Below are 57,199 nucleotides of genomic sequence, written 5' to 3' on the forward strand. Positions count from 1 at the left end.
ACAGCGCGGCGAATTGCCGGAGGATCCCGCCGAGCTGCCGGCCGCGATCGACATCGTCGCACGTCAGCGCCGTGTGGTGAATACCCAGCAGCGCCCATGGGTGCTCTGGCTGGCAACGGCAGCCGCACTGCTGTGGCTGGTGAGCGCTGTGGCACAGTTCCTCGATCACAACTATGGATATACCTGTTTCCAGCTGTTCGTGACAGGCATGTTCCTGGTCGGCCCCCTCACCATGCGTCGGCAACGGCGGCGTCTGGAGAATGTCGAGCAGGCCCTCCACACCCGTCAGCACCCGCAGGGCACGTCCGACACCCCGCAGACGCGTCCCCGTCGGGCATATTGAGCTTCTTCAGCGTTGCCGCTCCAGCGTGAGCAGGCTTTGACTGGCTTTGTTCACGAGTGTTGACAGCGATCGTTCAGCACTTCGGGAGGCACTGACACCGCACTGTGTTCGATGGTCAAGAGGGATGACAGCGCCCGGTCCGTGGCGCCTCAGTCCTCCCGGTGGATGGCGACGGCGTCATCACCGAAGGACGCGGCGAGCGCCCGTGTGATCAGGTCGGGCAGCTTGGTGTGTCCGTCGTCTTCGGTCCAACGCGTCAGCGCCGTGTGCATCGCGGCCATGCAGGCGCTGGTCGCCGCCTGGGCGCGGAACGCGGCGTCGGGACCGGTCGCGTCATCCCCGAGGGCGTCGACGATGGCCTGTTGCAGCGCGTACTGGCTGTCCAGGTGCCGGGCCCGCAGCGCAGGCGTCGAGACCATGAGCCGGAGGCAGTCCAGCAGGAACCGCTCGTTCGCCCCCGGTTCGTCCCCGTTGCCACCCGTCAAGGCGGTGGCCGCGTCGATGAGCGCGCCGCCGACGCGGCGCACCAGGGGTTGCGTCGCGGAGGATGCGGCGACCTGCTCGGCGATGAGTTGGGCGGGCTGGTCGATGAGGACGAGGTCCTCTTTGGTGGGAAAGTGCCGGTACACGGTCATTGCCGAGACGCCGGCGGCCTCGGCGACGTCGGCCACCGTCACCGCGTCGTAGCCGTGGTCGGTGAACAGCCGCACCGCGTGCGCTTGGACCAGGCGCCGCGTCTCGGATCGCCGTCGTTCCCGCAGGGTTGGTTGCCGCTCACTCATGTGTTAGACACTACCATCATGTTGGTTACTAACGCTTAGATGAGGTAAAGGCATGGACGACCTGATGGGGAGAACGGCTTTGGTGACGGGCGCGTCGCGTGGCATCGGGCAGGCAATTGCCATTCGACTCTCGGCCGAAAGGGCCACGGTCATCGTGCACTTCGGCACGGATGAGAGCGGGGCGGCTGCGACGGTCGACGCGATGGAACGCGCCGGTGGGACCGCCTTCTCCGTCCGAGCCGAACTGGGCGTGGACGGCGATGTCGAGACGCTGTTCGCTGGTGTGGAGGCCGGCTTGGCCGGTCGGCCGCTCGACATCCTCGTCAACAACGCGGCGGCCGCACCGGCCGGTCCGCTCGGCGTGACGACCCGGGCGGAGTTCGACCACTTGTTCGCGGTGAACGTGCGAGCGCCGTACTTCATCATCGAGCGGGCACTGCCTCTGTTGAGCGAGGGCGCCCGGATCGTCTCGGTATCGTCGGTGGCGACCCGGATGGCCAACTCGGCCCAGACATCCTTCGCCATGACGAAGGGTGCGATCGAGACGATGACCAAGACCATCGCCGTCCAACTCGGCCCCCGAAGGATCACGGTGAACGCGGTCGCTCCTGGGGCCACCAGGACGGCGACCAACGGAGTTGCCTTCGACGCGCCGGGCCTCACCGAACAGATATCCGGTATGACGGCACTCAACCGGCTGGGCGGGCCCGACGACGTAGCCGATGTGGTCGCCTTCCTCGCCTCCGATGCCGCCCGCTGGGTCACTGGTCAGATCATCGACGCAAGCGGTGGCCTGTTCCTCGGTCCACGCATCTGACCGACGAAGGCTTGGCGAGGGCAGCGCATCGCGCAACTCCCCACACCGTTCCGGCTCCGCGGCATCCGGCCACGGAACCCACGCAGGAACTCGTTCGGCGGGCCGACTCGGCCAGAACCTGCGCTGCCCGAAGCCGTGGACCGTTCGATTTCTGCGGCGCTTCGAGCGCCGCCCGATCCCGTGTACAGGTGCTGTCGGTTCTCGTGAACAAAAGCCAACAGCGTTTGTCGACCGGTTCCGGAGTCAGTTGTCGGTCAGCCGACTCGTGAATGCCGAAGAGAAATGACGGCAGTGCCGTGGTGATCCACCACGCCGGCTCGACTCTCCGGCCGTCGCCGCCGCTCAGGGTCGCCGTAAACCCTGACGTGCTGATGCCTGCGTCGGAGGTCCGCAGACAGGTCGGGCGGCGCCGCGTTCGGTCGGCACGGACTTGGCCGGCGGGCGGAATCCGGCATGGTCAGTACCACGGAACTACCGAGGAGTTTCCGGCGCAGGACACCGGCTCTCGCGACACGGCAGTCGGCGCGGTGTCCTCTGACACAGGTCACGGTCTCGGGGCCGGGCTGTCAGACGCCGCTGCCACACTTCCGATCATGATCGATGACGGTTTCGAGTGGATACAGCAAGACCTCGCCTCCTGGGGCTTCTACCTGGTGATGGTCAAAGGCGTGAGCGTTGAGGAGCTGGCGGTGATGCGGGGCGCGGGTCCCGGCCTCGGCATCATTTCTCCTGAGACCTTCAACACGGCGTTGTCCAGCAACGTTCCGGACTGGGCCAGGTTGGGCGAACACGCAGGGTGGGCGTTCGCCTTGTGCGGTGGCGGCGACGGCTTCTACACGCAGCGTCCCGACCACGTGAAGCATCTGTGGGAGGACCGCACATGGCTGACCATCATGGACACCACTATGGACCCGTCAGCCATCGGCGTGATCGTGGACGGAAAGCTGGACTGGAGCTACTTCGACGGCGAGGTTCACGAGGCGGTCAGGGCGGATCATCCCCTCACCCAGCGGATGGTCGCCGAGATCGGGCTCGGCAGCGTCGACCCGGATCCCGACTTCCCCGACGAACCGGACGAGTGGGGGCTGCATGTCCCGGACATCCGGGACGTGTATCGGCTGATGGGCGAGCACTACGGGCTGGGCCTTCCCCGCAGAACGATCGCCGACAAGGAGCTGGCCGGGGTGTTCACCTCCCCGCGCGTGTACGCCAACGGGCAGCCGAACACCAGGTACGACAACATCCGACTGCCCTGACCACAGGCCGCCTCCTACGACAGGATGCCTGCGCCCGTGTCGTGGAACGTCGGCCACAGGTCAAGGTGGCCGGGGATGCCGCTACCGATGGCAGCGGACGGGCGCGACAGTCTCAGCGCCGACCCGCTCCATCGAACGCCACTCGCAAGAGCACCTCGCTGCCGCACTGACAGGAGACCTGGTGCCTCCCTGACTCATCAACACGACTCGCTCGCGGAACGGAACGCCTCCCGAGCCCGTCGACAAGCGACGTCGCGACTGCTCGACAAGGCCAAACGAGGGCCTACCCAGATAGGCAGAGCCCCGTTCTCCCTCTTCTCTTTCGGGTTGTTGCACAACAACACCCCCTCGTACCGGGCTGCTGATCCGTAGACTCCGCCGGGCGGGCAGCGGACTCCGCCCGCTCCCGGCCGGTCAGGAGGACCCCATGCCGCTCCCATCCACGGGCTGGCACAAGAGCAGCTACAGCACGGAATTCCAGGAAGCCTGCGTGGAGGCCTGCGCTGCCGCGGTCGACGCTGGCGTACGTGTCCGGGACACCAAGGACCGCGATCGTCGCTCCTTCTCCGTCTCCGCCTGTGCTTGGAGCAGCTTCTTGAACGCCCTGCGCCCCGACGGCTTCTGACCCGACAGCCCTCGTGGTGGCGTTCGCGGCGGACCTCGCGTCCGCCGTGCGCACTCAGCTCTCCTCCATCGCCCAGGCGCTGGGCACCAGGCCGGGCAGCCGGTGGTTGATCTGGTGCTCGCCCTTGGTGCACCCGGTGAAGGGTCCGCTGGAGCTGCGCAGCTCGCGCAAGCAGGGGTCGAGGGAGGCCGACGGGGACCTCGAAGTAAGGGGCGCCGTCATCGGTCACGTCGGGCCGCCTTCCTCTCTTCGTGCGCGAGGACGGCCCGTCCGGTGATGGCCTTCTCCTCAACCTTCATCCGCGGGCCGATGTGGGCGAGTGCCTTCTCTGCGTACCAGGGGCGCAGGGAGATCTGGGCGACTGGCATGCCGGTGGACATCAGCAGGGCGGTGCCCCTTTTCATCGCGCGGATCTCTGCGGCGTGGCCGAACTCCACATGGCGTCCATGCCGACCTCGCCCCACGCTTTCACGCCCTGGTGGTAGCACTGCAGGATGACGTACGGAGTGATGCCGCGGGAGCCGAGGTGGGAGTACAGGTCGGGCAGGTCGGCGATGCGGCAGATGTTGGCGGCCTCGTCCAGGACCGCGCGCATCGGCTCGGGCAGGCGGCCACCGTGGCGTTCGCCGGCTTCGGTGGCGGCGGTGAACACGGAGTCGGCGAGGGCGGCGACGACCGCGCTCGCCGGACCGCCCTTCTTGGACAGCAGGTGGAGGGTGTCCCGACTGGTGGCGGAGGCCTCGGGGACGAAGCGGGGCCGGTCCCTGTCCGGCGTCACCCACGTCAGGACCCGCTCGTCACGCAGGGCGGACACCGCGGTCCGCGCGTTCTGGAAGATTCCGGACTGGGTCTCTTCGACGATGTTGATGCTGGATTCGACCTGCTCGGCGAGGACGGGTTCGTGCGGTGTAAGGCGCACCACAGTTCGCGGCGTGCCTTCCGGGCAGTGCGGCCGGGCCATTGACCACGACGATGCGAACAGGGCTGACCAGCTCGACGACCTCGTCCCCATCGGGCAGCAGCTGCTCCCCCTCAGCCACGGTCGGACGGTGCGGTCTGCTCACGCCGGCGCGTCCGTGACGGCGGCAGTACGGCGGCCTGCGGGGTCGGTCGGGCCCACGGCCCGAGCATGGGCCAAGGCGGACGTCGACTGCTCCCCCGCACCGGCGGGGACAGTCCCTCGGCCGAGCCGTCCGCCGGCCTCGCGCTTGATCGACGTCCTTCCCACAGAGCAGACTGCTTCTCATGGGATCAGTGGGCATGGCCATCAAGCTGCGGACCGGACAGTGCCGATGAGTGCCGCCCTGCCCTTCTTCCGCTATCACCCAGACCCCCTTGCAAGCGGGTCCATCTGCGCGGCCGCCGAGACATGTGCCAGCTGCCGGCGCGACAGGGGATGGATCTACACGGCGACCTTCTACTCCGCTCAGGACGTCAGCGGTCGGTTCTGCCCGTGGTGCATCGCAGACGGGAGCGCAGCTGAACGCTTCGCGGGTGAATTCACCGACTCCTACGGGCTCGACGGTGTCAGCGAGGACGTATTGCACGAGGTCACCCGCCGCACCCCTGGTTTCCATGCCTGGCAGGACCCGCATTGGCTCGTCCACTGTCAGGACGCGGCCGCCTTCGTGGGCGAAGTCGGATACGCCGAACTGGTGGCGCATCCTGAAGCACTTGACCAGCTGCGGACCGACATGCGTCTCGACGGCCTGCACGACGAAAACCGGCTTGAGCGCTTCCTGACCAGCCTGGGCGAGGGGACAACCGCCATGCTCTTCCGCTGCACCGGCTGCAAAAGCCACCTCGCCTACGTTGACGCGTCCTGAATATCGTCCGTGCTGACACGTCTGCGGTAGCAGATGAGAGTGCGGGCGATACCGTCGAGGCGAGAAATTGGTTGGCCTTCCCTCACAGCCATCCAGCACGAACCGCGACAATCGGCACGTCGGAAGGCTGTCCGACGTGCCGATCGGGACGGCTTGTCAGGCAGTGGCCTTGATCGTGGAGACGTGATCGGTCATCCCACGGTCGTCGTACACCGTGATCGTCACGCTCCTGCCCTCCGGGATGTCCAGATTCACCTTCTTGACATCCCAGATGTCGGACGATCCCGGGGGCATGTACAGCCCGTACCGTCCACCATCACCTTCGTAGGACACCTTGTAGTAGAGGCCGTCGTTGTCGTTGGCGACGTCGTACATCCACAGCACTTCGTCGTACGGGTGGAATTCGACCTTCGCCAACGCGTAGCCACTCTGGTTACCGAAGACGACCTTTCTTCCCACCCCGCCGTCATCCTTCTGAAAATAGGTACCGTCGATGTCGTCATCGAACCGGCACGGGCAGTAGACCGTCCGCGCCGAGTCGTTCTGAATGACTCTCGGGTCAGGGTTGTAGGCGCTTGCCGGCGCGGTGGCCATGGTGGTGACGGCGACCGCGGCGGATGCCACTGCGACAAGGGACGCGATTGTTCGATTGCGCATATTCATCCTTCGATTGCTTTGACAGAATTCCGTGTTCTTCTCGGGGCCTGAACTCTGATCTCAGAAGTGCATCGGCGGCTACCGCAATTGGCTCGCAGATACAGCTGCGGCTGCCCGGCGTCGCTTCAGGCGAGGACGAGCGCCGAGCTCAGGTCACGTTGGCCATCCGCCTGAACGCCGCCCTGGTCTCCGGCCCGGCGATCCCATCAATCGGGCCGGTGTAGCGATACCAGGTCTTGAGGTAGCGCTGCAGCGCCTTCACCGTCCCCGTGCCGACGATTCCGTCGATCGAGCCGGTGTAGCCCCAGTTCTCCTTGAGGAGCCGCTGCATCGCCTTCCAGCTGCTGGTGCCGAGCTGCCCGTCGATCGCGCCGGTGTAGCCCCAGGCCCTCAGAAACTTGCCCTGAAGGCTTTTTGCCCCAGAGGTCGTCAGACCGAGGTTGACCACAGCTAGCGGGGCGAATGTCTCCGCACTCGCCACCACCTTCTTCTCCGGGGTCGCCGCGACGCTGGCGCCTGCGGTGGCCAGGCTTCCGGCGGCGATCCCGGCGACGGTGGTGACAGTGACGAGAGTCCTCGTCATGGCTCGCATGTGTATTCCCTCCCATGACCGGAACCACCCGTTGCGGGCGGCTCGGTGAGCAGTCTTCGGGCGGTGGTGCACGGACCACAACGGTCGCCGCCCAAGTGACCTGCGTGCGGGATGTCTCACGGGCTGACCTGCGGGGACTTCCGTCCCGGCGGGACACGGTGGGACGGCTGGGACCACTGCGAAAGCCTCTGGCGCGGTCACCCGCGAGTGCTCCTGCCGAGACGTCGCCCGAACTTCTACCGGTTCTGCCGGTTCTGCCGGTTCTGCCGGTTCTGCCGGTTCTGCCGGTTCTGCCGGATACGCAGGTCCCTGGCCCGGACTCGCCGCCGGGCGGCGAAGACGTCGGGGACGACGCCGGCACCGGCTCCGGGGCGAGACTCCCATTCCCTGATGCGCGCCGCGACGTCCGCCAGCCTCGTGTCTCCCGGGGCGACGTCGATCTGGAAGTGGGACTCCTTGGCAGGCTCCTGGTCGCCGCCCCACGTCACCACTCCGTCCAGTTCCGCCAGGATGTCCCGGATCGTGGCGAGGTCCTGGGGGAAGGCATTGCCTTTGGACCCTGCCGGGTAGAGGGGCTGGAAGATGGTGATGGCCGTCCCGGAGAGGTAATTGCTCTCGTACGGTGGGCCGATCACCCGGTCGGTGGTGTGCCCGGTGATGTCCCGGGGACCGATCTCGTGGACTTCGTAGTGGTAGCGGCGCGCCAGGTGGAGCAGGACGGTGGCGACGTCCCCGCCGCGGCAGGAGACGCGGGTGCCGCCCGCCCCTTCGATGAGGTGTTCCGGCGCGTGCTCGATGACCGGCCAGCCGTTGGCGCTGTCCGCCTTGTCCCACCGCCCGGCTGCCGGTGCGGCCGTGGCCACCCCGGCGGTTCCGGTGGCGGACCACAGGGCTGCCCCGCCGATCGCGAGGAAGCCGCCGACGACCTGGCGGCGCTTGAGCAGTGCGTACGGTGCGGGTTTCCCGTGTTTCCCGTGCTGGTTCACAGGTGGTCTGTCTCCTCGTAGTGGGTGATGTGCAAACGGTCAGCCGGCCAGTCCGTGGAGGACATCGACGAACCCTTGGACGAAGTTGTCGAGCTCGTCGTCCGGCAGCGAGTCGGGCAGGTTCGTGCCGTATCCCGCGGTGTCGTCGATGAGGAATTTCCGTCCGGCCGCGATCACGGGACTGTTCGTCGTGAGCACGTCCCGGGCCAGCGCGTGGGTGTTCGCCTTGGTCCCGAAGCGCTGACTGCGGTAGTCGCCGAACCGCCCGTTGTTCCCGCCGCTCTCGTAGTGACGGAGGACCGCGGTGGCTATGTTGAGACCGGCGCTGACGCGTTTGGCGATCAGATAGCCGTCCGCGTCCTCCAGGAGGTCCGAGTAGCCGAAGGTCGAGCGGAGACCTGTCTTCGCCAACCGCTCCACGCAGTACTGGTAACCGGAGGCGTAGCTGTCGCGGTCGCGCTGCCACTCCGCGTAGAAGGTGATGAGGTCCCCGCCCCAGCCGGCGACGTCGCCATGGTTGACCCGCTGCGCGTCGGCGGGCTGCGGGTGCTGGAAGTGGCCGTTGCAGGTGGCCATGAGGTGTTCGATGCCCATCTCCTGGCCCGTCGCGCTGTCCACGAAGCTCGTCACCCAGCGGGCGCCGCGCGCGTACTTGGCATACGCGATGAAGTCCCGGTCCGGTGGGCCGATGAGAGCCGTCCACTGGATGTTGTCGTACGACATGTGCCGGAGGTATTCCATGACGAGCCTGTTCGGATTTCCCTTGCCGTAGGCGCGGGCATACTCGTAGATCTCCGCGACGTAGTCGATGAAATCCTCGGACGGGGAGACGGTTTCGTTGACGCTTCCCTGACCGGAGTCCGTGCCGGGCCGATGGGCGTTGTTGTCGAGATCGAAGGAGTCTGATCCGTTGGGGAAGCGGAACTCCTTGATCTGGTTGAACGACCAGTTGGCCGGCAGGGGGAAACCGAGGTTTCCGGAGAAGCCCCAGGACATACCGGAAACGAACGACCAGCGGGCGTAGGTGGCCTCGGTGACCCGTGCGCACACGTTGCGGGACCCGTAGACGCCGTGTACGTAGCGCTTTCCTTGCCCGGCCAGTCCTCCGGTCACTCCTTGGAAGTAGGGAATGATGTTGGAAGTGATCTCCGGGTCGGTGGCGTCGTAGTCGACGGCGAAGTAGATGACCGTGCCCCGGTTGAACCCGTAGCCGATGGCACGCTCATGCGCTTCCAGCGCGTGGCGGTACCCCGTGCTGTAGCTGAAGTCGCCGAGTTCCCGGGCGTTGTCCTGATAGATCGGGAAGACGCGGAGTCCGTTGCTGAAGATGCTGTCGAGCTCTCCGGGCTGGATCTCCTTGTCGAGGGTGCTGCCCGGCGGGTCGTATATGTAGCGCCCCACGCACTTGTAGCCCTCCGCGGCGAGGGCTCGGGCGCGGGAGTCGGTGATCGTGAAGCGGGTGTCGCAGGCGTCGACCCTGCGTTCCGGGTCTCCCGTGGAAACCAGCAGTTGGGCCCAGGTGGCGTAGTCGCCCCTCCCGTGGTCCTCCAGCATGGAGAACTTCTGGAAAGCCTTGACGAATTCGGTGAGAGTGGAGTCGTAGGTTTCCTTGAACGAACTTGTGTAGTGCGAGCCCTCGGCAGGAACGGGTTCGTTGAAGACGCATGCCGCGGAGAAGAGCCTCACCAGGATTCCCGTGTCACCTTGCGACAACGTGTTGGCCTTCAGCCCTGCCTGCGTGCCGGGGCCGAAGTTCCCGTTGGCCTGGTCCTCGGGGATGCCCACGGTGTACTGAATGGCCTTCATGAGGGCCTTCTGCACATCACGTGAGTAGTGACCGTCGCATGGTCCGATGAAGAAGGTGGACTTGCTCAGGTAGCTGCGGTTGAGCCACTGCTGGATCGCTCGGACCTTCTCGGATCCGCCCGCGAGGACGACGTAGGCGTCCATCGTCAGCAGTGCTTTGAACACCTTCGGGGTGACCATGCCGCCGTGGTCCGGCATGCCCATGTCCGTGGTGATTGAGATGACGGAGTTCAGCGTGCTGGTGTCGTACCGGCCGTCGCCGTTGCCGCCCCAGTAGCCCTTGCAGAACAAGGCGTACTGGACGAGGTTGACCATGTTCGCGTTCGTTTGCCCCATGCCGATGTCGCCGTAGGTGGTCAGCCGCGACAGGGTGGTGGGGCCGAAAGCCGCGACGAGCGGGCTGATGCCCAGTTCGTGCTGGAGCCCCATGGTGAGGGAGTACATGGTGTTCCAGCCCGTCTGCCCGTCCTCGGCGCAGGGCTTGTAGCCGGGGACGTCACCGTAGGTGCTGTTCACCCATTTCTGCGCTTCCAGGACCTTGGCGTCTGCCACTACTGTCTCCGTATGTCTGTGGGTGGTATTGATCAGAAGCCCATGGGCTTGTCGTCCATGGGCGCAGCGAACGTGTGAGGCGCCGAAGCAGCTGCGGACGATGTGTGGCCGGCCCGGAGTCGTGCGCCAGGGCGGTGAGGAAACGCGCTCGTGCTGGAGGCAGCAGGTGACGGCGTACAGGGTGCCCTCAGCGCGGTGAAGCCCTCCTTGGCCACGGTGGGCATGCCGTCGACGTTGCGGGCGTCGATGAAGTCATGTACCCGCAGGACGAGCTCGTCTGCCATGGATGTCCGTTCGCCTGGTCGGACCGGTTGATGGACGCACGTGCCCGCCGTTGCGGCCTCGCGGTGATCGAGTGGCCCGGCCCGGCAGGTGTCCGCGGTCTTCCTGTCGGGGCGGGTGATCACATGCTCGCTTCGGGACGGCAACGCCGGTAGAGCGGTGGGAACGGGTGGGACATGATGGGAAGCGGGACGCGTCAACAGGCCCTGCATCAGGGGGACACGACGAGGGAGGACGAGTGGTGGCGGGACAGGCTGGGAGACCCCGGGCCGGTGGAGCGCCCGGGGAAGCCGAACTTCTGACCGAGCAGCTGAGGCTGCTGCGCCGGCGCAGCGGAATGACCCTGGCCACGCTCGCCGGCCGGACGAGCTACAGCAAGTCGTCGTGGGGGCGATACCTCAGCGGAAAGGCACTTCCGCCCCGACAGGCAGTGCGCGAATTCGCCCAGGCGGTCTCTGTCAGACCCGACCGCCTGCTCCTTCTGCTGGAGATCGCCGAGCGCGGGCAGCCGGATGGAAAGGCTCCGGATGACGCCGATTCCGTCGAGCGCCCCGACGCCTCCGAAACACCGCCGACGGTAGTTCCGGATCCAGATCCAGATTTGGGGCCCGGTCCCGAACCGGTTCCGAGCACGGGCGCCTCCGTGGTCCCGGACGCGGACTCGCCCGGGGCGCAGCCGCCGAAGCAGCCCGCCACTTCCGCGCCGCTCCGCCGGCCGCGGCGCTGGGGACTCGCCTTCGGGGCCGCCGCCACCGGTGTGGGTGTGGTTACGGGACTGCTCGCGGGAATGCTCATCGGCGCCCCGGAGAGCCAGGGAGAGCCCATGACCAGAGGCAGCCTCACGAAGTGCAGCGGGTTCGAGTGCCGGAACAAGGACTCCCAGCGCATGGAATGCCACATCGGAGTGTGGACCGCTGCGGCAGCGAAGGTCGACGGCGTCCACCTGGAACTGCGCTACAGCCCCCGCTGCGGAGCCGCGTGGGCCAGAATCACCGAGGGCCAGGTCGGGGACACGGCGAGGGTCGAGGGGCCGAACAACCACTCGGCCGCCCGCTCGATCACCTACGACCGGGACACCTACTCACCCATGGTCGAAGCCCCCTACCCAGCGGCCGCACGGGCCTGCGTGGTCCTCAAGGACGGAGGCAAGGAGGTCTGCACCCCGCACGGTGGCGCCTCGCCTCTGCCTGCCGCGGTCACCGACGAGAGCAAGCCGTAGCCACTGGCCGCCCGCGCCTGGACTGGTCCTACGGTGCGCGGCCGAGCACCCGTCCCCCACTACAGCGGCGGGTCCGCTTCGGCGGTCATCGCCGTACCTCCGCCTCGGGCGGACGCGTCGCCGGGCGGTGATGTCGGCTGAGGTGCCAGTTACAACTCCCGCTCCTCCTCGGCTCCCGGTCCGGTGGCGGGGACAGGGGCGGCTCCTGGTGGCCGCCGACGCAGGCGGGCAGCTTCATGCGCGGTCTGATGACGTGCCGTTGATCCGTTCCACCTCGGCGAGCTCTCGTCCCGGCGTCTCCTCGCCCTCATAGGTGCGCAGCCAGCCCTGGTCAGGTAGAGGACGGTGAGCCTCTCCCCCGGTCCAGCGGGGCCGGTACCAGCGGGGCGTGAGGCCGTTGTGCAGCCCGGTTGTGCCGCAGCCGCTAGACCCAGGTGGGGCGCAGTTCGCGCAGCCGGGCCCGGCATTCGGACGAGGCATGGCCGACCGCACCCGGCGGCGCGGCGGCGCCTCGGCCGGTGTCGGCGGCACGGTGGGCCACAGAGAACGCCGGTGGTTGTCCGGAAAGTGGCGCTCGCGCACTTCCGGACATCACCTCATCAGCGGGGCCGTTGGATGGATAGCCTTCCCGCGTGATCCTGGTCTCTTGGTACATCAACGGCTCTACTGGCAACCGCCTGGCGCCCACCGTCGCGCAGGCCCGCAGCGCTGTGCCGCGGCCCTGGACGCGGAGACTGCAACAGCTGAGGCAGCCGCAGAGGACATACTCGAAGCTCCGGCTCTATGGCTGGCCAGCGACGCACGGATGCTCGTGGACGAGAGCGGACTGGCTGCGTTCCGGGTAGACGAGAACAGCCTGGACCTGCTCGTGAGCCTAGCCCTCCTGTAACAACAAAAATGTCTCGCTGCGTCCGAGACGGCCCGCCTCGCGCGGCACTGACATCTCTGCTGCGCACGACAGCTTGTAAGGGTCGAGCCGTCGACGGGCCGTGGTTGCCGAGGATGCGGGCTGGGTTTGCATATCCAGGGCGCCGGTCACGCCAGCGGTCCTTTTACTGGTCACGACGAGCGGCGGGTGCAGACTCCGGCAGCACCGACACGAGGGCAGCTACCGGTGCGTCCGCGCCCACTCGTACCGGAAGCGCACACCTCCAGCGCCGGTGACCGCGTCCTCCCCCACCGCTGGGCCATGCTGCCCGCCCCCGCAGGCACAGCCCCAACCGACAGATCCGCCCTCACCCGGTCCCCGCCCTTCAGCAACCCATGACCGATCAGTGATCGCGCTCCTGGAGACCCTCACCGGCAGGTCCGGCACGACACGCCCAGCGAGTTTCCCCTCTCCGCGCGATACGACAAGGTCAGCCGCGCTGCCCCCAGTTGACGCGGCACGGCAGGCTGCGGAGAGACCGGATTGATCTTGAACCCGGGGTTGGGGCGCGGCTTCACGAGACTGCCTTCGGAGGTAGCGCCGGCGGCACGCTGATGAACCTCCTCGCCCGCAACCCCGGGCTCGTCCACACCGCCCTGACCCGTCTGCCTCCGGCATGGCGCCGACTCGACGTCCACATCGCAGGCCGCACCAGCGTGGCCGGGATCATGGCCTCGCCCTCGGTGCGCGGCGCCGCCGTCCTGGCCACCCGGCTCCCCTTCGGCCCTGCGGGAACGCTCTCCGGCGAACCTGTCCGACCTTGACGCGCTCCCCCGTCGGGGGGAGACGCCGCCCGCGCCCGGCGGCAGGCATCAGGCGCGGGCGAGTTCCGCGGCGCCGAAGGAGACGTCGAAGCGGTCGCACCAGATGCTCACGCTGGTGTACCGGGACAGGTCGACGTCATCGGGTACGGCGTAGTTCTGGCTGCCCTTGTTGCCCTTGAGCTTGCCGAGGCTGACGTACTCACCGTCGTCGAAGAGGTGCCAGCCGGCCCGGCCCTCCCTCACCGGCGCGTCGGTCAGCCACACCCGCAGGTCCGGGCCGTTGCTGGTGTCCAGGTTCTCCAGCCGTACGACATGGGAGCCGTCGGCGAGCCGTACCAGCCCGACCGTGCCGGAGGTGCTGTGCTCGTGGCTGATCAGCTCGCCGCCCGCCAGTGTCCGGGGCCCTGCGGCCACGCTCGGCGACGGGGCCGGACCGGTGGCGGAGGCGGCGGGAGGGGAGGACGACGCCGGTTGCACGGCCGGCAGCGCCTCGTCCACGGTCTCGTCCTGCCACAGCTTCCACGGCTGGAACCAGTACAGCCCCAGGCCCGCCCCGGCGACGGTCACCGCCAGCACCGCGACGACCAACCGCCTGCCCGGTCTCCTCAACCCACGTGCCATGTCCCGACCCGCCTTTCGATGATCCTCCGTCGACACCTCCATTCAACGCGGCCGGCGGCGCGCACAGGGGCCGAAAAGAATGACGGATCTCTTACGCCGCGTCGCCCACGACCGGACCCGGGTCCGCGGGGACACCCGCGGCGGCACGGCGGCGTGCGGCGTCCTCGTCGGTTCGGGCGTCGTGGCTGAGCGGCTTGGGCAGCGCCGTGGTGAGCAGGCCCACCGCACCGCCCCGCGGACCCGGCGGGATTCGGACGACACCGTCCCTAGCCCGCAGCCGCGTCCTCCACCGTCGCCCGTACCGTCAGCACGGTGTCGACTCCGGTGAGCTCCAGGATCCGCTGAAGCTGCCGTGTCGGCGCGGCCACCCGCAGGTCGGTCGCCCGGCAGGTGAGGATCAGCAGATTCAGCAGCGTCGAGTCCGCGAACGTGATGCCGGAAGCGTCCAGGACCACCTTCCGGTGTCCTCCGGCCGCGGTGTCCAGCGCGTCCGCCAGGGGCGTGATCGAGTGCATGTCGTAGGCGCCACGTGCGGCGACAACCCATGCGTCACGCCATTCGTACTGCACCACCGTGGTCACCTCCGGGTCCCGCGGGTCGAACCGCGCGGTCGCCTGCTCCCGACTCCGGTCGGCGTTGCCCGGGCGCCCTGACGTGCCTGTCTCGTGCGACGACACCCTCGGGTCCATCCTTGCGCCTCTCCCACTGGATCACGTCATTTATTACGCGAAAAGTATGTCACGTATTCGACATCAGGCAACAAGGGTCTTTAGAATGCCGTCATGGTTGGACTGCCTGAATCGCACACCGGATGGACGTTCGTCACCAACCACGCGCGCGTGCTTGCGGCCATCGCCGACAACCCGAGCGTCCGCATCCGTGACATCGCCGCCCACTGCCGGCTCACCGAGCGCGCCGTCCAACGGATCATTTCCGACCTCGAGCAGGACGGTTACCTTTCCCACACCCGGGACGGTCGCAGCAACACGTACCGCGTCGAACCGGACAAGGTGCTGCGACATCCGGCGGAAGCGGGCCTGTCCGTGGCTGCCCTGCTGTCGCTGCTCGTACGGGACGAGACCGACCGTCTGCAGCCCCGGGCCCAGACGTCGTCCTTCGCGGACTCGAACACCACGAGGTAGCGCGCCGGCGAGGTGTCGCCGCCGCGGGACCGCGCTGCCCCCGGCCGTCGTGCCGGAGGGCACTCGGCCCGTGACGGCCGTACGTCGTGCACGGCAGCGGAGCCGACCCGAGTGCCGTGGTCGCACAGGGCCGCGACGGCGAGACCACCCGCCAGGACTGGTGCCGCGGGGCGCCGTCGCGGGACTCCCGGGTGACGGCGAAAAGGCGTCGGAAGTCGTGCGCCCAGGCGAGACCGCCGGGCTGAAGCAGCGGGGGCGAGTCGCCCGAAGCGAACTCGAAGACACCGTGGGCCACCCGAGTACCCGGCCTGCACATGAATGACGACCGGAAGTCCGCTCACGGGCGGACCGCGCAGCCGACGCCACCGAGTCGCGCGACGGTGCGGCCGTACCCCTCGGGGCGCCCGGGCCCGCGGGAAGCGCTCAGCCCGACGGCGCGTCACCCACCTGGCGGGCACCACCCCCGCGCACTCCCGCACAAGAACCACCAGGGCCTCCCCGTGCCGCACCGCTTCGATCGTCGCGTCAGGGGTACTCACGCGGAGTACCGGGTAATCGCGTGCCATGAAACGGAGCCGGGGGAACAACCGTGGATGAATCGTCGCTACGGGCGGTGGGGTGGGCGCGTTCGCTGCCGGTGCGGAGCAGCCCGAAGGCGGCCCGCGACTGGGCCCTCGGACACCTGAAGACGCTCGACTGGACCGACAGCGCCCCGCAGACGGTGGACGACGTGCTGCTCACCGTCTCCGAACTGGTCACCAACGCCCACGTGCATGCTCGCTCCCACGCCCAACTGGTGATGACGTGGGACGGCCAGTGCCTGCACGTGGCCGTGCACGACGCCTCCAGGGAACTGCCCACGCCCCGCCCTCCGAGCGGCCAACGCCTCGGTGGGCGGGGCATGTTCCTCGTCGACGTGCTGGCCGACAGCTGGGAGGCCCGCCCGTGCCCGGACGGCAAGACCGTCATCGCCTGTTTCCGCCCCCCGGCCGAGGACGAGGCCGGCACCGGGGCCGAGGACGCCCGCTGACCCGGCCCGCCGTTCGGCAGCGGGGGCGGGCCGTGCCGAGATGGGGCGTTAAGGTGCCATACGGAGCATGTGCGCGTCCATCCGGACGCCGGAACCGCCGGCTCGGGAGTCACGCCGCGCGCTGGAAGGGAACGAAGCCGTGCATGGCGAATACAAGGTGCCCGGCGGCAAGCTCGTCGTCGTGGACCTGGAGGTCGAGGGCGGCGCCCTCCTCAACGTGAGAGTCGCCGGGGACTTCTTCCTGGAACCCGACGACGCGATCCTCTCGATCAACGACGCCCTGGAAGGGGCTCCCACCTCCACGGACACCGCCGGCCTGGCGGCCCGGATCACGGCGGCGCTGCCGGAGCCGACCGTCATGCTCGGACTGACCGCGGAAGGCGTCGGCGTCGCCGTTCGGCGAGCGCTGGCGCACGCGAGCGAGTGGAGCGACTACGACTGGCAACTGGTGCACGTGGAGCCGCAGGCCCCGGCCATGCACATGGCTCTGGACGAGGTCCTCACCGCCGAAGTGGCCGCCGGGCGACGGGCGCCCACGCTGCGGGTCTGGGAATGGGCCTCGCCCGCCGTCGTCATCGGCAGCTTCCAGTCACTGCGCAACGAAGTGGACCCGGAGGGCACGGCGAAGCACGGAATGACCGTGGTACGCCGGATTTCCGGCGGCGGGGCCATGTTCGTCGAGCCGACGAGTACCATCACGTACTCCCTGTCCGTGCCGGAGGCGCTGGTCTCGGGCCTCTCCTTCGCCGACAGTTACGCCTACCTCGACGACTGGGTGCTGGGCGCACTCGGCGACATGGGCATCAAGGCCTGGTACCAGCCCCTCAACGACATCGCCACCGACGCCGGCAAGATCGCCGGTGCCGCCCAGAAGCGGATGGTCGGCCCTGACGGCGGTCCCGGAGCAGTCCTGCACCACGTGACCATGTCGTACGACATCGACGCCGACAAGATGCTCGAGGTCCTGCGCATCGGAAAGGAGAAGATGTCCGACAAAGGCATGAAAAGCGCCAAGAAGCGCGTCGATCCGCTCCGCCGCCAGACGGGCCTCGCCCGCGAGCAGGTGATCGAGAACATGATCGCCTCCTTCCGGAACCGTTACGGCCTCGCCCAGGGGCACATCACCCCGGCGGAGCTCAGCCGCGCTCAGGAACTCGCCGCCTCCAAGTTCAGCAGCGAGGAGTGGACCGCGCGCGTGCCGTAGCGCCCACGCGTCCCGGCGGACCGCGTCGCGCACGACCTCGCCCGCCCGCCTACCGCCCTCCGCGGACGGTCACCAGGCCCGACCCACAGGCGAACGCCACGAGTTGGGCCCGGTCCCGCACCAGTGCCACGCCCCGCCCGCCGTCGGCCGCCTCGCCGACCGCCTCGATGCCTTCCTCGGTGTCGAGGAGGGTCCCGCAAGCCGGCCCGCGTCAGCGCCTGATCGTGCCGGACCTGATGAGGTGACGGTCGCCCCGGTCACCGTCGAGACGGTCTGGGGCCGGGACGTGCGCGATGCCGTCCAGTTCTCCCATCGCGCGTACCGGGTGGCACCGCGCCCCGCCGCTCGGCTCGCCGGTCCGCCGAAGGCCCTGCGCCCGTTCGGCACCGGCGCCGGCACCGGTGTGCGGCTGCGGGCCGACGAGTGGCCGGTGACGGCCGTCCGGCCTTGACGCCCCGTCCGGACCGGGGTGCTCCCGTCCGTCTGCGTCACCACGCGGCCACGCACCGAGTTCGCCCTTCCGCCCCACGGGGAGTCGTGTGACACTGGCGTCCCGTCCGCAGTGCGGACCCTCTCCGCACCATCCCCCCCGAGAAGTGCGCCGTGCGTTCTCTTCCCCTGCCGCTCGCCCTGACCGCGCGTCTGGCGCCGGTCGCCGTGCTCGCCACGGCGGGCTGGGCGCTGTCGTCCGGGCCGGACACGTCACCGGCCGCGAAGGACAAGACGCCGCCCGACACCACCGACCGGTCCGCCTCCGCACCGGCGACCGAGGCGGTGACGAAGACGTACGCCTCCGCTCCGGCACCCTGCGAGAGCCTGGCCGGGAAGACGGTCACCTCACTGGTGCCGGGTGCCAAGGCGGCCGGCAAGGAGATCCCCTCGACGGACACCGGCGTGCGCCGCACCTGCTCCTGGAACGCGCTCAAGGGGTACGAATACCGGTGGCTCGACGTCTCCTTCGAGGTGAGGGCGTCGGACGAGGCAGCACTGAAGTCGTACAAGGAGCGGGTCGCCGACCGGAGCGGCGGTGGCGAGGTCCCGGGGCTCGGCGACGCGGCGTACTCCGTCGTGAACCTCACCACCGAGGACAAGCAGCAGACGCGCGAGGGCACCGTGCTGGTCCGCGCCGCCAACGCCCTCGTGATGATCACGTACAACGGCAGTGACTTCGAGTCGAAGAAGGCACCGAGTACGGAGACGATCAACAAGGGTGCCATCAAGGCGGCCAAGGAGGCGGTGGCCGCCTTGGCGGGCGGTCAGGGCTGAGCCGGGCCGGCCGCCGTGCGGGGCCGGGTGGCGGGCAGCAGCATCAGCGCCAGGTAGAGCACCGTGGAGGTGCCGAGGCCCACCGCCCAGCCGTAGTCGGCCAGCGGTTCCAGGAACGGCACGGGACGGCCGTCGATCAGCGGGTGGAAGTCGGCGCCCCCGATGGCCAGGACGCCACCGACGAGGAAGGCGACGACCGCCCGCCAGTTCCAGCCCCGGTCGTACCAGTAGCGGCCGCCCGTGCGGTACAGGTCGACGAGGTCGAGGCGGGCGCGGCGCAGGATCCAGTAGTCCGCGATGAGGATGCCGGCGACCGTGCCGAGCAGCCCGCCGACCAGGCCGAGCCAGGTGAAGATGTAGCCCTGCGGGTCGGAGTACAGCTTCCACGGGAAGATCAGCACGGCGAGGACGCAGGTGATGAGCGCGCCGGCCCGGAAACTCACCTTGCGCGGGGCGACGTTGGAGAAGTCGAAGGCCGGTGAGACCAGGTTGGCGGCGATGTTCACGGACAGGGTCGCCACCAGGACGGTGACGAGGGCGAAGAGCAGCCCGACCACGCTGTCCGTCTTCGCGGCGAGCTTCACCGGGTCCCAGATGGCCTCCCCGTACACCGCCTGCGAACCGGAGGTGACCATCACGGAGAGGAACGCGAACAGCGTCATGGTGGTCGGCAGTCCGAGGGCCTGGCCGCGCGTCTGCGCCTTCTGGCTCTTTCCGTAGCGGGTGAAGTCGGGAATGTTGAGGGACAGCGTGGACCAGAAGCCGATCATGCCCATGAGGGAGGGCCAGAACAGCTTCCAGAAGTCGGCGCCCCAGCCCAGCTTCGACGGCTGGTCGAAGAGCGGGCCGAAGCCGCCCGCCTTGTCGGCCATCCACCACAGCATCACGAACGCGCCGACCAGCACGAAGGGGGCCGCCCAGTTCTCGAAGCGGCGGATCGTCTCCATGCCCCGGTAGATGACGGCGACCTGGATCGCCCAGAAGATCGCGAACGACAGCCACATCGTCCAGGCGTGGCCGCCGAACGTCGCCGCGTTCGTCCAGCCGTCGCCGATCAGCTTGCCGGCCAGGAAGTAGATCGCCTCGCCGCCGATCCAGGTCTGGATGCCGAACCAGCCGCACGCCACGAGCGCCCGCACCACAGCGGGCAGGTTGGCGCCGCGGATGCCGAAGGAGGCGCGGGCGAACACCGGGAAGGGGATGCCGTACTTGGGTCCCGCGTGCCCGGTGAGCAGCATCGGCAGAAGCACGATCACGTTGGCCAGGGCGATGGTGAGCACCGCCTGCTTCCAGTCCATGCCGACGGCGATCAGACCGGAGGCCAGGGTCCAGGAGGCCGTGTTGTGGGCCATGCCGACCCACAGGGCGGAGAAGTTGTACGTGGTCCAGGTGCGCCCCCCGACGGGGACGGGCAGCAGGTCCTCGTTGGCGTAGGGGCCGCTCGGCGGCGGGGAGCCCGGGGCGAGCTCCACGCGCCCGTCGGGGAGGGTGACTTGGGCGGACGGCGCTATCGCCGTGGGCGCGGTGTCGGTCATGGGCAGGCCAATCGTGCGGTGGGACGGGAAAGGCCGTGCGGGCGGCGCCGAGGGGGGTGCGCGCGGGTGCGCTTCGGGCCCCCTCCCCGGAGGGCGGGGAGGGGGCGTCGGGTCGTCAGGCGTTGACGGCCGGGATGACGCGCGTGCCGTAGGCGTCGATCACGGCTTCCTGCGCGTCGTGCATGTCGTAGAGCGCGAACTGGTCGACACCGAGGGCCCGCAGGGCGTTCAGCTTCTCGATGTGCTTCTCGGCCGGCCCGATCAGGCAGAACCGGTCGACGATCTCGTCCGGTACGAACCGGGTGTCCGGGTTGCCGCTGCGTCCGTGGTGGGAGTAGTCGTACCCCTCGCGGGCCTTGATGTAGTCCGTGAGTTCGTCGGGGACGGCGGCCGAGTGGGTGCCGTACTTGCCGACGAGGTCGGCCACGTGGTTGCCGACCATGCCGCCGAACCAGCGGCACTGCTCACGCGCGTGGGCGAGCGCCTCGGGCGAGTCGTCGGCGGTGACGTAGGCCGGGGCGGCGACGCAGATCCTCACCTCGGACGGGTCCCGGCCCGCGGCGACGGCGGCGTCCCTGACGGCCTTGACCATGTACTCGGTCAGGTAGAGGTCGGCGAGCTGGAGGATGAAGCCGTCGGCCTCCTCGCCGGTCATCTTCAGCGCCTTCGGTCCGTACGCCGCCATCCACACGGGTACCTCGGCGCCCGGCTTGATCCAGGGGAACCTGACGACGGTGCCGCCGCCGAGGTCGGCCTCCTCTCCCCTGCCCAGTGCCCGGATGACCTTCATGGCCTCGCTGATGCGGGCCAGCGTGTTGGGCTTGCGGCCGGCGACGCGCATCGCGGAGTCGCCGCGGCCGATGCCGCAGACGGTGCGGTTGCCGAACATGTCGTTGAGGGTGGCGAAGGTGGAGGCGGTCACCTCCCAGGTGCGGGTCCCCGGGTTGGTGACCATCGGGCCGACCTTGAGTTTCGTGGTGTTGGCCAGGATCTGGCTGTAGATCACGAACGGCTCCTGCCAGAGCACGGCGGAGTCGAAGGTCCAGCCGTGGCTGAAGCCGTTGCTCTCCGCCAGCTTCATCAGGTCGACCACGCGGGAGGCGGGCGGGTCGGTCTGCAGGACGAGTCCGAAGTCCATGGGCACCGCTCCTAGTTCAGGTACTGACAGGTGGCGCGCGGGGTGTAGACGCCGTGGCCCTTGCGCCCGGTGTACTCCCGCTCGGTGACGACCGGTTCGCCGCGCGAGAACACCGTCTCCACGCGGCCGGTGATCCGCTTGCCCTCGTACGCCGAGTAGTCGACGTTCATGTGGTGGGTCTCGGCGGAGATGACCTGCTCGGCGTGCGGGTCGTAGACGACCACGTCGGCGTCGGCGCCCGGGGCGATGGTGCCCTTCTTCGGGTAGAGGCCGAACATGCGGGCGGGGGTGGCGCAGGCGATCTCGATCCAGCGGCGCCGGGTGATGTGCCCGTCGACGACGGCCTGGTGGAGCAGGTCCATGCGGTTCTCGACACCCGGCATGCCGTTGGGGATCTTGGAGAAGTCGCCCCGGCCCAGCTCCTTCTGGCCGCTGAAGCAGAAGGGGCAGTGGTCGGTGGAGACCACCTGGAGGTCGTTGGTCCGCAGGCCCCGCCACAGGGCCGCCTGGTGCTCGCGCGGGCGCAGCGGGGTGCTGCACACGTACTTGGCGCCTTCGAAGCCGGGCTCGGCGAGGTTGTCGGTGGACAGGAAGAGGTACTGCGGGCAGGTTTCGCCGAAGACGTTCAGGCCCTCGTCGCGGGCCCGGGTCAGCTCCGCGACCGCCTCCGTCGCGGAGACGTGCACCACGTACAGGGGCGCGCCGGCGACCTGGGCGAGCTTGATGGCACGGTGGGTCGCCTCGGCCTCCAGGAGCGCCTTGCGGACCTCGCCGTGGTGGCGCGGGTCGGTCTCGCCGCGGGCGAGGGCCTGTTCGGCCAGGACGTCGATCGCGATGCCGTTCTCGGCGTGCATCATGATCAGGCCGCCGTTGCCGGCGGCGCGCTGCATGGCGCGCAGGATCTGGCCGTCGTCGGAGTAGAACACGCCGGGGTACGCCATGAACTGCTTGAAGGAGGTGACGCCCTCCTCCACCAGCAGGTCCATCTCCTTGAGCGTCTGCTGGTTCACGTCAGAGACGATCATGTGGAAGCCGTAGTCGATGGCGCAGTTGCCCTCTGCCTTGGCGTGCCAGGCGTCCAGGCCCGAACGCAGGGAGTGTCCGACGCTCTGGATGGCGAAGTCGACGATGGTGGTCGTGCCGCCCCAGGCGGCGGCCCGGGTGCCGGTCTCGAAGGTGTCGGCGGCGTAGGTGCCGCCGAAGGGCATCTCCATGTGGGTGTGGCCGTCGACGCCGCCCGGGATGACGTACTTGCCGCTCGCGTCGATGACCCTCTCGGCCGTGAAGGCCTCGGCGGCGGGGGTTCCGGTCGCGGCGAGGGCGGCGATGCGGCCGTCCTCGATCAGGACGTCGGCGTGGATCTCGTCGGACGCGGTGACGACGAGGCCGCCGCGGATGACGGTACGGCTGCTCATGCTGCTGTTCCCTCCTGTCAGGTGCCCCGGTCGGTCAGGGCGCGGTCAGCGGGGAGTACGCGCCGGGCGCCCGGTCGCGGTAGAACTGCCAGCGGTCGCGGACTTCCCGCAGCTTGCCCATGTCGAGGTCGCGGACGACGAGTTCGCTCTCCTTGTCGCTCGCGACCTCGCCGACGAACCGCGCCTCGGGGTCGACGAAGTAGGAGGTGCCGTAGAAGTCGTTGTCGCCGTACTCCTCCACGCCGACGCGGTTGATCGCGCCGACGAAGTACTCGTTGGCGACGGCCGCCGCCGGCTGCTCCAGTTGCCACAGGTAGCCGGACAGGCCGCGCGAGGTGGCCGACGGGTTGAAGACGACCTCCGCGCCTTCGAGGCCCAGCGCCCGCCAGCCCTCCGGGAAGTGCCGGTCGTAGCAGATGTAGACGCCGACCTTGCCGACGGCCGTGTCGAAGACCGGCCAGCCGGAGTTGCCGGGGCGGAAGTAGAACTTCTCCCAGAAGCCGCGTACTTGCGGGATGTGCGTCTTGCGGTACTTGCCGAGGTAGGAGCCGTCGGCGTCGATCACGGCGGCGGTGTTGTAGAGGACGCCGGGCTGCTCCTCCTCGTACATCGGGAGCACCAGGACGATGCCGTGCTCGCGGGCGAGCCGCTGGAAGCGCTCGACTACGGGGCCGTCGGGGACGCGCTCGGCGTAGGCGTAGAACTCGGGGTCCTGGACCTGGCAGAAGTACGGCCCGTAGAACAGCTCCTGGAAGCACATGACCTGTGCACCCTGTGCGGCGGCGTCACGCACCGCCTGTTCGTGGACCTGGATCATCGATTCCTTGTCGCCCGTCCAGGCGGTCTGGAAGAGCGCGGCACGGATCACTCGGCTCATCTTCGGCCTCCACTCGCTCGGTGTGGCGCTCGGTGTACGGCGAGGTTAGGGGCGGCGGACGGCCGGTCCGAGTGGCACGGTGTCACGTCTGTCGGGGTCGGGCATTGCACGGTGTCACCCCTGTTGCGCGTCGTGGGCGAGGAGCGCGATGTGGACGGAGGCGGCCTGCTCGAAGTCGTCGAGGTCGACGCCGAGGCGGCCCTGTATGGCCTCCAGACGGCGGTAGAGGGCGGGCCGGGAGACGTGGTGGAGCTGGGCGGTGCGGGACTTGTTGCGGCCGGTGGCGAGGTAGGTGCGCAGCACGGACAGCAGGTCCTCGTCGGGACCGCGCAGCAGCCCGTCCAGCTCCCGCTCGGCGAAGGACTGCACGTGGGGGTCGTCGCGCAGCAGCCGGACCAGTCCGCGCAGGTGGATGTCGCGCAGCCGCACGACGGGTGGCGGGTCGAGGGCGGTCGCGGAGTCGGCCACGGCGTCGGCGACGTGCAGGGCCTCGCGCAGGCCGGCCGGTACGTCGTCCCAGGCGGCGCGGGCGCCGGCCGCCGCCACCACGGCGTGGGAGGACTCCGGCTCCGACCGCAGCCGGGCCGCGAAGTGGGCGGTCAGCGCCCTGGCGTCCTGGTCGGGGGCGAGGCTGAGCAGGACGGCGCCGGCACCGTCGGCGAGTTCGGCGACGATCCCGGGCAGGCCCAGCAGCCGCAGCACGCGGTTCAGCCGGGCGGGCTCCTGGCCGCGGACGACGAGCGGGACGAAGACCCGCCGGTTGACCGGCAGTCCGGCGGCGCGCGCCCGGGACAGGAGCCGCCGTGCCGGTACGGCGCCGCTGACCAGGTCGGTGAGCAGGCTCCGCGCGGACTGCGCCTCCCAGGAGTCCCAGGAGCTGCCGGGGGTCCCGGAGCCTTTGGCGTGGGTGCCGTCGCCTCCGAGCATGCGGTGCAGGACGAGGGCCTCGGCGGCGCGGTCGGCGAGCAGCCGTCCGGCGGCCCGGTCACCGCGGTAGCCGCACAGCACCAGCCGCCCCCAGCGCTCCCCGCGGCCGCTCAGCTCGGCGCGGATCCAGCCGTCGGCGGTCCCGGCGCCGGCCTGGCGGGCGATGCGTTCCCAGTCCCGGAGCACGTCGTCGACGGCGGACCGCTCCCCCGCCGTGGCGAGGACGCGGTGGGCCAGGTTGGTGACGACGACCGGGCAGCCGCCGTGCCGGGCCACCTCGTCGAGGAGGCGCTGCACAGGCGCGCCCGCGGTGATCAGCCCGGTCAGTTCGGTGCGTACGGCCTCGGAGAGGCTGACGGCGGCGAACTTGCGCCGCAGCAGCCGGGACTGTACCTCCTCGGTCAGTTCGGCGAAGGGGAAGGGCCGGTGCAGGACGACCATGGGCAGACCGCACCGCTCGGCCGCCCGGCGCATCACGTCCGGCGGGGCCGGGAAGGCCCGGCCGAGACCGAGTACGACGGCCGCGGCCTCCGCGCGGTGCAGAGAGCGGATGTACTCGCCCTGCTTGTCCTCGTCGCCGGCGAGCAGCACCCCGGTGGTGAGCACCATCTCGCCGCCGCTGAGCATCACGCCGACGTCGGCGGCCTCGGCGACGTGCACCCAGCGCACCGGGCGGTCGAGCCGGTGCGCGCCGGCCACCACCTCGGGCTGCCCGGCGAGCACCCGCTCCAGGGTGAGGACCTGTCGGACCGAAAGAGCGGGTTCCCAGGGCTGCCGGTCCTGGTCCCGGGTGGTGGTCATGGCGGCGCCTCCTCGGCTCGGGACGCGGCCGTCAGATGCTCCGCAGAGCGCGTTCGAGGATCGCGGCGCCCTCCTCGGCCTCCGCGACGGTGAGGGACATCGGCGGTGCGACGCGCAGGACGCTGGTGCTGTGGCCGCCGCCCTTGCCGATGAGCAGCCCGCCCGCGCGGGCCTCCTCCAGCACGGTGGACGCGGCCTCGGGGGCGGCCTCGTCGGTGCCGGGCCGGGCCAGTTCGATGCCGATCATCAGCCCGCGTCCGCGCACCTCCCGTACGTGCGGCACCTGGGCGGCGACGGCCCGCAGCCGTTCGATGAGCATGCCGCCGACGCGCCGGGCGTTGCCCTGGAGGTCGTGCTCCAGCAGGTACGTGAGGTTGGCGAGGCCGGCCGCCATGGTGACCTGGGTGCCGCCGAAGGTGGAGATGCTGTTGGCGTCGAGGCAGTTCATGATCTCGGCGCGGGCGATCACGCCGCCGACGGACATGCCGTTGCCGATGCCCTTGGCGAAGGTCACGATGTCCGGCGGGCCGCTGCGCCCGTGGGCCTGCCAGCCCCAGAAGTGCTCGCCGGTGCGGCCCCAGCCGGTCTGCACCTCGTCGGCGATCCACAGGATGCCCCGCTCGTGCAGCACCTCGCGGAACGCGGCGTACAGGCCGTCCGGCGGCGAGGTGAAACCGCCCACGCCCTGGACGGGTTCGGCGATCAGCGCGGCGGGCGGACGGGTGTGGCCGAGGAGATCCTCGAGGTCCTCCACGCAGGCGTCGATGAAGTCGCGGTCGTCCAGGTGCGCGTACGGACCGCGGGTACGCACACCGCCGTGGACGTAGAGCGTCTGGAGCGGGGAGAGCGAGGTCGGGGACCAGCCGCGGTTGCCGGTGATGCCGACCGAGCCGAAGGAGCGGCCGTGGTAGCTGTTGCGCATCGCCAGGACGGTGTTGCTGCGCCGGTGGGCGGTGGCGAGCAGCAGGGCGGTGTCGTTGGCCTCGGTGCCGGAGGTGGTGAAGAAGACGCGGGCGTCCGGGATGGCGGAGACGCGGGCGACGCGCTCGGCGAGTTCGACCATGGGCCGGTTGAGGTAGAGCGTGGACGAGTGGATGATCCGCCCGGCCTGTTCGCTCACCGCCTTGGTCACCTCGGGCAGGGCGTGCGCGGTCATCGTGGTGAGGATGCCGCCGAAGAAGTCGAGGTACTTGTTGCCGGCGGCGTCCCAGACGTGCCGGCCCTCGCCGTGCGTGATCTCCAGCGGGTCCTCGTAGTACAGGGCGAGCCAGTCGGGCAGGACGGCGCGGTGCCGGCCGAACAGGTCCTTGGTCACGGCCGCACCAGCCCTTCGTAGGCGTCGGGGCGGCGGTCGCGGTAGAAGGCCCACTGCTGCCGCACCTCGTCGATGAGGTCGAAGTCGAGGTCGCGGACGACGAGTTCCTCCTTGGTGTCGCTGGCGGTCTCGCCGACGAACTGCCCGCGCGGGTCGACGAAGTACGACGTCCCGTAGAAGTCGTTGTCCCCGTACTCCTCCTGCCCGACCCGGTTGATCGCGGCGACGTAGTACTCGTTGGCGACGGCCGCGGCGGGCTGTTCGAGCCGCCACAGGTGGGCGGAGAGGCCGCGGTGGGTGGCGGAGGGGTTGTAGACCAGCTGGGCGCCGCCGAGGCCGAGTTGCCGCCAGCCCTCCGGGAAGTGCCGGTCGTAGCAGATGTAGACGCCGACCTTGCCGACGGCCGTGTCGAAGACCGGCCAGCCGAGATTGCCGGGACGGAAGTAGAACTTCTCCCAGAAGCCCTTCACCTGCGGGATGTGGTGCTTGCGGTACGTCCCGAGGACGGTGCCGTCGGCGTCGATCACGGCCGCGGTGTTGTAGTAGAAGCCGGACTGCTCGACCTCGAAGACGGGGACGACGATCACCATGCCGGTCTCGCGCGCGAGGGCCTGCATGCGGCGGGTGGTCGGGCCGTCGGGCACGGGCTCGGCCCAGCGGTAGTGCTCGGGGTCCTGGACCTGGCAGAAGTAGGGGGCGTTGAAGACTTCCTGGAAGCCGATCACCCCGGCCCCCTGCCGGGCCGCCTCGCGGGCGTGCTCCTCGTGTTTCGCCACCATGGACTCGGTGTCGCCGGTCCAGGTGGCCTGGACGAGAGCGGCACGTACGACGTTGGCCATGAGCTGCTCCTTCGACACGACGTCAGAGCCTCTACGCCCGTAGAGCAGGCAGTAGAGGGACGAACGTAAGCCTGGCCGGACGGGCTTGCCAAGACCATCGTCGCCAAGCCGTGGTGTCGATCGTGATTCGCACTCCTGTGGGTGAGTGGTCGGGCTGGTGGGGTGGCTGAGTCGGGCTTCAGGTGGCGAATCCGGCGACGCGCAGGGCGTGGACGAGGTCCCAGTGGCGTTCGTCGGAGACTTCATGGGCCGCCGCCAGCAGCAGCGGCACGAGGACCGGCGGGGCGGGTTCGGCGCTGCGGGCCGCCTCTTCCGGGGTGCGGGCGCGGACGCAGGCATCGAGGAGCGCGCGGCCCTCGCGGTGCCGGCCCGCGGCGACCAGGCCGAGGACGGCCGCGCCGATCTCGGCGGCGGGACGTGCCACGCCCTGCCGCAGGATCATCTCCCCGTCGGCCCCGCGTCCGGCCGCGGCCAGCGCGTCGGCGGCGGCGACCAGGCTCTCGGCGGGCAGGGAAGCGGTCTCCCACAGCAGGGTCGTCCAGTCGGCGCCGAGTCCGGCCTGTTCCAGCCGTGCGGCGAGCAGCGGGAAACGGGCGGCGGGCCCGTGCGCGGCCTCGGCCAGCAGGGCGTGCGCCTCCCCACTGCGCCCCTCGGCACGCAGCCGCGTCAGCGCCTCGACGAGGCGGCCGGCCACTGCCCCGTCCGCCGCCGTGGCCGGCGGCCCGGGCGGTGGTGCCGGCTGCTCAGCGGTCTGCGCGTTTCCCGCCGTGCCGGCGAAACGCGCGCCGCGCGGGGTGCGTGCGTCCGCCGGTGCGGCAAGGGGGCTCGGTACGCCGTCCGGCGCTACGGAGGCAGGGACCGCGTCCTCGTCGAAGGCCCCGGCGAAACGCGCGCCGCCCCGACGGCGTCCGCGTGACGCCGCGCCCTCGGCACCGGCCGCCCCGCGCACCGGCCCTGACACCCGGCGCTCTCGCCCCTCCCCCTCGACACCGGCCGCCCCGCGCTCTCGCCCCTCCGCCGCGTGCCCGGCAAGCTCCTCGGGAACGCCCGCGCGGATCGCGGTGCCGTCCTCGGCCTCTCCCGGGCGGACGGCCTCCGTGCGGCGGTCCAGCTCCGCCGTCCGGGCCCGGATCTCGGCGCACCGGGCCGTTGCCCGGGCGTGGTCGTCGCGGGCCCAGGCCAGGTCGAGGCGGAGGGCGTCGGCCGCCTGCCGGTCGGTGGCCGAGGCGAGCAGGCGGCCCAGTTCCGCTTGGCGGTCGGCGGCGTACCGCTGCTCGCGGAGCATCACGTCGAGCCGGTCGCCGAGGGCGTCCCGGGCGCCGGGGAGGGAGTCGTACGCGGTGAGCGCGGCGGCGTGGAGGGCACGGGCCCGGTCCGTCTCCGCCGTGGCGGCGGGGGCGCCGTACCGGCCGGCGAAGTCCTGGAGCAGAGCCTCCATCACGTCCCAGGGCGGCACCTCGCGTCCTTCGAGACAGGCCCGCATGCCGTCGGGGTCGCGCTGCCAGAACACCCCGCACCAGCCGCCCTCCTGGTCCAGGTGCGTCAGCAGGTCGGTCAGGTAGCGGGCGAACCGCCGCACCCGACCCGGCAGTTGTTCCACGGCCATCGCTCGGCTCCCGCCCCACTGGAGGACTCCGGCCCGGTCCATCCGGTCCATCGGTCACGTAGGGAACACCAGCCGTGTTACGACGCCGCTACGAAGAGTTTTCGGGGAGTGTCGTCACACCACCCTCACACCGGCGCCAGTGCGCACAGTCCCGCCAGCTCGTCCATGGACAGCCCCAGCGCACGGGCCAGCGCGGCCACCGTGAAGAACGCCGGGGTCGGCGCGCGACCGGTCTCGATCTTGCGCAGGGTCTCGGCGGAGACGCCCGCCTCGGCCGCGACCGCCGTCATACTCCGGTCGCCGCGGGCGGCACGCAGCAGCCGTCCGAGCCGCTCGCCGCGTTCACGCTCTTCGGGGGTCAGGGGGGTGCGTACCATGCCGTCATTCTAATACCGGCTTCCCGTACCGGACCGGGGCGAGTCGAGACCAATTCAAATACCGGTATAGTAATTGGCATGGTGGAACTGAAGACAGACACGTCGATCGATGCCATGCACGAGGCCGGCCAGGTCGTCGCACGCGCCCTGACCGCTGTGCGGCAGGCCGCGGACGTGGGGGTGACCCTGCTGGAGCTGGACGCGGTCGCGCACGAGGTGCTGCGGGAGGCGGGGGCGGAGTCACCGTTCCTCGGCTACCGGCCCTCCTTCGCCCCGACGCCCTTCCCGGCCGTCATCTGCGCCTCCGTGAACGACGCGATCGTGCACGGCATCCCGGACGGCTGCCGGTTGCGCGACGGCGACCTCGTCTCCATCGACTGCGGCGCGATCCTGGGGGGCTGGGCCGGCGACTCGGCGGTCAGCTTCACCGTGGGCACCCCGCGGGCGGCGGACGTGACGCTGATCGAGTCCGCGGAGCGGGCCCTCGCGGCGGGCATCGACGCGGCCGTCGTCGGCAACCGCATCGGCGACATCGCGCACGCCATCGGCTCGGTGTGCCGGACGGCCGGCTACGGGATCATGGAGGACTTCGGCGGCCACGGCATCGGCCGGCACATGCACGAGGACCCCGGGGTCCCCAACGAGGGCCGGCCGGGACGCGGACTGCCCCTGCGCCACGGCATGGTCATCGCCATCGAACCCATGCTGATCGGCGGCGGCCGGGACGACTACCACTGCGCGCCGGACGGCTGGACCCTGCGCACGAACGACGGCTCCCGGGCGGCGCACGTGGAGCACACGGTGGCGATCACGGAGGCCGGTCCGCGCGTCCTGACCTCGCGGGACGGCCTCTGAGGCGGTCCGGGGGCCGGGGTCGCCGCACATGCCCGCAGGAACAGAACGTGTCATGTTGGGCATGAGCGCACCCCGCCCGGGTTACCCGGCCCCGGCACGTCGATCAGCGAAGCAGCGGAGGACCGGAAACGATGAGCAGCGGCTTCATGGGCCCGGAGGGTGACCCGTTCGCGGAATTCCTGGCACGCTTCTTCGGCGGGCCCAGGCCGAGGCAGATCGACATCGGGCGGCTGCTCAGCCAGCCCGCCCGGGAACTGGTGCGGGGCGCGGCCCAGTACGCCGCGGAGCACGGCAGCCGGGACCTGGACACCGAGCACCTGTTGCGGGCCGCGCTCGCCAGCGAGCCGACCCGGGGCCTGCTCAGCCGGGCCGGTGCCGACCCCGACGCGATGGCGTCGCAGATCGACGAGCGGACCGGCCCGGTGCAGCACCCGCCGGGCGAGGTCCCGCCGCCGACGTCGCTCTCCCTGACCCCGGCCGTCAAGCGCGCCCTGCTGGACGCGCACGAGCTGGCCCGGTCGACCGGCACCGGGTACATCGGCCCGGAGCACGTGCTCAGCGCCCTCGCCGCCAACCCCGACTCGGCCGCCGGGCACATCCTGAACGCGGCCCGGTTCGCACCCTCGGGTCTGCCGACGGAGTCGCCGGACGCCGCGAAGGGCCGCGCGGAGGGGCCGCGGTCCACGAACACGCCGACCCTGGACAAGTACGGCCGCGACCTCACCGACCTGGCCCAGCAGGGCCGGATCGACCCGGTGATCGGGCGTGAGGAGGAGATCGAGCAGACCGTGGAGGTGCTCTCCCGCCGCGGCAAGAACAACCCGGTGCTGATCGGTGACGCCGGCGTCGGCAAGACCGCCGTCGTGGAGGGGCTGGCCCAGCGCATCACCGACGGCGACGTGCCCGACATCCTGGTCGGACGCCGGTTGGTCGCGCTGGACCTGACCGGCGTGGTCGCCGGCACCCGCTACCGGGGCGACTTCGAGGAGCGGATGAACAACATCGTGGGCGAGATCCGCGCCCACTCCGACCAGCTGATCATCTTCATCGACGAGCTGCACACCGTCGTCGGCGCGGGCGGTGGCGGTGAGAGCGGCTCGATGGACGCCGGGAACATCCTCAAGCCGGCCCTGGCCCGCGGCGAGCTGCACATCGTGGGCGCCACCACGCTGGAGGAGTACCGCAGGATCGAGAAGGACGCGGCGCTCGCCCGCCGCTTCCAGCCGATCCTGGTGCCCGAACCCACCACCGCGGACGCGATCGAGATCCTGCGCGGCCTGCGCGACCGCTACGAGGCCCACCACCAGGTCCGCTACACCGACGAGGCGCTGGTGGCGGCCGTGGAGATGTCCGACCGCTACCTCACCGACCGCAGGCTGCCGGACAAGGCCATCGACCTGATCGACCAGGCCGGCGCCCGGGTGCGGCTGCGGGCCCGCACCAAGGGCACGGACGTACGCGCCATGGAGCGCGAGGTCGACCAGCTGATCCGGGACAAGGACCAGGCGGTCACGGACGAGCAGTACGAGCAGGCCATGCAGCTGCGGGACCGGATCACCGAGCTGAAGCAGCGGATCACCGAGGCCGACGGCGGTGACGAGGCCGACGAGGGCCTGAACCTGGTGGTCGGCACCGAGTCAATCGCCGAAGTGGTGTCCCGGCAGACCGGCATCCCGGTCAGCAGCCTCACCCAGGAGGAGAAGGACCGCCTGCTGGGCCTGGAGTCCCACCTGCACGAACGGGTCGTCGGCCAGGACGAGGCCGTACGGGTCGTATCCGACGCCGTACTCCGCTCCCGCGCCGGACTCTCCAGCCCCGGCCGGCCCATCGGCAGCTTCCTCTTCCTCGGCCCGACCGGCGTCGGCAAGACCGAACTGGCACGGGCGCTGGCGGAGGCGCTGTTCGGCAGCGAGGACCGGATGGTGCGGCTCGACATGAGCGAGTACCAGGAGCGCCACACGGTCAGCCGCCTGGTCGGCGCCCCGCCCGGTTACGTCGGGCACGAGGAGGCCGGTCAGCTCACCGAGGTGGTGCGCCGTCACCCGTACTCGCTGCTCCTGCTGGACGAGGTGGAGAAGGCGCACCCGGACGTCTTCAACGTCCTCCTCCAGGTGCTCGACGACGGGCGCCTGACCGACTCCCAGGGCCGTACGGTGGACTTCACCAACACGGTCGTCGTGATGACCAGCAACCTGGGCTCCGACGTGATCACCCGGCGCGGCGCGGGCATCGGCTTCGGCGCCGGTGGCGCGGAGGCGGACGAGGAGGCCCGGCGCGAGCAGGTGCTGCGCCCGCTGCGCGAGCACTTCCGGCCCGAGTTCCTCAACCGCATCGACGAGATCGTCGTCTTCCGCCAGCTCAGCGGCGAGCAGCTGCGGCAGATCACCAGCCTGCTCCTCGAGCAGACCCGCCGGATGGTGCACGCGCAGGGCATCACCGCCGACTTCACCGACGCGGCCGTGGACTGGCTCGCCGAACGCGGCTACCAGCCCGAGTACGGCGCCCGTCCGCTGCGCCGCACCATCCAGCGCGAGGTCGACAACGAACTGTCCCGCCTGCTGCTGGACGGCCGCATCGCGGAGGGCGGCCGGGTGACGGTCGACGTCGAGGACGGACGGCTGGCGTTCCGGACGCCGCAGCAGCCCTTCCCCGAACTGTGAGGCCCCGGGGGTGCCGTTCGGATCCTGCCTCGGTCGCGGGGTCCGGCACGCACATCCGCGGCGTTGTCGTCGGCTGCCAGGGCTCCGCCCCGCCTTCCTCCGCCTTGCAGCCGCACGCACCAGACCCCGCTCGGGTCAGCCGCAGCGCACCGTTGCCCGGAGCCGGCTGATCCGAACGACACCCCTTAGCGCACCGGCTCGACGACCATCGCCGAGCCGCCGCCGCGCCGTTCCTTCTCGGCGGCGGCCAGCCACTTGCCGTCCGGCAGCCGCTGCACGCCGGTCGCCGCGCCGATCTCGGGGTTGCGCTTGAAGGAGTGCCCGAGGGCCTCCAGCTCTTCCCGCACGCCGCTGTCGTGGAGACCGGGTTCGAGTTCGGTCTGGGCGGCGTTGCGCTGGCTGGCGCGCGGGGCGGCGATCGCGTCGACGAGCGGGAGACCGCGGTCGATGACGCCGGTGAGTGTCTGGAGCACGGTGGTGATGATGGTGGCGCCGCCGGGTGAACCGACCGCGACGACCGGCTTGTGGTGCTGGTCCAGCACGATCGTCGGCGCGATCGACGACCGCGGCCGCTTGCCGGGGCCCGGCAGGTTCGGGTCGTGGACGGCCGGGTTGGCCGGGGCGAAGGAGAAGTCCGTCAGCTCGTTGTTGAGCAGGAAGCCGCGGTCGGGCACGGTGATGCCGCTGCCGCCGGTCTGCTCGATGGTGAGCGTGTAGGCGACGACGTTCCCCCACTTGTCGGCCGCCGTCAGGTGCGTGGTGTTCTCCCCCTCGTACGTCGTCGGCGCGGCCGTGCCGCCGGCCGCGCAGGGGGCGGGATGCCGCGGGTTGCCCGGAGCGAGGGGGCTGGTGAGCGCCGCGTCGTCCTTGATCAGGCACTCGCGCGAGTCGGCGTACCGCTGGGACAGCAGTTCCCTCTTCGGTACGTCCTCGAAGGCCGGGTCGCCGACCCAGCGTCCCCGGTCGGCGAAGGCGATGCGGCTCGCTTCGATGAAGCGGTGCAGGTAGCGGGCCTTGCTCGCCTTGGAGAGGTCGGTCCGTTCCAGGATGTTGAGGGCCTCGCCGACCGTGGTGCCGCCGGAGGAGGAGGGCGCGATGGAGTAGACGTTCAGGCCGCGGTACGAGGTCCTGGTCGGCGCCTGGAGCTTGGTCTCGTAGGCCGCGAGGTCCTTCGCGGACAGGTCGCCGGGGCGGGCGTTCCAGCCGGAGTCCGGGTCGACGGGGGGCTCGTTGACGGTGGCGACGATGTCCTCACCGAGTTCGCCGTGGTAGATCGCGCCGACGCCCTCGCGGGCCAGCTCCTTGTACGTGCGCGCCAGGTCCGGGTTCTTGAACGTGGAGCCGACGACCGGCAGTTCACCGCCCGGCAGGAACAGCTCGGCGGTGTCCGGGAAGTAGCGGAAACGCTGCTCGTTGGCGGCGGTCTGGGAGCGGAAGGTGTCGTCGACGGTGAAGCCGTGCCGGGCCAGGTGCTCGGCGGGCCGCAGCACGGAGCCGAGCTTGCGGCTGCCCCACTTGTCGAGAGCGGTCTGCCAGGTGGCGGGTGTGCCCGGGGTGCCGACGGCGAGGCCGCTGCTGACGGCTTCGGCGAACGGGACCGGCGCGCCGTCCGCCGTGAAGAGGTTCTCGTCGGCGGTCAGCGGCGCGGTCTCACGGCCGTCGATGGTGCGCACCGTGCGGGACTTGGCGTCGTAGTAGACGAAGTAGCCGCCTCCGCCGATGCCGGCGGAGTAGGGCTCGGTGACACCCAGGGCGGCCGCGGTGGCCACGGCCGCGTCGACGGCGTTGCCGCCCTTGCGCAGTATCTCGATGCCGGCGGCGGAGGCGTCCGGGTCGACGCTGGCGACCGCGCCGCCGTAGCCGACGGCGACCGGGGTCTTCGGCGCGGCGGGTCTGCTCTGGGCGGTGGGTGGCGCCGCCGCCCCCACCGACACCACGGCGGCCGAGACCGCCAGGACCGTCAGTTTCCGTGCGACAGGGCGACGCATCCGCACCTCCAGGGAAGGGCCGTTCGGGCAGCTTAGTTGATCGACATGGTCGCGTCAGGAGCGCGTTCGCCCCGGCCTCTCGAACACCGGTACGCCGATGCCCGCTGGCGTGCGCGCCCATGACCGACGACGTACGCAACTTCGTCCTTGGCGTGGTCGCGGCGGGCATCAGCGCCGCGCTGGGCCGGTTCGCCCGCCCCGCCGCCTCCGAACCCGCGGTCCACCGCTTCGCGGCGGCCTTCTCCAGCCACATGCGTTCGTCGTCGGCACGCGACCCGGCGTCAGCCGGCGGTACCCGGCCCTCCGGACCGGCGTCCCTCCTCACCTGGGGTCGTGCTCGGGGACGGGGCGGGGTCGAGGGTGTCGGAGTGGGTGGTCTGCCAGGAGTGCCAGAGGGATGCGTAGGCGCCGTCCGTCGCCAGGAGCCGGTCGTGGCTGCCGAGTTCGACGATCCGGCCGCGGTCCATGACCGCGATGCGGTCGGCGTCGCGGACCGAGTGCAGGCGGTGCACGATGGAGATCACCGTGCGGCCCTCGATCAGCGCCGCGAGTGAGCGTTCGACGCGGCGAGAGGCGGTGGAGTCCAGGAGGGCCGTGGCCTCGTCCAGGACCAGCGCGTGCGGGTCGGACAGCAGCAGCCGGGCCAGGGCCAGTTGCTGGGCGGCCGACGGGGACACGGGTGCGGCACCGGGGCCGATCTCGCTGTCGAGGCCGTCGGGGAGGGCGCGTGCCCAGTCCGTCAGCAGGACGGTGTCCAGGGCCTCCCACAGCCGCTCGTCCGGCGGGGCCTCCTCGCGGGCCAGCGTGAGGTTGTCCCGTACGGTGCCGGTGAAGACGTGCTGCTCCTGAGTGACCAGGACGATCTGGCGTCGCAGTTGGCCCACCGGCAGGTCGGCGACGTCGGCGCCGCCGATGCGTACGGTGCCGCGCGTCGGGTGGTGCACGCCGGCCAGCAGCTTGCCCAGGGTGGACTTGCCCGCACCCGAGGCGCCGACCACGACCAGGCGCTCGCCGGGGACGATGTCGAGGTCGATGCCGGACAGAACCTCGCGGCCGGGGTCGTAGCCGAAGCCGACGCCCTCCAGCCGGATGGTGTGGCCGTCGGTGGCCGCCGGCGGCCGGGGCTTCTCGTGCGGGAGCCGGTCCACGCCGAGGATCCGGCGGAGGGCCGCGTTGCCGATCTGCAGTTCGTCGGTCCAGGTGAGCAGGTCGTTGAGAGGCTCGCCGAGGGCCTGCACGTACAGCACGACGGCGGTGAGCGCGCCCAGTCCCACCGCGCCGCGCTGGTAGGCGAGCCCGCCGATCAACAGGGTCAGCGCCATGGGCACCATCGTGGCGAGGTCCAGGCTGGGGAACCAGATGGTCTGCAGCCAGGTCGTTCGCTGCCGGGTGCGTACCACCTGGTCGACGGCCGCGTCGTGGCGCCGCACCTGGCGGGGGCCGAGTCCGAGGGCCTCGACGGTGGCGGCGCCCCGGGCGGTCTCGTGCGTGACGGCGAGGACGTCGGCCTCCTGGGCGAGCAGCCGCTCGTAGGCGCGGGTGGCGCGCGGCCGGTACCACCAGGTCGACAGGACGGCGAACGGCACCCCGGCCAGCAGCCCCAGCGCGAGCAGGGGCGCGGTCAGCAGGATCGCCGCGGCGGTGAACACCAGGGTGACGGCGGCCAGGGCGATGCGCGGGACGGCCTGCCGGATGCTCTCGTTGAGCCGGTCGGCGTCGGTGGTGGCCCGGCTGAGCAGGTCGCCGGTGCCGACGCTCTCCACCTCCGACAGCGGCAGCCGCAGGACCCGGCGGACGAAGTTCTCCCGCGTACGGGCCAGGACTCGCTCGCCGAGCAGGGTGGCCTGGGTACGGGCGGCGCGGGCGAGGAGCGCGTGGCAGAACAGGATCGCGACGAAGGCCAGGGCCAGCACGTCGACCCGCCCGGTGGTGGTGCCCGCCTTGACGGACTCGACCAGGTGGCCGAGGAGCCGGGGCCCGACGAGGCCCGCCACCAGGGCGGCGGCGAACAGCGCGAAGGTGAGGAGCAGCCGGGCGGCCTCGCCGCGGAGGAACGCGCCGACCCAGGTGCGGACGTCGGCCCGGTCGGCGAGGGGCAGGCGCCCCGGGTGGCGGGCTGCGCCGGGCTCGCCGGTGGCGCCGGGCTCCCCGACGTGGCCGGGCACGTCGGCGGGGCCGGGCACGTCGGCGGGGCCGGGCGCGTCGGCAGGGTCGGGCGCGTCGGCGGGGTCGGGCGCGTCGGCGGGGCCGGTGGCCGGGGCGGTGGGGCCGGGCACGTCGGCGGGGCCGGGCGCGTCGGCGGGGCCGGGCGCGTCGGCGGGGCCGGGCGCGTCGGCGGGGCCGGGCGCGTCGGCGGGGCCGGGCGCGTCGGCGGGGCCGGTGGCCGGGGCGGTGGGGTGAGCGGGGGGAGTCGTCACGAGGGCACTCCTGCGGAGCGGTCGGTACTGCCGGGGACTCGGTCCGCGTCGAGGCGGATCTCTCGGTCGGCGACGCCGTGCCACAGCGGGCTGTCGCTGAACACGACGGTGGTCCGCCCCGCGCGCAGCGCGGCCACCCGCTCGACCACCCGGGCCTCGGTGTGGGCGTCGACGGAGGAGGTCGGGTCCTCCAGCACCAGGACGTCGGGGACCGCGAGCAGGGCGCGCGCGAGGACGAGGCGCTGGCGCTGGCCACCGGAGAACGTCCGGCCGCCCTCGTCCACCCGGGTGTCCAGCCCCGCGGGCAGGGCCTCGACCACGTCGGCGGCGTCGGCGGCGTACAGGGCGCGGTCCAGCTCTCCCGGGGAGCGGGCGGTCCGGGCGGTCAGCTCCTCTCGGAGCGTGCCGCTGAACAGGGCGTCGGCGGGCCCCGACCGCAGGACCCGGGAGCGCAGTTCGGCCGGGTCGACCCGGCTGAGGGGCACACCGCCGAGCAGGACGGCCGGGGTGCCGTCCCCGGAGCCGGCAGGAAAGACGAGCCGGTCGGCGAGGTCCCCGGTGCGGTCCGCGGGAGCGGTGACCACGGTGAGCCGGCCCGCCTCGGCGGTGACGCCGGTGTGCGGGTCGGCCAGCGCCAGCGGCCCGGGCGGCAGCGGCTCGGGGTGGATGGGCCGGGTGACGGCCGGGGTGAGGCTCAGCAGGGTGCAGACCCGGCCGGCGGCGACCTTGGCCAGGCTCATCGTCTCCGCGGCCTCGGTCGCGGTGCTCACCGGCAGCGTGAGGAAGGCGGAGGCCCCGTAGAACGCGACCAGTTCACCGACGGTGATGGTGCCCTCGAGTGCGAGGCGCGCACCGAGCCAGACGATGCCGACGGTGACGAGTCCGGGCAGGAGGACACCCGCGGCCTGCAGCCACGCCTCCATCCGGCCGGCCGACTCACCGGCGCGCCGCACCTCCTGACTGGTGTGGCGGAAGCGTTCGGCGAAGCCGGCCTCGCCGCCGATGCCGCGCAGGATCCGCAGGCCGGCGACGATGTCCCCGGCCTGCGAGGTGGCGACCCCCATGTGCTCGCGCTGGGCCTCGTCGCGTTCCTGGAGGGGCCGCAGCAGCGGTCCGATGCCGAGGACGGCCGCGGGGACACCGATGAGTACGGCGAGCCCGAGGACGGGCGAGGTCGTGGTGAGGGCCACGGCCACGAGGACGGCGGCGAACACCGCGCCGATGGTGCGCCCGACGACCTCGAAGGCGTTGCCGATGCTTTCGACGTCGGCGGCGGCCGAGGCGGCCACGTCGCCGGAGCGGGCCTTGCCGCGCAGGGTCGCGCCCAGTCGGACCACGTGGCGCACCAGCACGCGGTGGGTGTACGACAGGGCGTGCGCCTCGGCGCTCACGGCGGCCTGGATGAGCCCGGCGCCGGCGAGTGCCTGGAGGACGCCGAGGGCCAGTGCCGTCAGCGACCACAGGTACAGGCCGCCCTGGCCGGCGCCCCGGCCCGCCTCGTCGATGGCCCGCCCGATGACGAGCGGGACCAGCGCGAGGGGCACCATCCAGACGGTGCCGAGCACGGCGCTGAGGAGCAGCGGCCACGGCCGGATGCGCACCAGCCACCACAGGTAGGACCAGGGACCGCGGGTGTCCGCCTCGGGTACGGCTGCGGGCGCCACCGACGCGTCGAAGAGCCGATTGGTCACAGGTACCGGTCCCGGGTGGCCGCGCGGTCGACCTTTCCGGTGCGGGTGTGCGCCAGCTCGGGCACCGCGACGATCCGGTCGGGGACGAGGTGGTGCGGCACTGTGGCGCGCAGCCGTGCGCGCAGCGCGGCGGGGTCGGGGGCGGCGGTGCCTTCGGTGACGAGGGCTGTGGCGCCGGGTGCGGGGCCGTCGTCGGGGGACGCGGCGGGGGCGGGGGCGAGAACCACGAAGACGACCAGGACGGTGTGTTCGCCCTTGCTGTGGGGCGCGGCGGCGACCGCGGTCACACCGGGGAGCCGGCCGATGGCCTCCTCGACGTCCAGCAGGTCCACGCGGTGGCCGCGGATCTTGACCTGGTGGTCGACACGGCCGTGGAAGACCAGGTTGCCGTCGGCGGCCTCGTGGACCAGGTCGCCGGTGCGGTACCAGCGGGCCGGGCCGCCGCCGAGGTCCGCCTCGACGAAGCGGGCGGCGGTACGAGCCGGGTCGTCGAGATAGCCGGTGGCCAACTGGTGGCCGGCGACGAACAGTTCGCCGGGGCCGTCGGGATCGTCCGGGCGGGGCACCACCGCCTGCCGTACGGACGGCAGCGGGCGGCCGATCGGGACGCCCTCGGTGAACGGGCGACCGCCGACCGGCGGTTCGGTGTCCCGGTGCTCGGTGCCGGCGGCTTCGGCCCCCGGGCCGGCGAGGACGGCGCTGTGGGTCACGAGGGCGGTCTCGGTGGAGCCGTAGGTGTTGAGCAGCTGGACGCCGTCCGCGCCGAGGCGGTGCCAGCGCTCCAGCATGCCCGGGCGTACCGCCTCACCGCCGATGACCACGGTCTCGACGCTGCCGGGGAGCTTCCGGCCGGTCTCCAGCAGGTGGCCGGTGTGGACGTGCCAGTAGTCGACGGGCAGGTTGACCAGGGTGACCTCGTGCTCGGTGAGGACCCGGTCGAGGTCCGCCTCGGCGTCCCCGTCCAGGACGACCAGGCCGCCCGTCAGCAGCGGCGGCAGGATCTCCTCCAGGCTGGTGTCACCGTCCACGCGGGTGAAGTTGAGCGACACCGTGCCCGGACCGACCCCGTACCGCTCGATCAGGTGGGGCAGTACGGCGTGCAGGGCGCGGTGGGGCACCGCCACGGCCTTGGGGGCGCCGGTCGAGCCCGAGGTGAACAGCACGTAGGCGGGGTCGGCGTCCTCCACCGGCCGGCCGCCGTGCCGGACCGGGGCCCGGGAGGGGCTCCAGCGGGGGCGCAGGACGCGGTCGACGGCGGGAAGCGGGCCGGTGTCGGCGGTGGCCATCAGCTCCCGGGAGCCGAGGGCGCGCAGGGCGTCGTCCGCTCGGCCGGCGTCCTCGCCGGGCACCGCCACGTAGCCACGGCCGGCCGCGAGGATGCCGAGTATCGAGGCGATGTCCCGGACGCTGTGGTGGGCGACGACGGCCACGGGCGGGTGCGGTCCCGGTGTGCGGGTGGTGACGAGGTCGGCCACCATTCCTGCCCAGGAGGCCAGTTGTCCGTATCCGACGGTCATTCCGTTGTCGATGACCGCCGGCCGCTCGGGGTGCGAGCGAGCGATGGCGAAGAAGGGATCGAGCACGCTGGGCAGGGTCATGGCAGGTGTCTTCTTCTCTAGTCCGTCCGAGGGGTGGTCAGCTGTTCGCCGCCCCGGCCTCGCCGGGCTCCGCCGCCCCGCGTCCCACCGCGTCGAGCAGAGCGGTGAGGGCGGCACGGTGGCGGGCGGCGAGGCCGTGCACGGTCGCCTCGTCGTGCAGGGCCGTGGAGTACCACCATTCGGCGCGCAGCACGTCGTCGTCGGTCGTGGCGATCACCTCGATGAGGTGGGGCCGTGTCCAGAGCGGGGCGGTGATGTCGCCGACGGACTCCGGTGCCACGTCCGGCAGCAGGGTGCGCAGCGGCAGTGCGTCGGCGTCGTCGCCCTCGAAGTCGAAGGAGACGTCGCTGGGCGGGGCGGCGCGCAGGGCGGCCGCGATGCGGGGCCGGCCATGGCGGCTGAGCACGCCGAACCCCACTCCCCCGCCGGGCAGGGCCGCGAGGTGGCCGACGGTCCGGGCGAGCCGTTCGCCCGCGGTGCCGGGTGAGAGGTCCAGGCGGACGGGCACGGTGGTGGTGAACCAGCCGGTCGTACGGGCGAGGTGCGAGTCGCCGACGGCCTCCTCGCGACCGTGCCGCAGGACGTCCATCCGGACGGCCGGCTCCTCGAGCCACCCGGCCAGCGCCTCGCCCAGGGCGTGGAGGACCAGGTCCCCCGGGTGGGCACGGTGGGCGCGGGCCGCCGCGTGGAGGCGGGCGGTGAGTTCCGGTGGGAAGTCCTCCCGGTACGTGGCGGCGGTGCGGGCGGTGTTCACGGCCCGGGGGTCGGCGACGGCGTGGTCCAGGGGCACGGTCGCGGGGGTACGGACCACGTCCGTCCACCACTGGGCCTCTGCCTCGGCCTCGGGCGTACGGGCGTGCTCGGTGAGCGCCCGGGCCCATTCGGGGTACGACGTGCCCTCGGCGCACCGGGCGTCGGTACGGCCGGCTTCCAGCGCCGTGTACAGCTCCTCCAGGTCCTCCAGGAGGACGGACCAGGAGACCATGTCGAACGCGAGCTGGTGGACGACGATCAGCAGCCGCCCCGGCCGGGCCGGGCCCGCGTCGAAGCGGACGAACCGGGCCACCGGGCCGGTCCCTGGGTCGAGGGCGCGCTGTTCGACCGCGCAGCGCAGGGTGATCGCGGCCGGCAGGTCGGCGTCGGCGAGTTCGGAGATGTCGACCGTGTCCAGCACCGGGCCCAGGGCGGCGCCGGGCGGGCCGTCCGGCGCGACGGCGGCCACCTGCTGGCGCGGCCTCCGCGCAGGCGGAGCCACGACGGTGAGGCGTAGCGAGGCGTGTCCGGCGACCAGGCGGCGCACGGCTTCGGCGAACAGCTCTCCGTCGAGCCCCGGCCGGGTGATGAAGAGCAGGGCCTGGTTCCAGTGGCCCCGGTCGCCGCTCTGCTCCTCCCAGGCTTGCTCCTGTGGTGGAGTGAGGGCGACCGGGCCGTGGGCCGCGCCGGGCGGTGCCGTGTCGGCGGTGTGCCGCCGGGCAGCGCGTTCGGCGACGAGCGCGGCCAGGCGGGCGGTGGTCATCGTCGGGACGGCCAGCTCCCGCAGCTGAACTCGTACGCCGAAGGCGGCCTCGACGCGGCGGGCGGTGCGGATGAGGTCGAGGGAGTCCACTCCCAGGTCGAGCAGTGGGGCCGACAGGTCGGCCTCCGGTGTGAGCACGGTGTCGCCGAGCCAGGCCTCCAGCCGGGCCCGTATCACCTCGACGGCCGGGGAGACCGGACCGGGGCCCGCACCGGGACCGGCACCGGGACCGGCGTCCGGGACGCCTGCGTCCGTGTGGTCGGTGACCGGGTGGTCGGCGGCGTCGGTGCCCGCGGCCGGGCCGGGGGGCGCGGGCGACTCCATGTCCGTGCCGGTGGGGCCTGGGCGGGTGGGGGCGGTCATGTGCCGGCCTCGCCGACGGAGCCGTCGGGACGGCGCACCAGGAACGGCCCGAGGGCCAGCGCGTCCATCGGCAGCCGGTGGAAGGTGGCGAGGGCGTCGCGCGGGCTGCAGACCACCGGTTCGTCGCGCCCGTTGAAGGAGGTGTTCAGGACCACCGGGGTGCCGGTGTGCTCGCCGACCTCGCCGATGAGCCGGTGGTAGAGGGGATCGACCTCGGCGGAGACGGTCTGCGGCCGCGTGGTGCGGTCGCTGTGGACCACGGCAGGCATGACGGCGGCGCCGGCCTCGGTGACCGGAGTGGTGACGATCATGTACGGGAGCGGGGTCGTCGTACCGATGAGTGCCTCGGCCACCTCCTCCTGCATGCTCGGGGCGAACGGCCGCCACGCCTCACGGTCCTTGATGCGCACGTTCACCCGGTCGCGGGTCCCGTCCGGGTTCGGCACGGCCACCATGCTGCGGTGGCCGAGGGCACGGGGGCCGCCCTCGGCCCTGCCCTGGAACCAGCCGGCGACACCGCCGGCGGCCAGGACGTCCGCGGTCGCGGCGGCGATGTCCGCCGGCTCGGTGTAGGAGGTGCCGGACGCTTCCAGGAGGCGCCGGAGCGCGTCGGCGTCCCACTGCGGGCCCCAGGCCACCGAGCCCTCCATGGGCCGGACACGGTCGCCCTCCCGGGCCGCGCACCAGACCGCCGCGCCCAGCGAAACGCCCTGGTCGCCGGCGAGGGGCTGGACAAAGAGGTCCTGAACCTCGGGCATGCGCATGAGCTTGCCGTTGAGCGTTGCGTTGAAGCCGACGCCGCCCGCGACGAGCAGGGTGGTCTCGCCGCTCTCCCGGAGCAGGCCGCGGACGAGCGCCGTGACCGCGCGCTCGAGGGCCGCCTGGGCGGTGGCCGCGATGTCGCGGTACTCGAACGGGTCCCGGTCGGTGACCTTGGTGTAGCGCCCCACTCGGGGGTCGAAGCGGTGGGCGGAGCGGTTGGGGGCGTCCGGCAGCACATTCTCCAGGTGCCGCAGCCAGTGCCGTATGGTGGCCGTCTCCTCGTCGGTGCTGCCGGTGGAACGCAGGTCGGGCGGCACGACGTGGACGGTGAAGTCCTCGTCCGTGAAGTCGAGGGCGCCGCCGAAGGTCAGGTCCTGAGGGGTGCCGTACGAGGCCAGGCCCATCATCTTGCCCGCGGCGTCGGCGCCGAGGCCGGCGTACTCGCAGACCGCCGCGTAGAAGTAGCCCAGTGACCAGCCGGGCGTCTGGCTGCGCAGGGTCTTGATCTCGCCGTCGATGCCGACGGCGAGCGTGGTGCTCACGTCCTCGCCCTGCCCGTCCAGGACCAGGATCGCGCCGCGGTCCCGCCCGGAGAGGTGGTATGCGCTGGCGGCGTGGGCGACGTGGTGGTTGACGAATGTCAGGCGCGGGTCGCGGGAGCGCGGGAACAGCGCCTTGGGCAACAGGTGTTCCAGTGCGTCGGCGTCGTCGGCGAACCAGTCCAGACCGCGGTCGCCGAAGAGCCTGGGCAGGTCCCATCCGTGGGCGACGACGTCGATGTCGTCCAGGGTGCAGCCGCCCTCCGCGAGGCAGTGCGCGGCGGCGTTGAGGGGCGCCTCTCCGTAGGCGTGCTTGTTCCGGGTGAAGCGTTCCTCCTCGGCGAGGGCTACGACTTCCCCGTCCACGACGAGGCAGGCGGCACCATCGTGGCTGGCCCCGGGCCAGCCGTTGACTCCGAGCACACGCATGGTCAGTCCCCAATGGTCGGTCGGGATCACGCGGTGCACCCCGCGCCTCGTGGGCGCGGGGTGCAACCGGTCACGTGGACCGATCTTGTCGACCCGGGGAGTTGTACACGACCTTCGACGTTGTGCGGAGATCGGCGGCGAAGATGGCGGAGGCCGCCTTCAGTACCTCGTTCGCGCGCCGCAGCTCCTCGACCTCGCCGCGCAACCTGTGCAGTTCGACCCGTTCGTCGCAGGTCAGGGCACCGGCGGCCCAACCAGGTGCGGAGCCGCCGGGCGCCGGGGCGCCGTGATCCCGCCAACCGGGGTCAGGGCCGCGCCCCGTGCCCCAACCCGGGGCACGATCGGCGGCACGGTCGCGGTGGTTTTCCGTACCACGGTCCGTTGTCCGGTCCGGAGTTCGTTCCGTTGTCCGGTCCGAAGCACGTTCCGTTGTCCGGTCCGAAGCACGTTCCGTTGTCCGGTCCGAAGCACGTTCCGTTCTCCGGTTTGGGGCGCGGCCGGCGACGCGGTCCGTCGCCCGGTCCAGTGCTCGGTCCGCGGGCCGGTCCGGGCCACGACCGGGGCCGCGGTGCGGGGCGTGGTCCGTCCCCCTGACCGCGTCCCGTCCCGGTCCCGGGTCCGGGACCGGGACCGGGACCGGGACCGGGTGGTGCCCCGGGCCTCCCGGGGCACCACCCGGGCCTCCCGGCGCGGGCGGGCGGTGAAGGGCACGCGGCGGGCCCTGATGAGACTCCCGTTCCGCTCCGCCCGGCCGCCGCTGTCTCAGTACGTCGCGGGCCTCCAGCTCGCTGCTGACACTGTGCCAGCGACGCGACCACACCTCCTCGTCCCCACCGCACGCGGCCACATAGGCCAGGGTCACCTTCAGCGAGGGTCTGTGCATCCCCCGTGCGGCCTCGGCGAGGGTGGCCACGGAGTAGTGCGCCCGTTTCGCCATGGTGCGGTACGACGGGTTTCCGGCCCGTCTCCGTAGAACGCGCAAGTCGTGTGCAAACGCCTCCAGTGGTCCCGCAGTTGGGTCCAGTAACCGCTCCGGCCTGGGCATACTTCCCCCTGGTACTCCGTTGTCCCGACGAGGCACAGGTCCCGCGGGCCGTACAACCGTGGTCAGCGGCGTCCGGTTCCGACGGCACGATCAGCCGAAGGTTGCCAACCTCCCGCCAGGGAGACCTTCGCACCGATCTGCGGTCATTGGTACATGCCAGTGACATACACATCAACTCGTCCATCGACGATTCAGGCCAGCGGACGCAGCCGGTCACACGGCTCGCGAGCCCGTCTCCCCGCCCTCTTCCTACCCCGGCCCGCGGCTGCCGCTACGCGCCGTACGGCCGCAGTTGTACAGGGGCACTCACCGTTCGCGCCCCGTACAACTTCCCCTCGTGTACAACCTCTCACGCTCTGCAAGATCGGCGGCAGGCGATACGGCCGAAACCGATGGGATTGGGTGGCGGGTTGGTGGACACAGCACGCAGCCAGACGGAATCAGCAGCGCTGGAAGGCGTCTACGAGTACCGCAGCCGTCCGCTCGACGAGCCGGATTGGCGGCGCCTGCCCGGGTGGCGCGACGTCACCGCCGCCGAGTGGGGGGATCCCCAGTGGCAGCGGGCCCATTGCGTGAAGGACGCGAAGGGCCTGCGCGCGGTCATGGGCGACCTGCTGGACCAACGCTTCTACGAGGACTGGGAGCAGGACCGGCTGCACCGCGCCACCATGTCGGTGCTGCTGCCACCCCAGATGGTCAACACGATGGCCCCGGAAGCGTCCGGCGCCCGGCCGGGCGAACTCACCAAGGCCTTCTACGACGACCCGGTACGCCGCTACATGCTGCCGGTGTTCTCCGACCGCGACCCGCAGTGGCCGTCGCACCCGATGGCCTCTCGGGACTCCCTGCACGAGCAGGACATGTGGGTGGTGGAGGGGCTGACCCACCGCTACCCCACCAAGGTACTGGCGGAGTTGCTGTCGACGTGCCCTCAGTACTGCGGGCACTGCACGCGGATGGACCTGGTGGGCAACTCCACGCCCCAGGTCGCCAAGAGCAAGCTCCAGCTGAAGCCGGCCGACCGGGCCGGCCGCATCCTGGAGCACCTGCGCGCCTCCCCCGGCATCCGGGACGTGGTGGTCTCCGGCGGCGACCTGGCCAACATGCCCTGGCCACGACTGGAGCGCTTCATCGACGGCCTGCTGGCGATCGATTCGATACGGGACATCCGGCTGGCGAGCAAGGGGCTGGTCGGACTGCCCCAGCACTGGCGCTCCGGGCCGGTGCTGGAAGGTGTCGCACGGGTCGCGCGGACGGCCCGCTCACGCGGGGTGCGCATCGCGCTGCACACCCACGCCAACGCCGCCCAGCAGATCACCCCGGCGGTGGCGGAGGCGTCCGGGGCCCTGCTGGGTGCGGGACTGCACGACGTGCGCAACCAGGGCGTGTTGATGCGCGGCGTCAACGACAGCGCGCACGACCTGCTCGACCTGTGCTTCGCGCTCATCGATCACGCGGGGATCACGCCGTACTACTTCTACATGTGCGACATGATCCCGAACGCCGAGCACTGGAGGGTGCCGTTGTACCGAGCCCAGGTGATCCAGCGCCAGATCATGGGGTATCTGCCCGGGTTCTCCACGCCCCGCATCGTGTGCGACGTGCCGCTGGCCGGCAAGCGCTGGGTGGACCAGGCCGACTCCTACGACCGCGTGCTCGGCATGTCGCACTGGAGCAAGAGCTTCCTCACCCCTCTGGAGGCGGCCGACCCGGAGGCCCGCAACGGCTCGTACCACTACTACGACCCCATCGACACGCTGCCGCTCGCCGGGCAGCAGTGGTGGCGGAACACCCACCAGGGCGCCCGTCAAGGGTAGAAGGGACAGTTGCACACCCATGAGCACTCTCGTTCCACCGCGTGAGGCCCCCCCGGTGCTGGAGGAGTGGTACCGCCGCCACCTGGGCCCCGGCATCCACGACATCAGCTCCAGCGGCGTCCACCCGTACACCTTCGCCGAGATACGCGAACTGTGCGGCATCCCGGTCGGGGACCTGGACGCCGTCCTCATGGACGACAGTGTCTCCCAGGGAGGCGCCGGCATCCGGCAGGCGATCGCCGACCGGTACGCGGGCGGCGACGCCGACCGGGTACTGGTCACCCACGGCTCCAGCGAGGCCATCGCCCTCACCCTGGGCACCCTGCTGCGGGCCGGTGACCGGGTGGTCGTCCAGCAGGGCATCTACCACTCGCTGGGCCACTACCCGCGGGCGGCGGGCTGCGACGTCACCGATCTGCCGGCCCCGGCGGTACGCGACGGCGAGATCGACGAGGACGTGCTGGAGGGTCTCGTCACCCCCGGCACCGCGGCCGTCGTCGTCAACTTCCCGCACAACCCCTCGGGCGTCACGCTGTCGCCGCCGGGCCTGAAGTCACTCATGGAGCGGACCGCCGCCGCCGGCGCGACGCTGGTCTGGGACGCCGCCACCGCCGAGATCGCGCACCGCTGGGAGGTCCTCCCGGACCCCGCCGCGATCGGTGGCGACACGATCTCCTACGGCACCTTCTCCAAGACCTTCGGTCTGCCCGGGCTCCGGGTGGGCTGGGCCATCGCGTCACCGGAACTCGTCACGGCGGTCTTCCCGTTGCGCGACCGCACCACGCTCTTCCTGTCCCCGCTGGTCGAGCTGATCGCCGAGCGGGCGATGCGCCACGCCGACGTGCTGATCGGCAGGCGGGCGTCGGAGGCGCGGCGCAACCTCGCGCACCTCACCGAGTGGATGGCCGAGCACCACGACCTGGTGCGCTGGACGCCTCCGGAGGGCGGAGTGTGCGCGCTGCCGGTCTTCCGGGAGCTGGAGCGGGCGGCGGACGGTCCGGCCGCGGTGGAACGGTTCTGCCTGGAGCTCCTGTCCCGCCACCGCACGCTCCTGGTGCCGGGCACCGCGTTCGGCGCCCCGCACGGCGCGCGGCTGGGCTTCGGCGGCCCGGAGGAGGGCTTCCGGGCCGGACTCGCGGGGCTGTCGGAGTTCCTGCGCACCCGCGGGGCGGGGCGGTGACCGCCGTGGGCGCACCCGACGTACTGGACTTGTGGGACCTGCGCGTACGCCGGAACCCGGACGCGCCCGCGCTGGTGACGCCGGGGCAGGCGCTCACGTACCGGTCGGTCGACCGGCTCACCGATGCCTGGGCCGCCTCCCTGGCCGGGCGCGGCGCGGGCCCCGGGCGGCTGGTGGGCCTGGCGTTCGCCGACCCCGGCCGCACGGTGCTGGGCATGCTCGCCGCGCTGAAGGCGGGAGCCGGGTTCACCGTCCTGGACGATCGGTTGCCCGCCGCCGCGCGGGACTCGCTGGTACGCCGCACGGAGGCGGCGGTGTGGCTCGGCGACGGCGCCCACGCGCCCACGGCTGCGTACGTACTGGCCGATGCGCCGACCGGAACCGAGGACACGACACGCGCCGAGGACGCCACCGCGCGGCCGCCCGCCCGGACCGCCGCACACGACGTGGCGTACGTGCTGTTCACCTCCGGGTCCACCGGGCAGCCCAAGGGCACGCTCATCGAGCGGGACTCGCTGCGCAGGTTCGCCGCGGCGGTCGCCGAACGGCTGGAGCTGGCCGCCGGGGACCGCTGGCTCCAGGTGGCATCCCTGGGCTTCGACGTCCTGATCGAGGAGGTGTTCCCCGCCCTCGTGGCCGGCGCGGCGGTGGTGTGCAGGGCCGACACCCGGGCGCTGGACGCGGAGGAGCTGCACACCATGATGGCCCGGACCGGGACCACGGTGGTGGAGCTGTCCACGCAGTACTGGCTGGAGTACGCCCGCTGGCTCGACGCGCGGGACCTGACCACGCCGGCGGGACTGCGCCTGGTGGTGGTCGGCGGCGAACGCATGGACCCGCGGCCCTACCGGGAATGGCAGGCGAGGCAGCCGGCCCGGCTCGCCCATGTCTACGGGCTCACCGAGTGCACCGTCAGCTCGACCTTCTACGCCGGTCTGCTGCCGGCCGACGCCGGGGAGGTCCCGCTCGGCACACCGCTGCGGGACGTGGAGATCAGCGTCCGGTGCGACGGACGGCCGGTGCCGCAGGGCGAGTCCGGGGAGATCCACATCGGCGGGTCCCTGCTGGCCCGCGGCTTCCTCGGCGACGAAGCGGCCACCGCCCGCCGCTTCGTGCCCGACCCGGTGGCCGCCGTCCCCGGCGCGCGGGTGTACGCGACGGGCGACCTGGGGCGCATCGACGCCGACGGCAATCTGGTCTTCCTGGGGCGGCTCGACGATCAGGTCAAGATCCGCGGCCACCGGCTGGAGCCGGCGCGGGTGGAGCGCGCCCTGTGCGAGAACCCCGCGGTGGACCAGGCCGTGGTGTTCCCCGACCCGAGCACCGGAACCGTCCTGTGGGCGTTCACGGTCCCGGCCGACCCGGAGCACGCCCCGCTCCCCGGCGAGGCGGTGCGCCTGACGGGCGCGGACAGGGACGCGCTGGTGGCGCCGCTGGAGGCGGACCTGCCCGACTGGGCCGTGCCCAGGGTGGTGTTCCGGGTGTCCGTCCTGCCGAAGAACCCGCACGGCAAGATCGACAGGCGCCGGCTGAGCGACTGGGCGACGACCGGCGGCACGGCCGCTGCCGGTTCGGGAGCCGGGCGCACCGCCCCCGAGCGTCCGGCCGCGGCGGATACGGCGGTCTTCGGCGGCCAGGCGCCCGGCGGTGAACCGCTGTCCACCGCCCTCGGCCTCTTCCGCGAGGTCCTGGGCGCGCCGGAACTCGGTCCCGACGACGACTTCTTCGAGCATGGCGGGCAGTCCCTGCTCGCCATGCGCCTGCTCGCGCGACTGCGCGAGTCCCTCCCCGCGGCGGCCGGCCTGCGGGCGAGCGCCCTGCTCCGGTGCCCCACCCCCCGGCTGCTGTCCGCAGCGCTCGCGACCACCGCGACCACCCCGACGACAGGGCCACAGGTGGCCGCCGGACACCACCAGGCCGCTGGAACGCACGGCGCCGGCGGGCACCGGTAGGCCGGCCGGCACCTGAGACCACCCGACCCGAGACAACCCGGCAGCGGAAGGCCGCGGAAAGCCACCTGGCACCGGCAGGCCCCGGCCCCGACAGGCCGTCCGGCCACGATCAGCCGCGGCGCACGGGCAACCGCCCCGCGCCTCGCACCGACCATCGCGTCCCACCGACCATCGCGTCACCCCGCACCACCCGAGGGCCCGCGGGCCGGCTCCGGCCGCCCGCGAGCGGTAACCATCCCCGACCACTCAGCGAGAGTTGGCAATGTCGAACCTCACCGACCGGTCCACACGCAGCTACACCCTCTCCCCCGACGAGTCCACCGCCACCGCGGCGCTCACCCGCGAACTGGCCGCCGCCTACCCGTCCTTCGGCGACCCCGGCCTCCTGCGCGACCTGCCGCGGCTCGCGGCCCGGCTGCCGCTGGGCGTGCAGCACTTCCTGCGCGACTTCAAGCTGGGCGACCGCCACGGCCACGTGATCGTCCGAGGCCACGACTTCGACCAGCAGCGCATCGGGCCCACACCCGAGCACTGGCGCGGCCGCCACCGGCCCGGTCCGGAGTTCCCCGAGGAGCTGCTGCTGATGCTGTACTCGGCGGTGCTGGGTGAGCCCTTCGGCTGGGCCACGCAGCAGGACGGCCACCTCGTGCACGACATCTTCCCCATCCGCCAGCACGAGAACGACCAGCTCGGCATGGGCAGTAAGGAGCTGCTGACCTGGCACACCGAGGACGCGTTCCACCCGTACCGCAGCGACTACCTGATCCTGGGCGCGCTGCGCAACCCCGATCACGTGCCCACCACGATCGGCGAGCTGGACCTGTCCTCGCTGTCCGACGAGGACATCGACGTCCTCTTCGAGTCCCGCTTCTTCATCGCGCCGGACGAGTCGCACCTGCCGAAGAACAACACCATCACCTCCGAGGAGGAGGCGGCCCGGTTCGCCACCATCCAGCGAATGATCGACGAACGGCCGCTCGGCCCGCTGCTCTACGGCTCGCGGCAGGACCCGTACATGCGGCTCGATCCGTACTTCACCTCCGTACCGGAGGACGACGCCGACGCCCGGCGGGCCTACGACGCGCTGTTCAAGGTGGTGGACGCCGACATGCGGGAGGTCGTCGCCGACCAGGGCGACGTGCTCTTCATCGACAACCACCGGGCGGTGCACGGCCGTCCGCCGTTCCGGGCCCGCTACGACGGTACCGACCGCTGGCTCAAGCGGGTGTGCGTCACCGCCGACCTGCGGCGCTCGCGCCCCGTGCGGGCCTCGGCCCAGACCCGGCTGCTGGGCTGAGCCCACCCGTGGAACTCACCCTCACCGACCTGTCCCGCGACCCGTTTCTGCTGCCCGAGGTGGACGCCCTGATCGGCGCCAACATGCCCGCGTTCATGAGCTGGGAGTCCCCCGGCAACTGGCGCTGGCACGGGATGTACGAGCGCTACCCGGAGCACCAGCTCTGCCTGGTCGACGGCGGCGGCAGGCTCGTCGCGGCGGCCAACGGGCTCCCGGTGGAGTGGGACGGCACTGCCTGGTCGCTGCCCTCCGGCAGTGACGAGGTCCTCGTGCGGGCCGTCGACCACGGCCCCCCGGAGCGGCCGGACGCCGTCTGCATGCTCTCGGTGTCCGTCGATCCCGCGCACCGGGCGGCCGGCCACGCCGAACGGCTGCTGACCGAGGTCCGTGCCAGGGCCGCGGACCGGTGCCCGCGCGGTGTGGTGATCCCGGTACGGCCCACGCGCAAGCCGCGCTACCCGCTGATCCCGATCGAGGAGTACGCCGCCTGGCGCCGTCCCGACGGGCGCTGCTTCGACCCGTGGCTGCGCACACACCGGGAGCTGGGCGCCCGGCAACTGGGCGTAGCACACCGGTCACTGGTGATCCGTCAGCCCGTAGCCCGGTGGGAGGAGTTCCTGGGCCTCCCCCTACCGGGTCCGGGCGACCACCCGCTGCCCGGCGGCCTGGTGCCGCTGCGGGTCGGCGACGACGGACACGGCACGTACGCCGAGCCCAACGTCTGGGTGCACCACCCGGCCGGGACGCCCTGACCCGCGCCGCGCGCCCACGACGTACGACCGCCGCCCGGCCGGCCCTTCCCCGCCCACCGGCCATCCACTTCCGATCCGACCCCCTGGAGAAACCTATGCCTCCCGTACGCCTCGCCATCGTCGGGTGTGGTGCCGCAGCCCGCGGCTGCCACCTGCCCGCCCTGCCGCCGCTGAAGGGCGACGTCCAGCTGACCGCGCTCATCGACCGCGACCCGCGGCAGGCCCGGGCCGCGCTGGAGCTGTACCGCGAGCTGGGCGGTACGGGCGCCGACGATGTCGTGATCGCCACCGACCCCGCGGAGGCCGCCGGTGACTTCGACGCCGCCGTGGTCGTCGTACCGCACAGCGCGCACGCGCGGACCGTGGAGTCCCTGCTCGCGGCCGGAAAGCACGTGCTGCTGGAGAAGCCGATGACCACTTCGGTCGAGGACGCCCGGCGCCTGGTCGGCCTCGCCGCGGACGCCGCCGCGCCGCTGCTCGCCATGGCCCATCCGCGGCGGCTCTTCCCCGCGTACGCCTGGGTGAAGCGGCTCATCGAGAGCGGTGACCTGGGCGACGTGGTACGCGTCGACTGGTCGGAGGGCCACCCGTACGCCTGGGAACCGGTCTCGTGGTCGATGTTCGACCGGCGGCTCGCGGGCGGCGGGGTGCTCACCGACACCGCGTCGCACGTCTTCGACACGCTGCTGTGGTGGCTCGGCCCCGACGTGGAGGTCGTCCGCTACCGGGACGACTCGCTCGGCGGGGTGGAGACCGACGCCGACGCCCACCTGCGCTTCGGTACCGTCGACGCGCACTGCGTGTTCAGCCGGGTGCGTGACCTCGGCATCTCCTGCACGGTGACCGGTAGCCGGGCGACCGTCACCATCGGCACCGACTTCCCGGCCGGTGAGTGCACCCTGGTCACTTCGGACGGCGTGGAGCTGCACCGGGGTGACGTGGACGCGGTCCCGCCCGCGCAGGGCGAGTGGGAACTGCTGTTCACCGAGCAGCTCGCCAACTTCGCGGCGGCCGTGCGCGGCACCGCGGCCGTGCACTCCGGCCCCGAGGACGGCCTGCGCGTCGTCGAGCTGGTCCAGGAGTGCTACGGCGGTGCCCACGAGGAGACCGTCCAGTCCTGGACCACGCGCGCTGTCCCCGCCGACTGCGCCTCCGCGGTCGCCGACCTCACGGTGGCGGTGACCGGCGCCGGCGGGTTCATCGGCGGTCGCGTGGCCGAGCGGCTGGCCCTCGGCACCCGGGCGCGTGTCCGTCCCGTGGTACGCGGCTTCGGCCGAGCCGCGCGGCTGTCCGTACTACCGCAGGAGCGGCTGGAGTTCCGCCGGGCGGACCTGCTGGACACCGACGCGCTGCGAGCGGCCTTCGAGGGCTGCGACACCGTCGTGCACTGCGCCTTCGGCAGCACCGGCGACGAGGCCGACCGCTGGGCCGCCTCGGTCGAGGGCACCGCCAACGTCCTGGCCGCCGCGCGCGCGGCGGGCGTCCGGCGGGTGGTGCACCTGAGCACCATCGACGTCTACGACCCCGCCGCCACCGGAGAGCTGACCGAGGAGTCGGTGGCCCGCCCGGCCGACCCCGCCGACCGCGAGTACGAGCAGCAGAAGCTCGCCGCGGAGCGGCTGGTCCTCGACGCCCACGGCCCCGGCCTGGAGACCGTCGTGCTCCAGCCGGGCGTGGTCTACGGACCCTGGGGCGGCCAGTGGACCACCGCCCAGCTGCAGCGCCCGGAGGGCGACTTCGCCGCGCTGCCGACGGGCGAGGACAGCGGCGTGTGCAACGCCGTGTACGTCGACGACCTGGTGGACGCGGTGCTCCTTGCCGCCGGAATCGGGGCGGCGGCCGGGCAGCGCTTCCTCGTCGGCCACGGCGAACCGGTCGGCTGGGGCCGCTTCTTCGACGCGATCCGCTCCCTGCGAGGCCTGGGCGAGCCCGGGGCGGCGGCCGGTGCCGGCGACCCGGTGCCGGACTGGGAGCTGGAGCTGTACCGCTCGACGGCCCGGGCCCGGTACGACAAGGCCGGACGTCTGCTGGGCTTCACCGCGCGCACGCCGTTCGCCGAGGGCGTCGAGCTGACCGGACAGTGGGCGAGCTGGGCCCGGCAGGTGCCGGAGGCGCGGTCATGACCGGGGTCACCGATGTGCTGGTGGTCGCACCGCATCCGGACGACGACGTCATCGGCTGCGGCGGTTCCCTCGCCAAACACGCCCGGGACGGCGCCCGCGTGACGGTGGTCATCGTCATCGGTCGCGAGCGCAGCGCGCTCGACGACGCCGTCACCGACGCCGAGTTCGCCGCCGAGACCGAGGCGGCCGCCAAGGCACTCGGTGTGCACCGCTGCATCCGCTTCGACGAGCCGTCGCGGGACTTCACACTCTCCCGCCGCGTGCACCTGAACCTGGTGCGGGTGTTGCGGGAGGTGCGGCCGCAGGTGGTCTACCTGCCGCACGACGCGGACGACGACGTCGAGCACCGGATGGTGCACCAGCTGACCACCGAGGCGTTGTGGATGGCGCAGTCGGAGTTCTTCCAGGAGGCGGGCGACCGGCCCATACCCGCTCCCGGACTGGTGCTCGGGTACGAGGTGTGGGCGCCGATGGCCCGGTTCCAGTACGCGGAGGACATCGACGGCCAGATCGGCACCAAGGTCGAGGCGATGCGCGCGTACGTGTCCCAACTGCGTCACACCGCCTGGGACGAGGCCATCCGGGGGCTGGCCCGCTACCGGTCCGCCGTGTCCACGGGCACGGGCCACGCGGAGGTCTTCCAGGTGCTGGGCCTGCGTACCCCGCCGGCGGCCGGCGGACCGGGAGGCGTCCATGACTGAGCGGCTGCTGGTCTGCGGGCTCGGCTCGGGGATGGACCGTTCGCTTTCGGAGCTGCGCTCGCCGCGGCGGGAGCTGGTGGTGGTCACCGACACGCCCACCGAGCGGGCGCGGGAGGCGGCGGACGTGCTGCTGGTCTGCGACCCGGCCGACGGCACGGCGGTCCTGGCGGAACTGTCGGCCGCCGGGATCGACCGGCTGGACGGCGTGTTCTCGCTGGGCGCCGACAACCCGCCGGCCGTCAGCGTGCTGGCCCACCGGTTCGGCTGCCCCGGCCTGCCCCTGGAGACGGCGCTCGACTGCACGCTCAAGGACCGGCGCCTGGCCATCCTGCGGGACGCCGGCCTGGACCTGCCCCGGTTCGCGGCCGCCGAGAGCGTCGAGGAGGCGCTGCGGGCGGTCGCCGAGGTGGGCCTGCCGGCCGTGATCAAGCCCAGCGACCAGACCGGTTCGCTGGGCGTCGTCAAGGTGGACTCGGCGGGTGCGGTACGGGAGCGGGCGGCCGAGGCACTGCGGCTCAGCCCCGTCGGGCGGATCGTCGTCGAGGAGTTCCTGGAGGGCACCGAGCACACGCTGGCCGCCTTCATGGTCCACGGCGAACTGCACCGGTTCGGGTTCGCCGACCGGGAGTACGGGCGCAAGGAGGAGTTCGCCCCGTACTTCTTCGAGGGCGGCGACACGCTCCCCAGCCGGCTCACCGCCGAGCAGATCGAGGAGGTCACCGACACCGTGCGGCGCGGAGCACGCGCTCTGCGGCTGGACCCGGCGGTGATCAACACCGACATCCTGCTCACCCGTGACGGCCGGGTGGTGCTTCTGGAGATCACCGGCCGGCTCACCGGCGCGCGGATCGCCACCGAGGTGATGCGGCTGGCCACGGGGGTGGACCCGCTGCCCAACGTGGTGCGCCTGGCACTGGGCCGGCCGCTGGACCTCTCCGAGCTGCGCCCGACCCGCGACGGGGCGGCGGTCCAGCGGTTCCTGCCGGCGGACGGCGGAGTGGTGGAGTGGGTGGGCGACCCGCGGGACGTCGCCCGCCGGGCCGGGGTCCACGACGTCTTCTGGGGCATCGAGCCGACGCCCGGCACCGTGGTGCCGCCCTACCGAGGCGGGGCCGACGTCCTGGCGGGCGTGATCGCGTACGCCGGTGACGCGGCGGAGGCCGAGGCGATCGCCGAACGCACGCTGCGCGCGCTGCCCCTGCGGTTCAAGGCGCCGACGCGATGACCACGGCACCGCCGGCGGACGGGCGCGGTGCACCACCGGCGTGCCCCCGCACGGACGGGCACGGTGCACCACCGGCGTGCCCCCGCACGGACGGCCGCCCGCACCACCGCGCGGACAGCCCTGCACCCAACCGCGGTGACGCCCGCGCACACACGAACTCAACGAGGGAGAAGGAATGGCCACCGACCAGGTGGACGAGGCCGCGGTCGACAGCGGGATCGCCCGCACCGCCGTCGTCATCGCGCTCCGCGACGACCTGCGGATCGCCGACTGCATCGCCTCCATCGACGAGGACGTCGAGATCGTCCTGGCGCTCAACGGCCCCAGCGACGCGGTACTGAAGCTGATCGCCGACCACCCGCGGCCGCTGACGGTGACCGAGATCGAGGACGTCGGCAACCTGGGCGCGGCCTACAACGCCGGAGCCGCCGCCACCGACCGGCAGTACCTGCTGCTGATGGACTCCGACTGCACCTTCGCCCCGGGCGTGGTGCGGGCCATGGTCCGCACCGTCCTGACCGAACCGGTGGTCAAGGGGCAGGTGGTGTACGGGGAGTCGGACGGCATCCTCAGCCGGCTGACCGCCCGGGTGCGGGAGTTCGACGAGGGCGACTACGTCAGCGCCCTGTCCCCGCCGCTCATCTACAACAGGTCTGTCGTCGACCACATCGGCGGCTACCACTTCGACGAGCTGATCCACTGGTGCGAGGACCGGGAGTTCGACTTCCGGCTGCAACTGGCCGGCATACCCGTGGTGTACC

At 71.7% G+C, this 57,199-nt stretch carries 48 protein-coding genes and 2 pseudogenes (1 of these 50 cut by a window edge); 24 read left to right on the plus strand and 26 right to left on the minus strand.

Features of this window, described 5'->3' with window-relative positions; all coding sequences use genetic code 11:
• A pseudogene (locus tag ACIQ1J_RS33340) lies at nt 1-343 on the plus strand (hypothetical protein); the annotation flags it as partial.
• Nucleotides 344-492: 149 nt separating this feature from the next.
• Here the strand turns inward: ACIQ1J_RS33340 and ACIQ1J_RS33345 are convergent.
• Entirely contained in the window at nt 493-1,125 is a 633-nt protein-coding gene (locus ACIQ1J_RS33345; protein ID WP_403562819.1) for a helix-turn-helix domain-containing protein, read from the minus strand.
• A gap of 52 nt (nt 1,126-1,177) precedes the next feature.
• Here ACIQ1J_RS33345 and ACIQ1J_RS33350 point away from each other — a divergent pair, with 52 nt between their 5' ends.
• The 3 genes from ACIQ1J_RS33350 (at nt 1,178) to ACIQ1J_RS33360 (ending at nt 3,823) form a co-directional block, all read left to right on the plus strand.
• Nucleotides 1,178-1,942, plus strand: a complete 765-nt coding sequence (locus ACIQ1J_RS33350) for an SDR family oxidoreductase (protein ID WP_403562821.1) — start codon at nt 1,178-1,180, stop codon at nt 1,940-1,942.
• A 593-nt stretch (nt 1,943-2,535) separates the two neighbouring features.
• Nucleotides 2,536-3,198 carry a hypothetical protein gene (locus ACIQ1J_RS33355; protein ID WP_403562823.1) on the plus strand — a complete coding sequence of 221 codons (663 nt, stop codon included), beginning with the start codon at nt 2,536-2,538 and terminating at the stop codon, nt 3,196-3,198.
• Between the two features lie 427 nt (nt 3,199-3,625).
• Nucleotides 3,626-3,823: a DUF397 domain-containing protein gene (locus ACIQ1J_RS33360; RefSeq protein ID WP_403562825.1), complete on the plus strand. Its 198-nt coding sequence runs from the start codon at nt 3,626-3,628 to the stop codon at nt 3,821-3,823.
• A gap of 54 nt (nt 3,824-3,877) precedes the next feature.
• Here ACIQ1J_RS33360 and ACIQ1J_RS33365 read toward each other — a convergent pair whose 3' ends face one another.
• From ACIQ1J_RS33365 to ACIQ1J_RS33375, 3 genes are read right to left on the minus strand one after another with little or no spacing between them, the layout of a single operon-like run.
• The gene (locus ACIQ1J_RS33365) at nt 3,878-4,045 is read right to left on the minus strand and encodes a hypothetical protein (protein ID WP_403562827.1); all 168 of its coding nucleotides are present in this window, start codon (nt 4,043-4,045) and stop codon (nt 3,878-3,880) included.
• On the minus strand, nt 4,042-4,227 hold the full coding sequence (locus ACIQ1J_RS33370; RefSeq protein WP_403562829.1) for a hypothetical protein: 186 nt from the start codon (nt 4,225-4,227) through the stop codon (nt 4,042-4,044). Before ACIQ1J_RS33370 ends, ACIQ1J_RS33365 begins: the two co-directional genes overlap by 4 nt.
• Nucleotides 4,224-4,745, minus strand: a complete 522-nt coding sequence (locus ACIQ1J_RS33375; RefSeq protein ID WP_403562831.1) for a TraM recognition domain-containing protein — start codon at nt 4,743-4,745, stop codon at nt 4,224-4,226. The genes ACIQ1J_RS33370 and ACIQ1J_RS33375 overlap by 4 nt, the downstream gene beginning before the upstream one ends.
• 370 nt (nt 4,746-5,115) lie before the next feature.
• Here ACIQ1J_RS33375 and ACIQ1J_RS33380 point away from each other — a divergent pair, with 370 nt between their 5' ends.
• Nucleotides 5,116-5,649, plus strand: a complete 534-nt coding sequence (locus ACIQ1J_RS33380; RefSeq protein WP_403562833.1) for a CbrC family protein — start codon at nt 5,116-5,118, stop codon at nt 5,647-5,649.
• A gap of 156 nt (nt 5,650-5,805) precedes the next feature.
• Here ACIQ1J_RS33380 and ACIQ1J_RS33385 read toward each other — a convergent pair whose 3' ends face one another.
• The 4 genes from ACIQ1J_RS33385 to ACIQ1J_RS33400 all read right to left on the minus strand — a co-directional run bounded on the left by ACIQ1J_RS33385 (nt 5,806) and on the right by ACIQ1J_RS33400 (nt 10,242).
• Nucleotides 5,806-6,273, minus strand: a complete 468-nt coding sequence (locus tag ACIQ1J_RS33385; RefSeq protein ID WP_403562835.1) for a hypothetical protein — start codon at nt 6,271-6,273, stop codon at nt 5,806-5,808.
• Nucleotides 6,274-6,454: 181 nt separating this feature from the next.
• Nucleotides 6,455-6,898: a peptidoglycan-binding protein gene (locus ACIQ1J_RS33390; protein WP_403562837.1), complete on the minus strand. Its 444-nt coding sequence runs from the start codon at nt 6,896-6,898 to the stop codon at nt 6,455-6,457.
• 236 nt (nt 6,899-7,134) lie between these two features.
• Nucleotides 7,135-7,884 (minus strand): hypothetical protein, encoded by a 750-nt coding sequence (locus tag ACIQ1J_RS33395; RefSeq protein WP_403562839.1) that lies wholly within the window; start codon nt 7,882-7,884, stop codon nt 7,135-7,137.
• A gap of 39 nt (nt 7,885-7,923) precedes the next feature.
• Nucleotides 7,924-10,242, minus strand: a complete 2,319-nt coding sequence (locus tag ACIQ1J_RS33400; protein WP_403562841.1) for a glycoside hydrolase domain-containing protein — start codon at nt 10,240-10,242, stop codon at nt 7,924-7,926.
• 619 nt (nt 10,243-10,861) lie between these two features.
• Here ACIQ1J_RS33400 and ACIQ1J_RS33405 point away from each other — a divergent pair.
• The 3 genes and pseudogenes from ACIQ1J_RS33405 to ACIQ1J_RS33415 all read left to right on the plus strand — a co-directional run.
• A pseudogene (locus ACIQ1J_RS33405) lies at nt 10,862-10,933 on the plus strand (XRE family transcriptional regulator); the annotation flags it as partial.
• 414 nt (nt 10,934-11,347) lie between these two features.
• Nucleotides 11,348-11,743 carry a DUF2690 domain-containing protein gene (locus ACIQ1J_RS33410; RefSeq protein ID WP_376675869.1) on the plus strand — a complete coding sequence of 132 codons (396 nt, stop codon included), beginning with the start codon at nt 11,348-11,350 and terminating at the stop codon, nt 11,741-11,743.
• Between the two features lie 1,482 nt (nt 11,744-13,225).
• Nucleotides 13,226-13,435 carry a hypothetical protein gene (locus tag ACIQ1J_RS33415; RefSeq protein ID WP_403562843.1) on the plus strand — a complete coding sequence of 70 codons (210 nt, stop codon included), beginning with the start codon at nt 13,226-13,228 and terminating at the stop codon, nt 13,433-13,435.
• Nucleotides 13,436-13,483: 48 nt separating this feature from the next.
• Here ACIQ1J_RS33415 and ACIQ1J_RS33420 read toward each other — a convergent pair whose 3' ends face one another.
• The 3 genes from ACIQ1J_RS33420 to ACIQ1J_RS33430 form a co-directional block, all read right to left on the minus strand.
• Complete coding sequence (locus ACIQ1J_RS33420) at nt 13,484-14,056, minus strand: DM13 domain-containing protein (RefSeq protein ID WP_403562845.1); 573 nt, start codon at nt 14,054-14,056, stop codon at nt 13,484-13,486.
• Nucleotides 14,057-14,147: 91 nt separating this feature from the next.
• Nucleotides 14,148-14,279: a hypothetical protein gene (locus ACIQ1J_RS33425; RefSeq protein WP_403562847.1), complete on the minus strand. Its 132-nt coding sequence runs from the start codon at nt 14,277-14,279 to the stop codon at nt 14,148-14,150.
• 43 nt (nt 14,280-14,322) lie between these two features.
• On the minus strand, nt 14,323-14,733 hold the full coding sequence (locus ACIQ1J_RS33430; RefSeq protein ID WP_403562849.1) for an STAS domain-containing protein: 411 nt from the start codon (nt 14,731-14,733) through the stop codon (nt 14,323-14,325).
• A gap of 105 nt (nt 14,734-14,838) precedes the next feature.
• Between ACIQ1J_RS33430 and ACIQ1J_RS33435 the strand changes: the two genes are divergently transcribed.
• The 5 genes from ACIQ1J_RS33435 (at nt 14,839) to ACIQ1J_RS33455 (ending at nt 18,698) form a co-directional block, all read left to right on the plus strand.
• Entirely contained in the window at nt 14,839-15,198 is a 360-nt protein-coding gene (locus ACIQ1J_RS33435; RefSeq protein WP_210961544.1) for a helix-turn-helix domain-containing protein, read from the plus strand.
• A gap of 589 nt (nt 15,199-15,787) precedes the next feature.
• On the plus strand, nt 15,788-16,228 hold the full coding sequence (locus ACIQ1J_RS33440) for an ATP-binding protein (RefSeq protein ID WP_403562852.1): 441 nt from the start codon (nt 15,788-15,790) through the stop codon (nt 16,226-16,228).
• Nucleotides 16,229-16,367: 139 nt separating this feature from the next.
• Nucleotides 16,368-17,432 carry a biotin/lipoate A/B protein ligase family protein gene (locus tag ACIQ1J_RS33445; protein WP_403562854.1) on the plus strand — a complete coding sequence of 355 codons (1,065 nt, stop codon included), beginning with the start codon at nt 16,368-16,370 and terminating at the stop codon, nt 17,430-17,432.
• A 241-nt stretch (nt 17,433-17,673) separates the two neighbouring features.
• A complete protein-coding gene (locus ACIQ1J_RS33450) occupies nt 17,674-17,883 on the plus strand; it encodes a hypothetical protein (RefSeq protein ID WP_403562856.1) in 210 nt (69 codons plus the stop codon).
• 152 nt (nt 17,884-18,035) lie between these two features.
• Complete coding sequence (locus tag ACIQ1J_RS33455) at nt 18,036-18,698, plus strand: hypothetical protein (protein ID WP_403562858.1); 663 nt, start codon at nt 18,036-18,038, stop codon at nt 18,696-18,698.
• Here ACIQ1J_RS33455 and ACIQ1J_RS33460 read toward each other — a convergent pair.
• The 9 genes from ACIQ1J_RS33460 to ACIQ1J_RS33500 form a co-directional block, all read right to left on the minus strand.
• Nucleotides 18,689-20,233 (minus strand): NCS1 family nucleobase:cation symporter-1, encoded by a 1,545-nt coding sequence (locus ACIQ1J_RS33460; protein WP_403562860.1) that lies wholly within the window; start codon nt 20,231-20,233, stop codon nt 18,689-18,691. The two genes, ACIQ1J_RS33455 and ACIQ1J_RS33460, sit on opposite strands and share 10 nt — an antisense overlap.
• Nucleotides 20,234-20,348: 115 nt before the next feature.
• Nucleotides 20,349-21,371 (minus strand): TIGR03842 family LLM class F420-dependent oxidoreductase, encoded by a 1,023-nt coding sequence (locus ACIQ1J_RS33465; protein ID WP_403562862.1) that lies wholly within the window; start codon nt 21,369-21,371, stop codon nt 20,349-20,351.
• Between the two features lie 11 nt (nt 21,372-21,382).
• The gene (hydA, locus tag ACIQ1J_RS33470) at nt 21,383-22,786 is read right to left on the minus strand and encodes a dihydropyrimidinase (RefSeq protein WP_403562864.1); all 1,404 of its coding nucleotides are present in this window, start codon (nt 22,784-22,786) and stop codon (nt 21,383-21,385) included.
• Between the two features lie 34 nt (nt 22,787-22,820).
• Nucleotides 22,821-23,663, minus strand: a complete 843-nt coding sequence (locus tag ACIQ1J_RS33475) for a nitrilase-related carbon-nitrogen hydrolase (RefSeq protein ID WP_403562866.1) — start codon at nt 23,661-23,663, stop codon at nt 22,821-22,823.
• A 114-nt stretch (nt 23,664-23,777) separates the two neighbouring features.
• On the minus strand, nt 23,778-25,391 hold the full coding sequence (locus ACIQ1J_RS33480) for a PucR family transcriptional regulator (protein ID WP_403562868.1): 1,614 nt from the start codon (nt 25,389-25,391) through the stop codon (nt 23,778-23,780).
• A gap of 31 nt (nt 25,392-25,422) precedes the next feature.
• Complete coding sequence (locus ACIQ1J_RS33485) at nt 25,423-26,706, minus strand: aspartate aminotransferase family protein (RefSeq protein ID WP_210961554.1); 1,284 nt, start codon at nt 26,704-26,706, stop codon at nt 25,423-25,425.
• A complete protein-coding gene (locus ACIQ1J_RS33490; protein ID WP_403562871.1) occupies nt 26,703-27,545 on the minus strand; it encodes a nitrilase-related carbon-nitrogen hydrolase in 843 nt (280 codons plus the stop codon). The genes ACIQ1J_RS33485 and ACIQ1J_RS33490 overlap by 4 nt, the downstream gene beginning before the upstream one ends.
• A gap of 178 nt (nt 27,546-27,723) precedes the next feature.
• Nucleotides 27,724-29,151 (minus strand): hypothetical protein, encoded by a 1,428-nt coding sequence (locus ACIQ1J_RS33495; protein WP_403562873.1) that lies wholly within the window; start codon nt 29,149-29,151, stop codon nt 27,724-27,726.
• Between the two features lie 125 nt (nt 29,152-29,276).
• Nucleotides 29,277-29,528: a helix-turn-helix domain-containing protein gene (locus ACIQ1J_RS33500; RefSeq protein ID WP_210961557.1), complete on the minus strand. Its 252-nt coding sequence runs from the start codon at nt 29,526-29,528 to the stop codon at nt 29,277-29,279.
• A gap of 78 nt (nt 29,529-29,606) precedes the next feature.
• On the opposite strand from ACIQ1J_RS33500, the gene map reads away from it, so the two are divergent.
• Nucleotides 29,607-30,383, plus strand: coding sequence for a type I methionyl aminopeptidase (map, locus tag ACIQ1J_RS33505; RefSeq protein ID WP_403562875.1), 777 nt, complete (start codon nt 29,607-29,609; stop codon nt 30,381-30,383).
• A gap of 131 nt (nt 30,384-30,514) precedes the next feature.
• Entirely contained in the window at nt 30,515-33,043 is a 2,529-nt protein-coding gene (locus ACIQ1J_RS33510; protein ID WP_403562877.1) for an ATP-dependent Clp protease ATP-binding subunit, read from the plus strand.
• A gap of 185 nt (nt 33,044-33,228) precedes the next feature.
• Here ACIQ1J_RS33510 and ggt read toward each other — a convergent pair whose 3' ends face one another.
• The 6 genes from ggt to ACIQ1J_RS33540 all read right to left on the minus strand — a co-directional run bounded on the left by ggt (nt 33,229) and on the right by ACIQ1J_RS33540 (nt 44,346).
• Entirely contained in the window at nt 33,229-35,031 is a 1,803-nt protein-coding gene (gene ggt / locus ACIQ1J_RS33515) for a gamma-glutamyltransferase (protein ID WP_403562879.1), read from the minus strand.
• Nucleotides 35,032-35,312: 281 nt separating this feature from the next.
• Entirely contained in the window at nt 35,313-37,448 is a 2,136-nt protein-coding gene (locus tag ACIQ1J_RS33520) for an ABC transporter transmembrane domain-containing protein (protein ID WP_403562881.1), read from the minus strand.
• On the minus strand, nt 37,445-39,139 hold the full coding sequence (locus ACIQ1J_RS33525) for an ABC transporter transmembrane domain-containing protein (RefSeq protein ID WP_403562883.1): 1,695 nt from the start codon (nt 39,137-39,139) through the stop codon (nt 37,445-37,447). The genes ACIQ1J_RS33520 and ACIQ1J_RS33525 overlap by 4 nt, the downstream gene beginning before the upstream one ends.
• Nucleotides 39,136-40,737 (minus strand): AMP-binding protein, encoded by a 1,602-nt coding sequence (locus ACIQ1J_RS33530; protein ID WP_403562885.1) that lies wholly within the window; start codon nt 40,735-40,737, stop codon nt 39,136-39,138. Before ACIQ1J_RS33530 ends, ACIQ1J_RS33525 begins: the two co-directional genes overlap by 4 nt.
• A 37-nt stretch (nt 40,738-40,774) precedes the next feature.
• Nucleotides 40,775-42,616 carry a condensation domain-containing protein gene (locus ACIQ1J_RS33535; RefSeq protein WP_403562887.1) on the minus strand — a complete coding sequence of 614 codons (1,842 nt, stop codon included), beginning with the start codon at nt 42,614-42,616 and terminating at the stop codon, nt 40,775-40,777.
• A complete protein-coding gene (locus tag ACIQ1J_RS33540; RefSeq protein WP_403562889.1) occupies nt 42,613-44,346 on the minus strand; it encodes a carbamoyltransferase in 1,734 nt (577 codons plus the stop codon). The genes ACIQ1J_RS33535 and ACIQ1J_RS33540 overlap by 4 nt, the downstream gene beginning before the upstream one ends.
• Before the next feature lie 1,458 nt (nt 44,347-45,804).
• Here ACIQ1J_RS33540 and ACIQ1J_RS33545 point away from each other — a divergent pair.
• The 9 genes from ACIQ1J_RS33545 to ACIQ1J_RS33585 form a co-directional block, all read left to right on the plus strand.
• Nucleotides 45,805-47,208, plus strand: a complete 1,404-nt coding sequence (locus ACIQ1J_RS33545; protein ID WP_403562891.1) for a KamA family radical SAM protein — start codon at nt 45,805-45,807, stop codon at nt 47,206-47,208.
• 19 nt (nt 47,209-47,227) lie between these two features.
• Nucleotides 47,228-48,388 carry a capreomycidine synthase gene (gene vioD / locus ACIQ1J_RS33550; RefSeq protein ID WP_403562893.1) on the plus strand — a complete coding sequence of 387 codons (1,161 nt, stop codon included), beginning with the start codon at nt 47,228-47,230 and terminating at the stop codon, nt 48,386-48,388.
• Nucleotides 48,389-48,393: 5 nt separating this feature from the next.
• The gene (locus ACIQ1J_RS33555) at nt 48,394-50,340 is read left to right on the plus strand and encodes an amino acid adenylation domain-containing protein (protein WP_403562895.1); all 1,947 of its coding nucleotides are present in this window, start codon (nt 48,394-48,396) and stop codon (nt 50,338-50,340) included.
• 262 nt (nt 50,341-50,602) lie between these two features.
• On the plus strand, nt 50,603-51,637 hold the full coding sequence (gene vioC / locus ACIQ1J_RS33560) for an arginine beta-hydroxylase, Fe(II)/alpha-ketoglutarate-dependent (protein WP_210961566.1): 1,035 nt from the start codon (nt 50,603-50,605) through the stop codon (nt 51,635-51,637).
• A gap of 8 nt (nt 51,638-51,645) precedes the next feature.
• Nucleotides 51,646-52,389, plus strand: a complete 744-nt coding sequence (locus ACIQ1J_RS33565) for a hypothetical protein (RefSeq protein ID WP_210961567.1) — start codon at nt 51,646-51,648, stop codon at nt 52,387-52,389.
• Nucleotides 52,390-52,484: 95 nt separating this feature from the next.
• Nucleotides 52,485-54,512, plus strand: coding sequence for an NAD-dependent epimerase/dehydratase family protein (locus ACIQ1J_RS33570; protein WP_403562898.1), 2,028 nt, complete (start codon nt 52,485-52,487; stop codon nt 54,510-54,512).
• Entirely contained in the window at nt 54,509-55,213 is a 705-nt protein-coding gene (locus ACIQ1J_RS33575) for a PIG-L deacetylase family protein (protein ID WP_210961569.1), read from the plus strand. Before ACIQ1J_RS33570 ends, ACIQ1J_RS33575 begins: the two co-directional genes overlap by 4 nt.
• The gene (locus tag ACIQ1J_RS33580) at nt 55,206-56,438 is read left to right on the plus strand and encodes an acetyl-CoA carboxylase biotin carboxylase subunit family protein (RefSeq protein ID WP_403562900.1); all 1,233 of its coding nucleotides are present in this window, start codon (nt 55,206-55,208) and stop codon (nt 56,436-56,438) included. Before ACIQ1J_RS33575 ends, ACIQ1J_RS33580 begins: the two co-directional genes overlap by 8 nt.
• A gap of 175 nt (nt 56,439-56,613) precedes the next feature.
• On the plus strand, nt 56,614-57,199 hold the 5' portion of the coding sequence (locus tag ACIQ1J_RS33585) for a glycosyltransferase (protein WP_403562902.1). The gene runs 494 nt beyond the window's last position; the window shows 586 of its 1,080 coding nt (coding positions 1-586); its start codon is at nt 56,614-56,616; its stop codon lies off the right edge, out of view.

The sequence above is a fragment of the Streptomyces sp. NPDC097107 genome (genome assembly GCF_044762405.1).
GTDB lineage: Bacteria > Actinomycetota > Actinomycetes > Streptomycetales > Streptomycetaceae > Streptomyces > Streptomyces thinghirensis.

Excerpts from the sequence above, each read along its gene's own strand:
- ACIQ1J_RS33345 (WP_403562819.1), bottom strand. The coding sequence starts at position 1,125 with ATGAGTGAGCGGCAACCAACCCTGCGGGAACGACGGCGATCCGAGACG.
- ACIQ1J_RS33350 (WP_403562821.1), top strand. The coding sequence starts at position 1,178 with ATGGACGACCTGATGGGGAGAACGGCTTTGGTGACGGGCGCGTCGCGT.
- ACIQ1J_RS33355 (WP_403562823.1), top strand. The coding sequence starts at position 2,536 with ATGATCGATGACGGTTTCGAGTGGATACAGCAAGACCTCGCCTCCTGG.
- ACIQ1J_RS33360 (WP_403562825.1), top strand. The coding sequence starts at position 3,626 with ATGCCGCTCCCATCCACGGGCTGGCACAAGAGCAGCTACAGCACGGAA.
- ACIQ1J_RS33365 (WP_403562827.1), bottom strand. The coding sequence starts at position 4,045 with ATGACGGCGCCCCTTACTTCGAGGTCCCCGTCGGCCTCCCTCGACCCC.
- ACIQ1J_RS33370 (WP_403562829.1), bottom strand. The coding sequence starts at position 4,227 with ATGAAAAGGGGCACCGCCCTGCTGATGTCCACCGGCATGCCAGTCGCC.
- ACIQ1J_RS33380 (WP_403562833.1), top strand. The coding sequence starts at position 5,116 with ATGAGTGCCGCCCTGCCCTTCTTCCGCTATCACCCAGACCCCCTTGCA.
- ACIQ1J_RS33390 (WP_403562837.1), bottom strand. The coding sequence starts at position 6,898 with ATGCGAGCCATGACGAGGACTCTCGTCACTGTCACCACCGTCGCCGGG.
- ACIQ1J_RS33410 (WP_376675869.1), top strand. The coding sequence starts at position 11,348 with ATGACCAGAGGCAGCCTCACGAAGTGCAGCGGGTTCGAGTGCCGGAAC.
- ACIQ1J_RS33415 (WP_403562843.1), top strand. The coding sequence starts at position 13,226 with ATGAACCTCCTCGCCCGCAACCCCGGGCTCGTCCACACCGCCCTGACC.
- ACIQ1J_RS33420 (WP_403562845.1), bottom strand. The coding sequence starts at position 14,056 with ATGGCACGTGGGTTGAGGAGACCGGGCAGGCGGTTGGTCGTCGCGGTG.
- ACIQ1J_RS33435 (WP_210961544.1), top strand. The coding sequence starts at position 14,839 with ATGGTTGGACTGCCTGAATCGCACACCGGATGGACGTTCGTCACCAAC.
- ACIQ1J_RS33460 (WP_403562860.1), bottom strand. The coding sequence starts at position 20,233 with ATGACCGACACCGCGCCCACGGCGATAGCGCCGTCCGCCCAAGTCACC.
- ACIQ1J_RS33465 (WP_403562862.1), bottom strand. The coding sequence starts at position 21,371 with ATGGACTTCGGACTCGTCCTGCAGACCGACCCGCCCGCCTCCCGCGTG.
- hydA (WP_403562864.1), bottom strand. The coding sequence starts at position 22,786 with ATGAGCAGCCGTACCGTCATCCGCGGCGGCCTCGTCGTCACCGCGTCC.
- ACIQ1J_RS33475 (WP_403562866.1), bottom strand. The coding sequence starts at position 23,663 with ATGAGCCGAGTGATCCGTGCCGCGCTCTTCCAGACCGCCTGGACGGGC.
- ACIQ1J_RS33480 (WP_403562868.1), bottom strand. The coding sequence starts at position 25,391 with ATGACCACCACCCGGGACCAGGACCGGCAGCCCTGGGAACCCGCTCTT.
- ACIQ1J_RS33490 (WP_403562871.1), bottom strand. The coding sequence starts at position 27,545 with ATGGCCAACGTCGTACGTGCCGCTCTCGTCCAGGCCACCTGGACCGGC.
- ACIQ1J_RS33495 (WP_403562873.1), bottom strand. The coding sequence starts at position 29,151 with ATGGCCGTGGAACAACTGCCGGGTCGGGTGCGGCGGTTCGCCCGCTAC.
- ACIQ1J_RS33500 (WP_210961557.1), bottom strand. The coding sequence starts at position 29,528 with ATGGTACGCACCCCCCTGACCCCCGAAGAGCGTGAACGCGGCGAGCGG.
- map (WP_403562875.1), top strand. The coding sequence starts at position 29,607 with ATGGTGGAACTGAAGACAGACACGTCGATCGATGCCATGCACGAGGCC.
- ACIQ1J_RS33510 (WP_403562877.1), top strand. The coding sequence starts at position 30,515 with ATGAGCAGCGGCTTCATGGGCCCGGAGGGTGACCCGTTCGCGGAATTC.
- ggt (WP_403562879.1), bottom strand. The coding sequence starts at position 35,031 with ATGCGTCGCCCTGTCGCACGGAAACTGACGGTCCTGGCGGTCTCGGCC.
- ACIQ1J_RS33530 (WP_403562885.1), bottom strand. The coding sequence starts at position 40,737 with ATGACCCTGCCCAGCGTGCTCGATCCCTTCTTCGCCATCGCTCGCTCG.
- ACIQ1J_RS33535 (WP_403562887.1), bottom strand. The coding sequence starts at position 42,616 with ATGACCGCCCCCACCCGCCCAGGCCCCACCGGCACGGACATGGAGTCG.
- ACIQ1J_RS33540 (WP_403562889.1), bottom strand. The coding sequence starts at position 44,346 with ATGCGTGTGCTCGGAGTCAACGGCTGGCCCGGGGCCAGCCACGATGGT.
- vioD (WP_403562893.1), top strand. The coding sequence starts at position 47,228 with ATGAGCACTCTCGTTCCACCGCGTGAGGCCCCCCCGGTGCTGGAGGAG.
- vioC (WP_210961566.1), top strand. The coding sequence starts at position 50,603 with ATGTCGAACCTCACCGACCGGTCCACACGCAGCTACACCCTCTCCCCC.
- ACIQ1J_RS33570 (WP_403562898.1), top strand. The coding sequence starts at position 52,485 with ATGCCTCCCGTACGCCTCGCCATCGTCGGGTGTGGTGCCGCAGCCCGC.
- ACIQ1J_RS33575 (WP_210961569.1), top strand. The coding sequence starts at position 54,509 with ATGACCGGGGTCACCGATGTGCTGGTGGTCGCACCGCATCCGGACGAC.
- ACIQ1J_RS33580 (WP_403562900.1), top strand. The coding sequence starts at position 55,206 with ATGACTGAGCGGCTGCTGGTCTGCGGGCTCGGCTCGGGGATGGACCGT.